47 protein-coding genes, 1 tRNA gene and 4 pseudogenes are annotated in these 50,609 nt (G+C 65.2%); 18 read left to right on the top strand and 34 right to left on the bottom strand.

The features are described 5' to 3' along the window. Nucleotides 1-108 precede the first annotated feature (108 nt). Nucleotides 109-1,635, top strand: a complete 1,527-nt coding sequence (istA, locus tag B2J89_RS03660) for an IS21 family transposase (protein WP_169167869.1) — start codon at nucleotides 109-111, stop codon at nucleotides 1,633-1,635. Next, nucleotides 1,625-2,428: an IS21-like element ISThsp10 family helper ATPase IstB gene (istB, locus tag B2J89_RS03655; RefSeq protein WP_169167868.1), complete on the top strand. Its 804-nt coding sequence runs from the start codon at nucleotides 1,625-1,627 to the stop codon at nucleotides 2,426-2,428. The genes istA and istB overlap by 11 nt, the downstream gene beginning before the upstream one ends. Nucleotides 2,429-2,497: 69 nt before the next feature. Here the strand turns inward: istB and B2J89_RS03650 are convergent. From B2J89_RS03650 to B2J89_RS03640, 3 genes and pseudogenes are all read right to left on the bottom strand, one after another. Then, nucleotides 2,498-2,626, bottom strand: a pseudogene (locus B2J89_RS03650) (transposase); the annotation flags it as partial. Nucleotides 2,627-2,747: 121 nt separating this feature from the next. After that, a complete protein-coding gene (locus B2J89_RS03645; protein ID WP_169167867.1) occupies nucleotides 2,748-4,052 on the bottom strand; it encodes a hypothetical protein in 1,305 nt (434 codons plus the stop codon). Between the two features lie 515 nt (nucleotides 4,053-4,567). Then, complete coding sequence (locus tag B2J89_RS03640; protein WP_169167866.1) at nucleotides 4,568-5,644, bottom strand: GlxA family transcriptional regulator; 1,077 nt, start codon at nucleotides 5,642-5,644, stop codon at nucleotides 4,568-4,570. Nucleotides 5,645-5,763: 119 nt separating this feature from the next. Between B2J89_RS03640 and B2J89_RS03635 the strand changes: the two genes are divergently transcribed. The 5 genes from B2J89_RS03635 to B2J89_RS03615 all read left to right on the top strand — a co-directional run bounded on the left by B2J89_RS03635 (nucleotide 5,764) and on the right by B2J89_RS03615 (nucleotide 10,934). Then, nucleotides 5,764-6,741 carry a tripartite tricarboxylate transporter substrate binding protein gene (locus B2J89_RS03635; RefSeq protein WP_169167865.1) on the top strand — a complete coding sequence of 326 codons (978 nt, stop codon included), beginning with the start codon at nucleotides 5,764-5,766 and terminating at the stop codon, nucleotides 6,739-6,741. A 29-nt stretch (nucleotides 6,742-6,770) separates the two neighbouring features. Next, nucleotides 6,771-7,955: a M20 aminoacylase family protein gene (locus B2J89_RS03630; protein ID WP_169167864.1), complete on the top strand. Its 1,185-nt coding sequence runs from the start codon at nucleotides 6,771-6,773 to the stop codon at nucleotides 7,953-7,955. Nucleotides 7,956-8,605: 650 nt separating this feature from the next. After that, complete coding sequence (locus B2J89_RS03625) at nucleotides 8,606-9,100, top strand: hypothetical protein (protein ID WP_169634394.1); 495 nt, start codon at nucleotides 8,606-8,608, stop codon at nucleotides 9,098-9,100. Continuing rightward, on the top strand, nucleotides 9,093-9,821 hold the full coding sequence (locus B2J89_RS03620) for a hypothetical protein (protein ID WP_169167862.1): 729 nt from the start codon (nucleotides 9,093-9,095) through the stop codon (nucleotides 9,819-9,821). The genes B2J89_RS03625 and B2J89_RS03620 overlap by 8 nt, the downstream gene beginning before the upstream one ends. Before the next feature lie 198 nt (nucleotides 9,822-10,019). Beyond that, on the top strand, nucleotides 10,020-10,934 hold the full coding sequence (locus B2J89_RS03615; RefSeq protein ID WP_169167861.1) for a reverse transcriptase family protein: 915 nt from the start codon (nucleotides 10,020-10,022) through the stop codon (nucleotides 10,932-10,934). Between the two features lie 250 nt (nucleotides 10,935-11,184). On the opposite strand, the gene B2J89_RS03610 is transcribed toward B2J89_RS03615, so the two are convergent. Then, entirely contained in the window at nucleotides 11,185-12,126 is a 942-nt protein-coding gene (locus B2J89_RS03610) for a glycerophosphodiester phosphodiesterase (protein WP_169167860.1), read from the bottom strand. 355 nt (nucleotides 12,127-12,481) lie between these two features. Between B2J89_RS03610 and B2J89_RS03605 the strand changes: the two genes are divergently transcribed. Continuing rightward, entirely contained in the window at nucleotides 12,482-13,390 is a 909-nt protein-coding gene (locus tag B2J89_RS03605; RefSeq protein ID WP_169167859.1) for an HNH endonuclease, read from the top strand. A gap of 546 nt (nucleotides 13,391-13,936) precedes the next feature. Here the strand turns inward: B2J89_RS03605 and B2J89_RS03600 are convergent. The 3 genes and pseudogenes from B2J89_RS03600 to B2J89_RS23180 form a co-directional block, all read right to left on the bottom strand. After that, nucleotides 13,937-14,971, bottom strand: a complete 1,035-nt coding sequence (locus B2J89_RS03600; protein ID WP_371809028.1) for an IS110 family transposase — start codon at nucleotides 14,969-14,971, stop codon at nucleotides 13,937-13,939. A 26-nt stretch (nucleotides 14,972-14,997) separates the two neighbouring features. Continuing rightward, nucleotides 14,998-15,522 carry a Bax inhibitor-1 family protein gene (locus B2J89_RS03595; protein WP_371809027.1) on the bottom strand — a complete coding sequence of 175 codons (525 nt, stop codon included), beginning with the start codon at nucleotides 15,520-15,522 and terminating at the stop codon, nucleotides 14,998-15,000. A 34-nt stretch (nucleotides 15,523-15,556) separates the two neighbouring features. Further along, a pseudogene (locus B2J89_RS23180) lies at nucleotides 15,557-15,814 on the bottom strand (terminase small subunit); the annotation flags it as partial. A 135-nt stretch (nucleotides 15,815-15,949) separates the two neighbouring features. Between B2J89_RS23180 and B2J89_RS03590 the strand changes: the two are divergent. Next, nucleotides 15,950-16,147 carry a hypothetical protein gene (locus B2J89_RS03590; protein WP_169634397.1) on the top strand — a complete coding sequence of 66 codons (198 nt, stop codon included), beginning with the start codon at nucleotides 15,950-15,952 and terminating at the stop codon, nucleotides 16,145-16,147. A 188-nt stretch (nucleotides 16,148-16,335) separates the two neighbouring features. Here the strand turns inward: B2J89_RS03590 and B2J89_RS03585 are convergent. The 5 genes from B2J89_RS03585 to tolB form a co-directional block, all read right to left on the bottom strand. Continuing rightward, nucleotides 16,336-16,411 (bottom strand) — tRNA-Lys (locus B2J89_RS03585). A gap of 44 nt (nucleotides 16,412-16,455) precedes the next feature. Further along, nucleotides 16,456-17,184, bottom strand: a complete 729-nt coding sequence (locus B2J89_RS03580; protein ID WP_240964719.1) for a ThiF family adenylyltransferase — start codon at nucleotides 17,182-17,184, stop codon at nucleotides 16,456-16,458. A gap of 98 nt (nucleotides 17,185-17,282) precedes the next feature. Continuing rightward, a complete protein-coding gene (gene ybgF, locus B2J89_RS03575; RefSeq protein ID WP_169167855.1) occupies nucleotides 17,283-18,074 on the bottom strand; it encodes a tol-pal system protein YbgF in 792 nt (263 codons plus the stop codon). Continuing rightward, entirely contained in the window at nucleotides 18,074-18,613 is a 540-nt protein-coding gene (pal, locus tag B2J89_RS03570) for a peptidoglycan-associated lipoprotein Pal (RefSeq protein ID WP_169167854.1), read from the bottom strand. Before pal ends, ybgF begins: the two co-directional genes overlap by 1 nt. Before the next feature lie 35 nt (nucleotides 18,614-18,648). Then, on the bottom strand, nucleotides 18,649-19,968 hold the full coding sequence (gene tolB, locus B2J89_RS03565) for a Tol-Pal system beta propeller repeat protein TolB (RefSeq protein ID WP_169167853.1): 1,320 nt from the start codon (nucleotides 19,966-19,968) through the stop codon (nucleotides 18,649-18,651). 183 nt (nucleotides 19,969-20,151) lie between these two features. On the opposite strand from tolB, the gene msbA reads away from it, so the two are divergent. Then, nucleotides 20,152-21,879 carry a lipid A export permease/ATP-binding protein MsbA gene (gene msbA, locus B2J89_RS03560; RefSeq protein WP_240964718.1) on the top strand — a complete coding sequence of 576 codons (1,728 nt, stop codon included), beginning with the start codon at nucleotides 20,152-20,154 and terminating at the stop codon, nucleotides 21,877-21,879. 36 nt (nucleotides 21,880-21,915) lie between these two features. Here msbA and B2J89_RS03555 read toward each other — a convergent pair whose 3' ends face one another. From B2J89_RS03555 to mltG, 6 genes are all read right to left on the bottom strand, one after another. Then, on the bottom strand, nucleotides 21,916-22,587 hold the full coding sequence (locus B2J89_RS03555; RefSeq protein WP_169167851.1) for an ankyrin repeat domain-containing protein: 672 nt from the start codon (nucleotides 22,585-22,587) through the stop codon (nucleotides 21,916-21,918). Then, nucleotides 22,584-23,390: a TatD family hydrolase gene (locus tag B2J89_RS03550; protein ID WP_169167850.1), complete on the bottom strand. Its 807-nt coding sequence runs from the start codon at nucleotides 23,388-23,390 to the stop codon at nucleotides 22,584-22,586. The genes B2J89_RS03555 and B2J89_RS03550 overlap by 4 nt, the downstream gene beginning before the upstream one ends. A gap of 65 nt (nucleotides 23,391-23,455) precedes the next feature. Then, nucleotides 23,456-23,815, bottom strand: a complete 360-nt coding sequence (locus B2J89_RS03545) for a PilZ domain-containing protein (RefSeq protein WP_169167849.1) — start codon at nucleotides 23,813-23,815, stop codon at nucleotides 23,456-23,458. Between the two features lie 18 nt (nucleotides 23,816-23,833). After that, nucleotides 23,834-24,829 carry a DNA polymerase III subunit delta' gene (locus tag B2J89_RS03540; RefSeq protein ID WP_169167848.1) on the bottom strand — a complete coding sequence of 332 codons (996 nt, stop codon included), beginning with the start codon at nucleotides 24,827-24,829 and terminating at the stop codon, nucleotides 23,834-23,836. Further along, on the bottom strand, nucleotides 24,826-25,503 hold the full coding sequence (tmk, locus tag B2J89_RS03535) for a dTMP kinase (protein WP_169167847.1): 678 nt from the start codon (nucleotides 25,501-25,503) through the stop codon (nucleotides 24,826-24,828). Before tmk ends, B2J89_RS03540 begins: the two co-directional genes overlap by 4 nt. Nucleotides 25,504-25,517: 14 nt before the next feature. Next, nucleotides 25,518-26,537 (bottom strand): endolytic transglycosylase MltG, encoded by a 1,020-nt coding sequence (gene mltG / locus B2J89_RS03530; RefSeq protein WP_169167846.1) that lies wholly within the window; start codon nucleotides 26,535-26,537, stop codon nucleotides 25,518-25,520. 9 nt (nucleotides 26,538-26,546) lie between these two features. On the opposite strand from mltG, the gene B2J89_RS03525 reads away from it, so the two are divergent. Beyond that, the gene (locus B2J89_RS03525; RefSeq protein WP_169167845.1) at nucleotides 26,547-27,464 is read left to right on the top strand and encodes a folate-binding protein YgfZ; all 918 of its coding nucleotides are present in this window, start codon (nucleotides 26,547-26,549) and stop codon (nucleotides 27,462-27,464) included. A 131-nt stretch (nucleotides 27,465-27,595) separates the two neighbouring features. On the opposite strand, the gene B2J89_RS03520 is transcribed toward B2J89_RS03525, so the two are convergent. Genes B2J89_RS03520 through B2J89_RS03510 form a run of 3 tightly spaced genes read right to left on the bottom strand, consistent with a single transcriptional unit; the run spans nucleotide 27,596 to nucleotide 30,317 of the window. Beyond that, nucleotides 27,596-28,453: a YbgC/FadM family acyl-CoA thioesterase gene (locus B2J89_RS03520; protein WP_169167844.1), complete on the bottom strand. Its 858-nt coding sequence runs from the start codon at nucleotides 28,451-28,453 to the stop codon at nucleotides 27,596-27,598. Between the two features lie 3 nt (nucleotides 28,454-28,456). Further along, nucleotides 28,457-29,389: an alpha/beta hydrolase gene (locus B2J89_RS03515; protein WP_169167874.1), complete on the bottom strand. Its 933-nt coding sequence runs from the start codon at nucleotides 29,387-29,389 to the stop codon at nucleotides 28,457-28,459. A 58-nt stretch (nucleotides 29,390-29,447) separates the two neighbouring features. Continuing rightward, nucleotides 29,448-30,317 carry a 2-keto-4-pentenoate hydratase gene (locus tag B2J89_RS03510; protein WP_169167843.1) on the bottom strand — a complete coding sequence of 290 codons (870 nt, stop codon included), beginning with the start codon at nucleotides 30,315-30,317 and terminating at the stop codon, nucleotides 29,448-29,450. A 62-nt stretch (nucleotides 30,318-30,379) separates the two neighbouring features. Here B2J89_RS03510 and B2J89_RS03505 point away from each other — a divergent pair, with 62 nt between their 5' ends. After that, nucleotides 30,380-31,516, top strand: a complete 1,137-nt coding sequence (locus B2J89_RS03505) for an iron-containing alcohol dehydrogenase (protein WP_169167842.1) — start codon at nucleotides 30,380-30,382, stop codon at nucleotides 31,514-31,516. A gap of 45 nt (nucleotides 31,517-31,561) precedes the next feature. Here B2J89_RS03505 and B2J89_RS03500 read toward each other — a convergent pair whose 3' ends face one another. The 6 genes from B2J89_RS03500 to B2J89_RS03475 all read right to left on the bottom strand — a co-directional run bounded on the left by B2J89_RS03500 (nucleotide 31,562) and on the right by B2J89_RS03475 (nucleotide 39,683). Then, nucleotides 31,562-32,392, bottom strand: a complete 831-nt coding sequence (locus B2J89_RS03500) for an HDOD domain-containing protein (protein ID WP_169167841.1) — start codon at nucleotides 32,390-32,392, stop codon at nucleotides 31,562-31,564. 90 nt (nucleotides 32,393-32,482) lie between these two features. Beyond that, nucleotides 32,483-34,852 carry a Tex family protein gene (locus B2J89_RS03495; RefSeq protein WP_169167840.1) on the bottom strand — a complete coding sequence of 790 codons (2,370 nt, stop codon included), beginning with the start codon at nucleotides 34,850-34,852 and terminating at the stop codon, nucleotides 32,483-32,485. A 148-nt stretch (nucleotides 34,853-35,000) separates the two neighbouring features. Beyond that, nucleotides 35,001-35,897 carry a sensor histidine kinase gene (locus B2J89_RS03490; protein ID WP_169167839.1) on the bottom strand — a complete coding sequence of 299 codons (897 nt, stop codon included), beginning with the start codon at nucleotides 35,895-35,897 and terminating at the stop codon, nucleotides 35,001-35,003. A 23-nt stretch (nucleotides 35,898-35,920) separates the two neighbouring features. Continuing rightward, nucleotides 35,921-36,712: a response regulator transcription factor gene (locus B2J89_RS03485; protein ID WP_169167838.1), complete on the bottom strand. Its 792-nt coding sequence runs from the start codon at nucleotides 36,710-36,712 to the stop codon at nucleotides 35,921-35,923. 365 nt (nucleotides 36,713-37,077) lie between these two features. After that, on the bottom strand, nucleotides 37,078-38,472 hold the full coding sequence (locus B2J89_RS03480; protein ID WP_169167837.1) for an MFS transporter: 1,395 nt from the start codon (nucleotides 38,470-38,472) through the stop codon (nucleotides 37,078-37,080). Then, nucleotides 38,472-39,683: a multidrug effflux MFS transporter gene (locus B2J89_RS03475; RefSeq protein WP_169167836.1), complete on the bottom strand. Its 1,212-nt coding sequence runs from the start codon at nucleotides 39,681-39,683 to the stop codon at nucleotides 38,472-38,474. Before B2J89_RS03475 ends, B2J89_RS03480 begins: the two co-directional genes overlap by 1 nt. A gap of 93 nt (nucleotides 39,684-39,776) precedes the next feature. On the opposite strand from B2J89_RS03475, the gene B2J89_RS03470 reads away from it, so the two are divergent. After that, the gene (locus B2J89_RS03470; protein WP_169167835.1) at nucleotides 39,777-40,802 is read left to right on the top strand and encodes a DUF72 domain-containing protein; all 1,026 of its coding nucleotides are present in this window, start codon (nucleotides 39,777-39,779) and stop codon (nucleotides 40,800-40,802) included. On the opposite strand, the gene B2J89_RS03465 is transcribed toward B2J89_RS03470, so the two are convergent. Further along, nucleotides 40,720-41,382, bottom strand: a complete 663-nt coding sequence (locus B2J89_RS03465; protein WP_240964714.1) for a methylated-DNA--[protein]-cysteine S-methyltransferase — start codon at nucleotides 41,380-41,382, stop codon at nucleotides 40,720-40,722. The two genes, B2J89_RS03470 and B2J89_RS03465, sit on opposite strands and share 83 nt — an antisense overlap. Nucleotides 41,383-41,650: 268 nt before the next feature. On the opposite strand from B2J89_RS03465, the gene B2J89_RS03460 reads away from it, so the two are divergent. Genes B2J89_RS03460 through B2J89_RS03450 form a run of 3 tightly spaced genes read left to right on the top strand, consistent with a single transcriptional unit; the run spans nucleotide 41,651 to nucleotide 43,729 of the window. After that, a complete protein-coding gene (locus tag B2J89_RS03460; protein WP_169167834.1) occupies nucleotides 41,651-41,920 on the top strand; it encodes a hypothetical protein in 270 nt (89 codons plus the stop codon). 14 nt (nucleotides 41,921-41,934) lie between these two features. Next, nucleotides 41,935-42,705 carry a histidine phosphatase family protein gene (locus B2J89_RS03455; RefSeq protein WP_169167833.1) on the top strand — a complete coding sequence of 257 codons (771 nt, stop codon included), beginning with the start codon at nucleotides 41,935-41,937 and terminating at the stop codon, nucleotides 42,703-42,705. A gap of 43 nt (nucleotides 42,706-42,748) precedes the next feature. Then, nucleotides 42,749-43,729, top strand: a complete 981-nt coding sequence (locus B2J89_RS03450) for an NAD(P)H-hydrate dehydratase (protein ID WP_169167832.1) — start codon at nucleotides 42,749-42,751, stop codon at nucleotides 43,727-43,729. Between the two features lie 27 nt (nucleotides 43,730-43,756). Here B2J89_RS03450 and B2J89_RS03445 read toward each other — a convergent pair whose 3' ends face one another. From B2J89_RS03445 to B2J89_RS03425, 5 genes are all read right to left on the bottom strand, one after another. Then, nucleotides 43,757-44,662, bottom strand: coding sequence for an SDR family oxidoreductase (locus B2J89_RS03445; RefSeq protein WP_169167831.1), 906 nt, complete (start codon nucleotides 44,660-44,662; stop codon nucleotides 43,757-43,759). Further along, nucleotides 44,659-45,594, bottom strand: a complete 936-nt coding sequence (locus tag B2J89_RS03440) for a glutathione S-transferase family protein (protein ID WP_169167830.1) — start codon at nucleotides 45,592-45,594, stop codon at nucleotides 44,659-44,661. Before B2J89_RS03440 ends, B2J89_RS03445 begins: the two co-directional genes overlap by 4 nt. Nucleotides 45,595-45,659: 65 nt before the next feature. Next, nucleotides 45,660-46,676: an NADP-dependent oxidoreductase gene (locus B2J89_RS03435; RefSeq protein WP_169167829.1), complete on the bottom strand. Its 1,017-nt coding sequence runs from the start codon at nucleotides 46,674-46,676 to the stop codon at nucleotides 45,660-45,662. Between the two features lie 84 nt (nucleotides 46,677-46,760). Next, nucleotides 46,761-47,192, bottom strand: a complete 432-nt coding sequence (locus B2J89_RS03430) for a PaaI family thioesterase (RefSeq protein ID WP_169167828.1) — start codon at nucleotides 47,190-47,192, stop codon at nucleotides 46,761-46,763. Between the two features lie 52 nt (nucleotides 47,193-47,244). Then, complete coding sequence (locus B2J89_RS03425) at nucleotides 47,245-48,036, bottom strand: SDR family oxidoreductase (RefSeq protein WP_169167827.1); 792 nt, start codon at nucleotides 48,034-48,036, stop codon at nucleotides 47,245-47,247. A gap of 331 nt (nucleotides 48,037-48,367) precedes the next feature. Here B2J89_RS03425 and B2J89_RS22465 point away from each other — a divergent pair, with 331 nt between their 5' ends. Further along, nucleotides 48,368-49,165, top strand: a complete 798-nt coding sequence (locus tag B2J89_RS22465; protein ID WP_205763685.1) for an acyltransferase — start codon at nucleotides 48,368-48,370, stop codon at nucleotides 49,163-49,165. Nucleotides 49,166-49,259: 94 nt separating this feature from the next. After that, nucleotides 49,260-50,235 (top strand): annotated as a pseudogene (locus B2J89_RS22460) (SGNH hydrolase domain-containing protein). A 44-nt stretch (nucleotides 50,236-50,279) separates the two neighbouring features. On the opposite strand, the pseudogene B2J89_RS03415 reads toward B2J89_RS22460, so the two are convergent. Continuing rightward, nucleotides 50,280-50,491, bottom strand: a pseudogene (locus tag B2J89_RS03415) (transposase); the annotation flags it as partial. Between the last annotated feature and the right edge of the window lie 118 nt (nucleotides 50,492-50,609).

Here is a 50,609-nt window from a genome sequence, read left to right as displayed (position 1 = left end):
TGTTGATTTCCACGCAGAAGTGACCCACTAACCCCCAGGATTTCCATCTAAATCTGATCCACGTACTAACCCTAACCTGCTGCTTTGTTAAGCAGCAGGAGACCAGGAGTGATAGACGTGGCAACACTGAGTGTCATCAGGCGCTGGGCCCTGCGAGAGCAGCTGTCCATCCGGGAGATCGCCCGCCGCACGGGCCTCTCGCGCAACACCATCCGCAAGTACCTGCGCGCTGGCGAGGCCGAGCCGCACTATGCCAAGCGGATCAGTCCATCCAAGCTCGATCCCTTCGCCTTGAAGCTCGCCGGCTGGCTCAAGACGGAAGCTGGCCGATCCCGCAAGCAGCGGCGCACCGTCAAGCAGATGTACGTGGATCTGCAGGCCCTGGGCTATCCGGGCTCCTACAACCGCGTTGCGGCCTTTGCCCGCCTCTGGCACGAGCAGCGCCTTTTGGCCCAGCAGACCACTGGCCGCGGCACCTTCGTGCCCCTGGCCTTCGGCCCGGGTGAGGCCTTCCAGTTCGACTGGAGCGAGGACTGGGCTTTTCTCGCCGGCGTGCGCACCAAGCTGCAGGTAGCCCACTTCAAGCTCAGCCACAGCCGAGCGTTCTACCTGCGCGCCTACCCACTGCAGACGCACGAGATGCTGTTCGATGCCCACAACCATGCATTCGCAGTCCTGGGTGGCGTGCCCCGTCGTGGCATCTACGACAACATGCGCACCGCCGTAGACCGGGTGCGCCGTGGCAAGGAGCGCGACGTTAATGCGCGCTTTGCGGCCATGGTCAGCCACTTCCTGTTCGAGGCAGAGTTCTGCAACCCCGCTTCTGGCTGGGAGAAGGGCCAGGTGGAGAAGAACGTGCGCGATGCCCGCCATCGCCTGTGGCAGGTGGTGCCGCCATTCGCAAGCCTGCCCGATCTCAATGCCTGGCTTGAAGAGCGCTGCGTGGCGCTGTGGCACGCGATCGAGCACGGCAAGCTGCCGGGCACCGTCGCGGATGTCTGGGCTCAAGAGAAGGCAGCCTTGATGCCGATGCCCCGGCCCTTCGATGGCTTTGTGGAGCACACCAAGCGAGTCTCGCCCACCTGCCTGGTCCACTTCGAGCGCAATCGCTACAGCGTCCCGGCGCCGTATGCCAATCGGCCGGTGAGCCTGCGGGTCTACGCGGATCGCCTGGTGATTGCCGCCGAAGGCCAGATCGTGTGCGAGCACCAGCGCCTGATCGAGCGTAACCACCATGGTGCGGGTCAGACCGTGTACGACTGGCGCCACTACCTGGCAGTGCTGCAGCGCAAGCCCGGCGCCTTGCGCAATGGAGCTCCCTTCCTGGAACTGCCAGCGGCCTTCAAGCGACTGCAGGCCACCTTGCTCAAGCAACCCGGCGGCGACCGGGAGATGGTGGAGGTACTGGCACTGGTGCTGCACCACGACGAACAGGCTGTGCTCGCTGCAGTGGAGCTGGCCCTGGAGTCGGGAGCTGCCAGCAAGACCCACATCCTGAACGTGCTGCACCGCCTGCTGGATGGTAAGCCCGCTCCAGCACCGGTCACATCGCCGCAGGCCCTCAAGCTGGCGGTGGAACCCCAGGCCAATGTGCTTCGCTACGACCAATTGAGGGAGGTGCGCTATGCGTCATGACCCTGCCATCGCTTCCATCGTGATCATGCTGCGCGAGCTCAAGATGCATGGCATGGCCCAGGCTGTTGCGGAACTGGCCGAACAAGGCGCTCCGGCCTTCGAGGCCGCCCAGCCGATCCTGTCCCAGCTGCTCAAGGCTGAGACCGCCGAGCGGGAAGTGCGCTCGGTGGCCTACCAGTTGAAGGTGGCCAGGTTCCCTGCGTACCGAGACCTGGCTGGCTTTGACTTCGGCCACAGCGAGGTGAACGAAGCTCTGGTGCGGCAGTTGCATCGGTGCGAGTTCCTGGAGAACGCTAACAATGTGGTGCTGGTGGGTGGGCCGGGTACGGGCAAGACCCACATCGCCACAGCCCTCGGGGTGCAAGCCATTGAGCACCATCGTCGCAGGGTGCGGTTCTTCTCCACCGTGGAGTTGGTCAATGCATTGGAGGAGGAGAAGGCCAACGGCAAGAGCGGACAGTTGGCCCACCGCCTGGCCTACGCTGACTTGGTGATCCTCGATGAACTGGGTTACCTGCCGTTCAGTGCTTCAGGGGGCGCGTTGCTGTTCCATCTGTTGTCCAAACTGTACGAGCGCACCAGCGTCGTGATCACCACCAACCTGAGCTTCAGCGAATGGGCCAGTGTGTTCGGAGACGCGAAGATGACCACGGCCCTGCTGGACCGGCTCACGCATCACTGCCATATTCTGGAGACCGGCAACGATAGCTTCCGGTTCAAGAACAGCTCGGCACAACAACCACCACAGACCACCAAGAAGGAGAAGACAGCCAAGAACTTATCCACAACGTGAGCATCGAGTTCACGCAAAAGGGTGGGTCAGATCGCGATGGAAATGGTGGGTCAGGTTTGCGTGGAAATCAACACCCTGGTACAGGCTGTGCTGGCTCACGCCGAGTCGGGCCGAGATGTCGGCCACCTTGTGACCTCGCTCTGTGATCTGCCTGACCGCTTCGGTCTTGAATTCTTCGGGGTATCTCTGGTTACTCATGGCACCTAATATTGGTGCCTCAGGTTTGGGGCTCGAAGGTGTCTACGGATGCAGGGGCGATTCATGTGGGGGCCCTCCTGTGCCCTTGGAGCACTCGAAGCCACCACGGCGAGATCGGAATTCACTCTCGCAGCACGCGCACGTCGATCACCGGAACCATGGTCTCCCACTCCTTTTTTAGTAGCTCGTCGACCCAATCGCCGATCGCATCAATTGCAATACCAAGGTCATACAAGCCCGAGTGGGCCGCAAAGATGGACTCGCGCTTGTCGCCCAGGCTGTGGATGGTCGGGAACGTGCGGACGCGCCACTCACCGAGTGGCGCCGGCTCAGCGCTGATCTCCACATCGATGTTGGCCAGCGCCAGTTGCCAACCAAACGCCAGCAGCAACAATGATGGAACGAAGAGCAGCAAAAGCATCGCGGGTCCAAGGAAACACGCCGCGCAGACATCGAGAAATCTGCACTCCTGTGCCTTGCTGGCAAATCGGTGCAAGAGCGGATTCACCAAGATCGGCACGACGAACGCGAGTCCAGTAAGCACTACGAACTGCAAGATCATCCAGCGCGCACCGATGTCCATGTTAGGGTCCTGCCAGATCAAATGGACCAGCTTCGCGATGACCAACGCGCAAAAGCCAACGATGGTGATGCCAGCCCACCATCCAAAAAGCGGTCGGTCAATACTGTGCCTCAAAAAGTTGCGAAACGAGAAATTCCAGGCGGCGAGCCCACGCGTCACAACCAGACCCACCGAGAGCAGGAGTTGCGACGTCAAAAGCCCCACTGATGCCTCATCCCCCGCAGAACGCAGCACCAGTAACCGGTCGCTTCTGATCCGCGCCAAGCGCATATCCTGCAGGACCCCCTGGGTGAACGACTGATAGCTGTCAAAGTAGCGATTCAAGATCCAGAACCCGAAAGTCCACAGGACCAGCACAAAGAGCCATGACAGTGCAAAGTCCAGACCGGCCGGAGCTCCGTATTGAACGGCAGCGATTGGCCCGTAAGCTATCGCCGCTGCGATCGCACCAAACCGCGCGCCACTGAGGGTTTCGCTGTAATGGCGCCGCTGCCCCACGAGAAATGGGGTGCCCATGGTGGCAACGCCCGACACTCGCGCGTCCGTTTCCTGGTCGCACATCGCGTGCATCGCAACATTTCCGCCATGGCTGTGGGAAATGACAAATCGCCGCTCATACTCACCGAGCCTGGGATGGGTTTGACGCAGATGCTCGCTTAGGATCTTGGCGCCGCGGCTACGAGCACCGACACTGTTCCGTCCACCCCAGTCCACGGAATCGATCTTGGTGTCGGCTCCAAAACGCGCTCGCAGGCTTGTCGAGAGATTCGAATGCTCTTGCATCCATGGGGCGCCGGCGGCAAAGGTGCCGTGCACAAGGGTGAAGGCAGGTCTCAACTCCATATGCGCGAGTATTCCTGGGATTGCTCCCAAAGGAAAGCTGCACGGAACCGGTCAAATGGCCTAGGTACCATCGGCGGTTGTCTGGCTTGGACCGGCAGAGCGAGACATCGACTGCGGTGAGTTGTTCGCGAGCGGGAGTCCAGGCTGCTCCAGCAGCGAAAGTCTTCGAAGAGGTGGGCAAGGTTTAAAGCTGATTCGACGAAGCTGAAGCGGCATGCGAATGGCTGCTTCGGAGAAAAGGGCCTGACCGCTCAGTGCCCTGAGCACCAGTTCGCAATCGCCGACAGCGGGCGTTCACGATGAAGTCTCACAGCAGCATGCCCCCGACGTCGGCTGTAGATCTGAAACCGGCCGTCGGACCCGCGAGGGCTTTTGCTCCTGGATGACCGCTATGAGGCAGAGACCGTGGGGTCGTCGTGCGACCTTGGCCGACAGCAATCGCTGCGGATCTGCCGTTCGGAAGTACGAAGATGGCTGCCTGCCGCCTCTCGCGCCGGCCTGGAGTACATGACCAGCTACCTCGACGCGCCAGAGCTAGTTTCATCCTCCCAGACTTCATCGAGCCGCCAATGCTTGCGTGCGGCACGCGGCGCGCGACGACGGCGGTGTTCCGATGGCGTGGTGCCGGTTTCGCGAAGGAATACCTTGCGGAATGCCCGCACGTCGGCGTATCCGCTGGCATGCGCGATGTCGGCGACATCTTTCAATGTGACTTCCAGCAGCATCTGCGCACGCTGCATGCGCAGGTGTGTCAGGTATTCCAGGGGTGTTTTTCCCAGATCGCGTGTGAAGTGCCGCAGCAGCGTGCGGCTGCTGGTCGATGCGGCGCCCGCAATGTCTTCCATGCGCACGGGCTGATCGATGTTCAGCCGCATCCATTCGATGGCTTTGCGCAGAACGGAGTCGCCTGTCTTTGCTATCAGACCCTGGCTCGCCATGTCCGTCATCAGCAACTGGCGTTCGCTGTCGAACAGCAGCATGTTGGCCAGCGTGCTCGCAAGGTCCGTAGCGCCAAGGGTGGCCAGCATGCGACAGGTCAATTCGACCTGCTGCGAGGGTGTGGTGCCGCACAGAACGCGCTGATCGAGTGTGAACGGCGCGGTGTGCGAGAGCTGCACATCGGGAAAATCACGCGCGAACCAGGCTTCGTGCGTCCAAGGGACCGAGACCGTGCAGTGGTTCAGGATGCCGGCGCCGGCCAGCAGCCATACGCCCGTGCCTGTTGCCACGACCAGATCACCGGCGGCATGGCGTGCAGCAATCCATGCGCGCGCGCCGCCATGCCCGGCCACGATCTTGCGGGCATGCGGCACGCTGCGCGCATGCAGGGGAGGAATGACAAGCGCACGCGGGCCGGGCCACGGCTGCGGGATGTTCTCCTCGTGCACCGGCCCATAGATCGCCAGGTGAACAGGATCAAGAGCGACAGGCTGGCCCTTGGCATCGATCAGCCGCCAGCGCACAGGCGGATTGCGTTTGCTGCCCGCGCGCATGCGCGCAATGCGATTGGCTGTGAACAGGGTGTCAATGGTGGTGAATAAAGCCCCTGCCATGCAGCTGTCCAGGAGCATCAGATCAATCAATAGCGTCATGCGGATTCAGGGGATGGCGGATCTGGCCCCCTGATTGTCGCAGTTGCGCCTTCTCGAGAGGAAGGGACGGTTGATACGATCCGCTCCACTCAAAAGCTACCAAACAAGAGGAGACAGGAATGGATCGCAGAACATTTAGCAGCGTCATGGGTTTGAGCGCAATGGGCCTCATGCTGCCCGCGCGCGCCGCAGGTCCGTACCCGGATCGACCCATCACTCTCATTGTTCCGTACCCTGCAGGTGGGCCTTCGGATACCGGGGCGCGGCGCCTCTCCGTCGCACTGGGCCAGAAACTGGGTCAGCCGGTGGTGGTAGAGAACATCGCGGGTGCCAGTGGCTCGATCGGCGCACAAAAGCTGTTGCGCAGCGCGCCCAATGGCCTGGCGGTCTTCTACGGTTCGCCCAACGAAACCTTGCTGGCGCCACTGGCGAACCCGGCAGTCCAATACAAATCGAACGAATTCCGCATGGCCTGTTTGTCCACCGTCACACCTTATGTGCTCGTGGGCCGCGGTGCTCTGCCTGCCAACAATATCGACGAACTGGTAAAGCTGGGCCGTTCGAGTGAGAAGCCACTGAGCTTCGGTAGCGTGGGCGTGGGCTCGCAACAGCATCTGGCCGGCGAAAGCATCAAGGCGCGCTCTGGCATGAACATGCTGCACGTTCCGTACAAAGGTGCATCACCTGTCATGAGTGACCTGCTGGGCGGTCAGATCGACTTGGCCGTGATGACGTTCAGCGGCGGCACGCTGGACCTGATCAAGTCAGGCAAGCTCAAGAGCTTGGGTGTGCTGTCAAGCAAACGCGACGCTCTGGCACCAACCCTGCCGACGATCAATGAAGGCGAGTATCTGAAGGATGTGTCGTTCTTTTCATGGGGTGGCATTTTTGTCTTGGCGAAAACGCCCGCATCCATTGTGGAGCGCCTGAACGCTGAGCTGAACGCCGTCAATGCGCTGCCCGAAGTGCGCGCCTCGGCAGAGGCGGCTGGTTCGCGCGTGCCGGAGAGGATGACGCCGGCGGAGTGCGATCGCTTCTACCAGGGCGAAATCGCCAAGTTCCAAGAAATTGCGAAGACTGTGAACTTCGCGGCCTGATTGCCACTGCTGTTTTTCTGAAGCCCGCCATGATCCATGCCGCCAAGCATTACTTTGATTACATGCAGCGTCACGCCGATGCGCTGGTGGCGATTCGCCGCGATATTCACCAGCATCCCGAGCTGGGCTTCGAGGAGCACCGCACCAGCGAACTGGTCGCGCAGCACCTCGAGCGCTGGGGCTATCGTGTCGAACGCGGTATCGCTGGCACAGGGGTCGTCGGGCAACTGGTGTGCGGCGATGGGCCGCGCCGCCTTGGCTTGCGTGCCGACATGGATGCGCTGCCGATTGATGAAAAAACCGGCGTGCCCTATGCCAGTGTGCATGCCGGGATCATGCATGCCTGTGGCCACGACGGCCACACGGCGATGCTGCTCGGTGCCGCACAGTATCTGGCAGAAACCCGCCATTTCAACGGCACGTTGAATCTGATCTTCCAGCCTGCAGAAGAGGGAATGGGCGGCGCGCGACGCATGATCGCGGAAGGGCTGTTCGAGCGCTATCCCTGTGATGCGATCTATGCGCTGCACAACATGCCTGGATACCCGGAGCGGCAGCTGGTGTTTCGCGATGGCGCGACCATGGCCTCTTCCGACTACGCCACCATTGTCGTGTCGGGCGTGGGCGGTCATGGTGCACATCCACATCGCTGCGCCGATCCCATTGTGGCGGCGGCATCCATTGTCATGGCCCTGCAGACCATTGTGGCGCGCAACGTGCCGCCGATGCAGATGGGTGTGGTCACAGTGGGCGCGATTCATGGTGGAAACGCCAACAACGTGGTGCCCGATACCGTCACACTGGAGCTGAGCGTGCGTGCGCTCGACCGCGATGTGCGAGCCCTGCTGGAGCAGCGCGTCAAGGCGCTGGTCGCCGCGCAGGCGCAGAGTTACGGCGTAAAGGCCAGCGTGGATTACCGCCAAGGCTTTCCGGTGCTGGTGAATACCGACGAGGCCACAGCTTTTGCACGTCAGGTGGCGCTGGAGCTGGTCGGCGAATCGCAGGTCACGCTTGACGGTCCGCCGCGCTCAGGTAGCGAGGACTTTGCGTTCATGCTGGAGCAATGTCCGGGTTCGTATCTATTTCTCGGTGCTGGTACGGGAGAGGAGGTTTGCATGGTGCACAACCCGGCATACAACTTCAACGACACTCTATTGACCACCGGGGCCGCGTACTGGTCCTGTCTGACGGAACGCTACCTCGCCGCGGCCTGAGCGGCGTCCGGCGTCGAAAATTTGGCACTATTGTGGCTTGCAAGGCCAGCTTTTCCGCCTTGATGCTGCCAGCGGCCGTAGAGTCGGAGCAGTCCACCAGAATTTTGACGGCACTGCCCGTACGCTGGCGTCAACTTCAGGCTGACGGCGGTCGTTCGATTTCTTGGAGCCGATGGCCGCTCCGGTCCATACCGGTCATTGAGCAGTCCCCTTGCTGGGTGAACGCTTCCCACCCAATCAGTGCCCCAGCTCGTGAAATTTACTGATCGCCGCTGCGGCCGTCGGTGATCCTGTTCATCGAAAATCGTCAGATGGCAAAGTTGAGGTCAGAGCGGCATCACTGGTGGCCCGTGTGCGTGTCTTGTCCCTGGGCGGGGAGGATGCCAAGACTGGTTGGCTCAAGCCCGATGAGGGTACCGCGCGGATTCCTCCGGCTAGGCTGGGCGTCATAGGCAATGGGCACCACATCAAGCTGGGGCGCAACGATGAGGACACGGTTTGGGACCGTTCTCGCGATCAAATTCTGCCGCTTTTATCGCGCCAAGCTCCTGCTTGGGGAGGAAAAGCATGGCGACACGCATACCGTGGCGGAAATACATTAGCCTGGGGCGCATACACTGAAGGCAACGTTTGCCCTATGGGAGCGAAACATGGAGGTAGTCGCTAGTCATTTGCAGGATGAGGCGGTCCGGAGAAGTCCGGGTCCAGACGCGGACCAGTTCGCGCGCTCTGCGTTCAACCGCTACTATTACGCGACCTTCTTGGAAGTCAAAACCAAGCTGGCTACTTTGCGGCCCGAGTGGGCCAATGAGATGCAGCACGCCGCCATGCCAGAGATTCTGCGAGGGAAGGTTAAGACCGCCCTGACTGTCGGGCGGAAGCAAGCGTCTCGAGCTGATGACCACAAGGTTGCTCAGTTGTGCCAGGACGCCTGCCGTGCCGCTGCGGAATTAGCTGAGCTCCTTGACGAAGGGCGTGTGACCAGAGTGACTGCGGACTACCATCCTGACATCCCAGTGGACTTCGTCCACTCACCAGACTTCGAGCTCAACAAGGTGGGCGTAAAGGTCGCCCGGCACTGGCCGCAGAGGGCCAGAGTGCAGATGCACCTGATTGGCAATGCTTGGAGGCAAATTCATGCCTGACTTCCAAGTCGAGCTGCTCGCAAGACTGGAAGAGGATGGAATTCCAGTAGTCGGGTCGATCATCGAGGACTCTGATGTCAATGGTTTCCACTACGTCAGAGTCGCGGTAACTCGCGATAGCAACAACCTCCAGCAACCCAGCAACCGACGCCTCAACGACTTCAAGGCAACCCTCGCCGCAGAGGGGCGACGCGTCGAGTTTCTTCTTCACGACGCCTCTGGGCTAGACTTGGAAGTAGGCTTGAGAGCAACGCTGCTCTACGCCTTTCCGAACGACCTGCGCAATGTGTTTCTTTCAGCAGACGGGCCAAAGGCTCGCGTTTGGGTCGAACCCAAGCATGCGCTGAACGATGAAGAGGTCAAAAGAATCGAGCAGAAGGCTAGAGACTATCTCGAGGTACTAGGTGTCCAACTGCACAAGCTCGTTGCGACTGGTGACGAAAACCTACCGAGCAACTTCGCGTGCCTTCGAGTTCTTAGGCATGTCGCCCCTGCATCCTTCGACGAACTGAAGGTGGAGCTGGCGAAGAGCTTCACCATTCCCTCTGAGGACTGGCTAAAGCGACGGCTCGACATGCTACGTCGGACGGGCAAGGTAGTCTGGATTGCAGGTGGCTCCTACGCCTGTTCGCTTGACGCCCTGCGAGGACTTGGCTCGGCTCGCGGGAAGAATAGCCCGGACGTCAGGCGTCTTCTTGCATTGGCTCGCCGTGGCCGTTAAGCTGCGTTCTGCGGGAGTCTCAGGCGCGGGTGTGCATCATGCCCATTTGCCAAGACCACGGATAGAAGGAGGCCTGAGAACTGGCTGGGGCTCCTTCGAATCCCCAGCCAGTTCTCAGGCCGCATTACGAAAGCTTTGCTTTGCTAAATGAGACTCCCGCAACCTCTTCTTGATTCTCAGTTCTTCCAATTCTCAAGCTTGGCCGAACTGCTGAAAGCGACGGGCGAATTGGTGCCTCCCTCGGAACAGGTGCAGATGCGCCGAATGGTCGATCGCGGGCTTCCGCCCATAACCTCGCGCGCTGCGCTCTCAGCTATGCTGGGTATCAATCCAGGGCTTATGCACGCGTTCATCACATGGCCGCAGCGCTATTACCGGACCTTTGAAATTCCGAAGGGTAGAAGGGGCGTCCGTCGAATCGACGCTCCCCGGGTTGGCTTGAAGATCATTCAGAAGTGGGTCGCCGAGAGGCTGCAGAACTGCTACGAGAGGCCAGAGCACGTATACGGCTTTGTGTCCGGCCTTTCGCATGTGCATGCGGCCGCGCAGCACTGTGAGGCGACGTGGACCTTCGGCGTTGACATCAAGGATTTCTTTCAGACGACGCCGATCAACGTTGTTACGAAGTGCCTCTTGCAAATCGGCTTTGACGAGAACGGGGCCGCTGTTGTCGCGAGCCTGTGCTGTCTTAACGGCGTTCTTGCGCAGGGCGCTCCTTCCAGCCCAGTGCTTTCGAACATCTGCTTCTTGCACGTCGACCAGAGACTCGCCGAACTCGCAGCCGAGTTTGGAGTTCGTCTGACGCGCTACGCAGACGACATCGTCTTCTCTGGAATGGGCGAATTCCCCGAGCGCCTGCAGACGGAGTTGTTTGCCATCTTCAGCTCTGGACCGTGGCGCCTTTCTGAACGGAAGACCAGATTAGATAAGTTGCCCAATAGGCTCAAGGTACATGGGCTCTTGGTCCACGGGGAACGAGCGCGGCTGACTAAGGGCTACCGGAACAGGTTGCGTGCCTATGACCATTTGGAGAGGACGAAGGGTGAAGATGTCGAAGACGCCGATGTCATTCGAGGCCACCTGAGCTACGGGAAGTTTGTCGAATCGCTCTGAGGTGTATGCATGATGCGCTGATTTGCGGGCTCGAACATCTGATTGACCGGATTGTGGCGGTCAGCGTGAATGTGTCTGCGGCTGCCGAGAGACTGGAAACGCTGCGGAGCTGACATTGACCCTGCAGCACAGAAAACTGCAGTGGGCCGACAGCGTCAGCAGGCGACTCGCGGATGTAACCGCTGAGCTGCCACCTGCTAATTCAGATCGTGCCTTTCCCAGGATGCCCAGCCCCGCAAGTGTCGCTAGGTCAGCGGCGTTTGCACAACTCGACCTGAACAAGGTCAGGCCGGTCAGAAATAATGCCGTCGACACCCATATCCAGCAGCTTGACCATCATTGCAGGCTCGTTCACCGTCCACGGGATCACCACCAAGTCCAGGGCACGGGCTTCGGCCACTAGTGCTGGCGTCAGGAACGTCTGGTTCGGCGCCCAGATCTTGCCCCCGGCCGCATGCACCGCCCTTGGTACCGAGCCGTCGTAGGCTTCGGGCGCGAAGCCGGCCAACCACGGCGAGGGCTTGCCGTAGTCCGGTTTCAGCGTGCGCGGCGACGTCAGGTACATGGTGCGGATTTCGGGCGCCTCTTTCTGCACCAGTTGCAGGCTGCTCCAGTCGAACGACTGGATCATCGTGCGGCGTTCCATGCCGGCTTTGCGGATCTCGGCGATCGCGCGGCGAGTGAAATCTTCCACCGGCAACGTCGCGGCACGCTCCAGCGGCGAAAGCTTGGTTTCGCAATCGAAGTTGACTGTGGTGTTGCCCGACTTTTTCACCAGGTCGAACAGATCGGCCAGCCTGGGGATTCGGATGCCATCGACCGCCTTTTGCTGCGGAAACTGCCGGGCGTAGTCGGTGCCCGGTTTAATGCGGCCGACGTCGTACTGTTGCAGTTCGTCGAAGGTCAAAGCACTGATCTCGGGGCCTGGCTTGTCCAGCCACTTGCCGTCGGGCCCGCGCGTGATGTCAGGGTTTAAGCGCAGGTCGTGATGGATCACGACCACACCGTCGCGCGTGATTGCCATGTCGCATTCAAGCGTGTCGACGCCCAGGTCCAGCGCTATTTGAAATGCCGTCAGCGTGTTTTCCGGCGCTAATCCGCGTGCGCCGCGGTGGCCCTGCAGGTCAAAGGCAGCAGCGCCTGTGGTCGCAAGAACAGCGAGGGACGCAGCGAGCAGGCGAACAAGCAACATGGCGCCCACTGTATCTGTTGCGACCGGCGTTGGCAAACCAGCGGGTTCTATCCATCACTGGACTGCAAATTGCCGCCTTTCCGGGCGGCTGATTGCCATTTCTGCTCGATTTTCGACAGTTTGTGGAATCGCGACATGATCATGATGCAATGTATCTATGCTGATGCCGTCAAGGACAATTCACTTTTCGTTACCATTGCGCTAAGGTGATGGCACGATAACGCTGCGGGGATGTTGTCATGCTGGCTGCTAGCGCGCAGACATTCTTGGGATTTGTCTAGGTGGATGGGTGAAGATTCGGGCATGGCCCGGCGTTATTCACCATGTCGGCAACGAGCATTTCAAAAGGTCTGCGATGGCTTTCTTCTGGGTGAATTTAGGTAAGAGCTACAAAGAGGTCGCGGCCCACAACTTCCTTTGGGCACCGGCGTATGTCGTCGGCAATAACGGTAAGAAGAAGATCAACGCTGGCTGGGAGCCAGTGAAAGAGGTCAACGCCGGCGATGTCATCTTCTGCAACCGTGACGAGAACATCATTTATGTGGCCGTCGCGCGCAAAGCAGCTTACCCGGCCAAGCGTCCGCCGACGCGCGCCTTCGATCAGTGGAATGACGACGGTTTCCAGATAGACGTCGACTTGACGGTCCTCACGCCGGCAGTCAGCGTGGAGGGGTTCAAGGCAGCTTTGATGGCGATTCATAACCATGAATGCTCACCGGCTTTGTTCAGCAAGACGGGCCGTATCGCTCAGCAATACATGGTCCGCCTTCCCTTGGGTGCCGGTGCCTTGATTCTGAGATACCTCGGCGACGCCGAGGTAAACGTCTGCGAACAAGTTACCTTACGCAAAAAGGGGCGGCTCAAGCAAGGCGGCGCCCGAGAAATCGTAGCCCAAGCGCGGGTTGGACAGGGGCAGTTTCGCGATGACGTCTTGTCGCTTTGGCAGCATGCATGCCCGGTAACGGGCTTGGATAAACCGGAGCTGCTGACAGCATCGCACATTGTCCCGTGGTCGCTATCCAATGAGATCGAGAAAATTGATCCCAACAACGGCTTCCCGTTCTCTCCCGCTCTCGACAAGCTGTTTGATCGCGGCTACGTTTCCTTCAACGATCACGGCCGGCTATTGATCAAGACGTCCGCGCTGGGCAGCAAGGATTTGCAATGTCTAGGTATTTCTCCGAACGCGAAGATCAGTCGCCTGAATGCAGAGCAGAAGGCATACCTTGCACGCCATCGTCTGCTCAATCATTTTTCGGACTGAGCGCCGGACGGTCCAAATTTGCGGAACGATACGTCCATGGCGGACAGAGCTACATGTTTGACGCCCGTAAGTCGGAGACTGGGCCGAGAGCGGACGTTGTAAGGCTTAGCCCGTAGCACGCCTGACCGACTGGCCAAAAGTGTGATTTCAGCGTTGTCCCCGAAACTGACGTTGGGTAACTAAGGGCTTGCTCGCCGGTTGACTGCTTTCTGAGGCACCGGCCAACTTGCGTTCTCGGCTAGGAGCTACCAATGGCGGCAGGAACAAGCGGTCTGAATCGCCTACATGGTCCGCCCAAGGAGATCAAGCTTCTGCATCATGATGGTTTGAAGGGTTTGCTGCCTTACATTCGGGCTGTTCGTGCAGCGGTGCTGCTGCCCATGATGGCTATTCGCGGCTGGGGTTCCTATCTCCGGGATGTACTCAAGGTACTGGCGATTCATCGGAATTTCCCAACCCGGTTGGACCGTCATTCCATCACTACGCTTTCTGCAGGTTCTCCTTCAAAACAGGGGTCGTAGGCAAGCGGTGCGCCGCACTGACGGGTCAGGCAGCCTCAACTTCGAGTGGATTCCATCGGTTCCGATCAAAGGCCATGCCCCTGGCGAGAACCGCCCACGCGGTGCGCGCCATCTTGTTGGCCAACGCTACGACCACGACGTTGTAGTGGCGCCGCTGCAGAAGACGTTCAATCCAGCCAGATTTTCCGGACCGGGCAATCACGGCCCTGGCGCCAGCGATCAACAAGGTTCGTAAGTAGGTGTCGCCGCGCTTGGAAATGCCCAACTGCTGCGTCTTGCCGCCGGTCCCCACGTGACGCGGGACCAACCCCACCCAAGACGCAAACTGCCGCGCGGACTTGAACGTGCAGAAATCCCCGACGGCCGCCACCAGCGCCGAGGCTGTCAGGTCTCCGACGCCAGGAATCTCCTGGATGGCCTGCATCTGTCGATCCTCTCGGATCATGGCGACCAACCTCTGACCAATGTGGTCGATGTCGTCTTGCAATCCATCGATGCGCTTGAGCTGCTCTTGGATGCAGACGACCAGATCGGTGGGCAGAAGGCCTTGCGTCTGGGCCTGGGAGATTTCAGCATGGATCGCCTTGAGCAACTGGCGGTGTCCGATGGGCATGGCAACGCCAAACTCGGCCAGGATACCGCGCAAGGCGTTGGTCTGCATGATGCGCATCTTCATCATCTGCCGGCGCATGCTGTGCAATGCCAGGCAAGCCTGCTGGCGTTCCGACTTCACGGGGACCGGCAAGATGTGCGGCTGTTGTGCTGCCACCCAGATCGCTTGTGCATCCATCGCGTCGGTCTTGTCACGCAGCAAGAAAGCTTTGACGTGCTGGGCCGGCAGCAGCTTGACCTCATGCCCCAGCGCCCGGATCGTCCTGGCCCAGTAATGCGATGACCCGCATGCTTCCATCGCCACCAGGCTGGGAGTGCATTTGGCGAAGAATTCCGTGAGCTTGGCGCGCTTGATCTGGCGCCGCTGAATCTCACCAGTGTCCACGTCAACGATGTGCAATTGGAACACCGACTTCGCCAGATCAAGCCCGATGACAGGCAGTTTCAGGGTCGATTGCATGGTGGCCTCCTGGGTCAGTGGTTGCGAGAGTTGCCACTCTGGCACGTTGCAACTGGACTTGCGACACCTGTCCCGGTTCTACGGGATGATGACCGTAGGTCGGCGGTAACGGCATAGGTGGGCGGACCATGCCATCTCCGGTTCAAACCCGGGGCGATTCTCACAAAGACGAACGGGCTGACCGTGGCCAGAACGTAGTTAGTCTCGCCTCCGTTGACGATGCGGCTGGTCTCAAACAAGATCAGGCCAGCCGACAGCAGTGCAACCATGGCCGAGACAGCTAGCCCGAGCGCAGGGATTTGGAAAAACATCGCGGCAACTCCGGCCACGAGCGCAATCACCATTCCCGCGAACAAGAAGCCTCCCATGAAGCTCAAATCCCGCCGGGTCGCCAACACCCAGCCAGAAAGAGCGAGCAAGGTGGTTCCCGTAGCGCCGAGCGCCAGCGCAATGCTCTGTGCACCACCGGGCAATGCCAGGTGCGCCGACAGAACGGGGCCCAGCGTGTAGCCGATGAAGCCGGTGAACGCGAAGTGGATCGGCGCGGAAAGCAGTCGATTCCTGCTCTTCCTCCATCCGGGAGAACGTGGCCTTGGCGCGGACGGCCAAATATGCCCTCACCTTAGCTTTTCCTAGCAGGCGCGACGCACAGGCCTGGGCCGTGTTGGCGTTCTTTGCCACATACCCCGCCTCGACATAGGCCGCCCCGCCTTGCAGCGTTGTCAGGTAGAGATCGACAAAGCGCGCCTCACGAATGCTCAGGCCGCCAAAGTCGTGCCCCTCATCGGTAGGAGTGTCTTCGTCTACCGGGGCGGGTGTAGCGTTGGGCAAGGGAGCCGGCTTTGCCTTGGGTGTTGCGCGCGGCGGCTTGCCGCATTCACCGCAAACCGTCCAACGGCTGCTTCTGCTAGCGAGAAATGCGGCACCTTAACCTTTCCTAACACCCGTGATGCTCCCGCCTGGGCCGTGTTGGCGCCAGCCCTGCGCGAAGATGCCCCCAAGTTTGAGTGCATCTATCTGGACACCATGAACCGCCAGCAGGTGGAATACCACCTCGACCGCGAGTTGACCGACACCCTGCTGACCGACTACAGCATCCCGCTGCGCCGCCGCGTCATCGCCCGCTGGCACGAGCTGGGGGGCAAGCGCGCCACGCCCATCTAGTCCTTCGCCATCCCGCAGACCAGGCCGAAGAGATTGAGCGCCGGCAGCAGACACAGGACCGGAGGCAATCACGTTGGGCGCCTACAACATCAATCCACCCAAACACGGATCGTGACATAGATCGTGACAGGGGCGCTCGAAAAACAAAAAGGGTTAGCAGGCACTTACCTGCTAACCCTTGCCATTATTGGTGGGACGTGCGGGGGTCGAACCCACGACAAACGGATTAAAAGTCCGCTGCTCTACCAACTGAGCTAACGTCCCACTGGCTGCTGGACCGCAATCTGCGATATCAGCAAAGCTTTAAATTATAGAGCGGTTTTTAACCCGTTTCGAGAATTCTGCGCAATTTTGTCCAAAACCCAACCCGCTGCGCACTGTCCGAAGGTGGCAGTGACCGCGACCACCGAGCCATAGCCGTGACAATTGAGCGTGCCATCGCCGTCCATGTCGCAGGAGGGATCGGGCGGCGCCACGGCCTCGCGGCTAAAGACGCACATCACGCCGATCGTGCGACCCTCGCGGGCCGCGCCATGGTGCTTGCGCAAGCGGTAGCGCAGCTGCGCGAGCAAGGGGTCGTGCGTGGTGGCCGAGAGATCGTCAACGTCGACCTTGTGCGCATGGCGCTTGCCGCCCGCCGCACCCACGCTGATGAATGTGACACCTGTGCTGCGCGCCCACGCGGCCATCGCGGTCTTCGCAGGGGCCTGGTCGCAGGCATCGATGACGGCGTGCACGCCCTGCGGCAAGAGCGCGGGCCAGTTGGCTGGCTCGACGAAATCTTCTATGCACTCGACCAAGCACAGCGGATTGATCTGTGCAATGCGCTCGCGCATCGCCTGGACCTTGGCCTGGCCCACCGTGCTGCTCAATGCATGGATCTGGCGATTGATATTGGACTCTGCCACATGGTCCAGGTCGATGAGCGTGAGTCTGCCCACCCCACTGCGCGCCAGCGCCTCGGCCGCCCAAGACCCTACCCCGCCAATGCCCACGACCGCAATGTGCGCCGCACGGATGCGCGCGGCGCCTTCCATGCCGTACAGGCGCTCCAGCCCGCCGAAGCGGCGCTGTTGCGAAACAGCGTCGTCGATGGACGCACTTTCGGCGGCCGGCAGGCCCTGCGCGGAGTCCATCACTTCAGGCGCGAGAGGCGGTCCTTGGCTGCGACTGCGGCCTCGGACTGGGGATAGGCACGCACCAGGTCTTCGAGCGTCTTGCGCGCCCCGCGGGTTTCCTTCAGCTCGATCTGGCAATTGGCGATCGACAGGGCCGCCTCGGGCGCCCGCGCATGGTTGGGCGCCGCGGCCAGCAAAGCCTTGAAGTTGTTGATGGCCTCTTTATAGTCGCGCGTCGCATACTGCGCGTTGCCGAGCCAGAAACGTGCCGAGGGTACGTATCCGCTGCGCGGGTAGAGCCTAACGAAGTTGCCAAAGGCCGCTTGCGCATCGGCAAACTTGCCGCTGCGAAAAACCGCCAAGGCCGCGTCGAAATCACGCTTCTCAGCGGGATCGGCCTGGAACTCCTGGCCATCCACACTGACTTTGGCAGGCTCGAACTGGCGCAGGCGCTCGTCCACGCCCTGGGCCATGTCTTTCTGGTGCCGCTGCAGTTCGGTGACATCGCGCAGCAACTGTTCATTTTGGCCGCGCAGCTTGGCGGTCTCGGCACGCAGCGTTTCGATCTGGGTCTGCAACTCGAGCAGGCTGCGGCGCAACTGCGTAGTGTCTTCGCCCGAGCGCCGCAGATCGTCGCTGTTGCGCTGGCCCGACTGCTGGAGCGCATCCACGCGCTGGCGCATCTCCAGAATGGCGCGCCGCGCCTCGTCGTCTTCGAACAGTGCGGCATGGGCCGCCGGAAGCGCTGCGCAGGTCAGCGCCAGCGCCCACAGCGCGCGAGCCGTACGGGTGGGAGCGAGCGCGGGCATCAGCGGTAGGACAGTTCAGCGCGGCGGTTTTGCGCGTAGGCTTCTTCGCTGTGGCCGGTGGCAGCAGGCTTTTCCTTGCCAAAGCTCACGGCTTCGACCTGGGAATCGGGCACACCGAGCAAGCCCAGCGCGCGACGCACGGCTTCGGCGCGCTTTTGTCCGAGAGCCAGGTTGTACTCGCGGCCCCCGCGCTCATCGGTATGGCCTTCGATCATGACCTTGCGCGATGGGCTGGCCTTGATGAAGCGGGCATGGGCATCGATCAGGGCTTGGTTGTCGGCCTTGATGACGTAGCTGTCGTAGTCAAAGTAAACGATGCGGCTGACGCCCACCGGGCCGGCTGCGTCGCGTGCGGATTGCGACAGGTCGACACCCGCCACACCGCTTTGTCCGGTATTGCGGGCATTGGCGCCATTGCCGGTGGTGGGCAGCGCGGTGCCAGCCTTGTCTTCCACGGGGACGTTGTCGAGGTTGACACCGGAACTGCACCCGGCCATCAGCACAGCGACAGCAATGGCGGAATAAACGCGTTTGATCATTGAAAAGCTCCTGAAACTCGGTGATTGGAGATGAATTACTGCTTGGGAAAAGGGCCCCAGTCGGGCTCGCGGATATCGCCGCTCTGGCCTGCCAGACGGGCCTTGATTTTCCCGTCGACCGTGGTGGTCATGAGTGCCTCGCGGCCCTGCTGCTGCGTGGCGTAGACGATCAACCGGCTGTTCGGAGCGAAACTGGGACTTTCATCGGCCGCCGTGTCGGTGATGGCGTTGACTGCGCCGCTGGCCAGGTCCATCACATGCAGCTTGAAGGCACCGCCCACGCGCGAGATATAGGCCAGCCAACGGCCATCGGGGCTCAGGCTTGGCGAGATGTTGTAGCTGCCACTGAAGCTCACGCGCTCGGCATTGCCGCCGTTGCTGCCGACTTTGTAGATCTGCGGAGCGCCACCGCGGTCGCTGACAAAATAAATGCTGCGTCCATCGGCCGAATACACAGGCTCGGTATCGATGCCCGAACTCTGCATGAGCCGACGCGGCTCGCCGCCGTTGGCATCGATGGTGTAGAGCTGGGAATTGCCGTCGCGGCTCAGGGTGACGGCGAGGGTGCGGCCGTCGGGCGACCACGCGGGCGCGCTGTTGGAGCCGCGGAAATTGGCGATGAGGCGGCGGCGACCCGTGGCCACGTCGTGCACATACACCACCGGCTTGCGCGACTCAAACGATACATAGGCCAATTGCCCGCCCGTGGGCGACCACGCGGGTGAGATGATGGGCTCGGGGCTCGAGAGCGCAGACTGTGCGTTCTCGCCGTCGGCGTCGGCCACCCAGAGGCTGTAGCGCGTGCCGCTCTTGGTGACATAGGCAATGCGGGTCGAGAAGACACCGCGCTCGCCGGTGAGCTTTTCATAGACATAGTCGGCAATGCGGTGCGCCACCAGGCGCAGATCGCCCGGCGTGACCACATAGCTTTGTCCGCCCAGGTCCTGGCCGCGCACCACATCCCAGAGGCGAAAGCGCACATCGAAGCGCCCGTCGGCCAGGCGCGCAATGCTGCCTGTGACCAGCGAGTCGGCGTTTTTCTGCTTCCAGAGGGCCACGTCGGGGCGCGAAGTCTCGTCCAGCGCCACGCCCGAGGCGTCGACGGCGCGGAACTGCCCGCTGCGCTCCAGATCGGCCTGGACGATCGCGCCGATCTTTTGGGGTGCTTGGGCTTCGCCGCGAAAGGCGGCAATGGCAATGGGCAACTGTGTCAGCCCGACGCCAGAGACTTCCACCTTGAACTGCGCCAGTGCGGGCAGCGCGGAAGACGCCGCAGCTGCAGTCAGAAGGTGGCGCCTGGTGGGGTGCGGCAAAGCCGTTGAGGAGGAAAGGGAAAACAAGGAGTCTGTAGTCATTCTCTGCCAACAGGAGCCGGGCAACGGGCCGGCGATCAAACACCAATGTTACACACTGACAAAGGCCCTCCCTGTGACAATCTGTTGGCGCAGACGGCCAAACGTAGAATCGCCGCACATGCAAGACCCCGACGCCAGCATCCCCGCCACCCCTGCGCCTGCGCAGCCCCCCCCCCTGAGCGACTGCTTCAACGGCTCAAACGGCTGTCGATTTACTTTGGCAACCAACGCCGCGCCTGGGTTTTAGCCGTGGTGGCCACCTTGGTCGGCGCCGCCACCGAGCCGCTGATGCCGGCCCTGCTCAAGCCGCTGCTGGACCGTGGATTCACGCAGGGCTCGCTCGAGCTGTGGATGGTTCCGGTGGCGATCATGGGAATTTTCATGGTGCGCGGCCTCGCACAGTTCACCGGCCAGTACGCACTGACGCGCATCGCCAACGAGGGCATGCTGAAGCTGCGCCAAGCCCTGTTCGAGCGCCTGCTGGCGGCCGACATGGCGCTGTTTGCGCGCCAGTCCGCCAGCACCTTGTCGAACACGGTGGTGTACGAGGTGCAGACCGGCGCGACGCTGTTGGTGCAGGCCTTGATGGGGCTGTCGCGCGACGGCTTCACACTGGTCGCGCTGCTCGGTTATCTGCTGTACCTGAACTGGCAGCTCACGCTCATCGTGGCCGTCGTCGTGCCCGGCGTGGCCTGGATCATGAAGACCCTTTCGCGGCGCCTGTACACGCTCACCAAGAGCAGCCAGCAGGCCACGGACGAACTGGCCTATGTGGTGGAAGAAAACGTGCTGGCGCACCGCATGGTGCGGCTGCACGGCGCCCAGCCCGGCCAGGCCACACGCTTTGACGCGCTCAGCCGCAGCCTGCGCAAGCTCGCCATCAAGTCCACCATCGCCTCGTCGGCCATGACGCCCCTGACCCAGCTGATGGCTGCGGCCGCGCTGTCGACGGTGATCTGTGTGGCGCTGTGGCAAAACCGGGCGGCAGGCACCTCCTCCGAGGTGACGGTCGGCAGCTTCGTGGCCTTCATCACCGCGATGTTGATGCTGATCGCGCCGATTCGCCGCCTGGCCGACGTGGCCAGCCCCATCACGCGCGGCGTGGCGGCGCTGGAGCGCGGGCTGGCGCTGCTCGGCAGTGCACCGGCGGAGACGGGCGGCAGCCATGCACCGGCCCAGGTGCAAGGCGCCATCACGCTGCAAGACGTCAGCGTCCGCTTCAAGGACGACCAGGCCCCTGCGCTGGAACATGTGAACCTGGTGGTGCGACCCGGCGAAATCGTGGCCCTGGTCGGCCCCTCGGGGGCGGGCAAGACCACGCTGGTGAACCTGCTGCCGCGCTTTGTGGCGCCCACCTCGGGCCAGGTCCTGCTCGACGGCCATGCGCTGCCCGAATGGAAGCTGGAGACCTTGCGTGCGCAGTTCGCACTGGTCAGCCAGGATGTGGTGATGTTCAACGACAGCATTGCGGCCAACATTGCCCTGGGCGCCGTGCCGGACGCGCAGCGCGTGCAGGAATGCCTGGAAGCGGCGAACCTGGCCGAGCATGTCGCGGCGCTGCCCCAGGGCATGCACACCGTGGTCGGCCACAACGCCACGCAGCTGTCGGGCGGGCAGCGCCAGCGCCTGGCGATCGCCCGCGCGCTCTACAAGAATGCGCCCATCCTGATCCTGGACGAGGCCACCTCCGCGCTGGACACCGAGTCCGAGCGGCTGGTGCAGGACGCCCTGCAGCGCCTGATGCGTGGGCGCACCACGCTGGTGATTGCGCACCGGTTGTCCACCATCGAACATGCCGACCGCGTGGTGGTGATGGAGCGCGGACACATTGCCGAGCAAGGCACGCACGCCGAACTCATGGCCAGCGGCGGCCTCTACGCCCGGCTGCAATCCCGCCCGTCCGCGCCCTGAGACAGGCAGCGCCAGGGACGGCGCCGCCGCCCTGCCCTACCACTTTCCGCTTTGGGGCTGGCGTCTGCGCACGGCAGCGGCAATGGCATCGGCCACATCGCTGCGCTGGGCGCGCAGGGCAAAGTCCGAGGCGGTCAGGCCCAGCTGGTTCTTCAGCGACGGGTCGGCGCCTTCGTCAAGCAACAGCCGCACGCCTTCGGGCGTGCCGTATTGCGCGGCCATCATCAGCGGCGTGGTGCCGTTGGGCGACTCGGCGTCGATGTAGGCGTGGTTTTCCAGCAGCAGCGCCATGATGGCTACATGCTGCGCGCCCGTGCCGGCGGCGGCGTAATGCAAGGGGGTCCAGCCGGTCTTGTTGACATCGGCGTCGCGCGCGATCAAGGCCTTGGCGACGTCGATGTCGCCCCGGATCGCGGCCAGCATCAGCGCGCTTTCGCCCTGGGCGTTGCGCGCCTCCACATCGAGCGTGGGCGCTGCCATCAGCGCGGCGAAGGCGCGCAGCGATTGCAGCTGCAGGGCCAGCAACAGCCCTGGCTGGCCCGTGGCATCGCGCGTGTTGGGGTCAAAGCCCCGGCGCAACAAGGCCAGGATGGCATTGCCGTCGTCGCGCCGGATGGCCGTGAAAAAGTCTTCGAACGAACCCGCCCGCACCGCCTCCGCCAAACCCGCCGCGGCCATGCCCAGGACGGCGCGCCGGCGCAGCGTCATGCCCGCACGCCCGCAAACAGGGCCTCGAAGTTGCGGCTGGTGGCGCTGGCCACGTCCTCCACCGGAATGCCGCGCGTCTGCGCGATCTGCTGCGCCACGAATGGCACATACGCAGGGTTGTTGGTCTTGCCGCGGTAGGGCACGGGCGCGAGGTAGGGGCTGTCGGTTTCGATCAACATGCGGTCCAGCGGCATGAACGCCACCACGTCGCGCAGGTCTTGCGCATTCTTGAAGGTGATGATGCCGGAGAACGAGATGTAGTAGCCCAGGTCGAGCGCGGCACGCGCCACCTGCGCCGACTCGGTGAAACAATGGAACACGCCACCGGCACGGTTGCCCGCGCCGTCCTCGCCCTCCTCGCGCAGGATCGCCAGCGTGTCCTCCGACGCGCTGCGCGTATGGATGACCAGCGGTTTGGCGCAGGCCCGCGCGGCGCGGATGTGCGTGCGAAAGCGTTCGCGCTGCCACTCCAGGTCGGCGATGCTGCGACCACCCTTGCGGTCTTCCATGCCGTAGTAGTCGAGGCCCGTCTCGCCAATCGCCACCACGCGCGGCAGCGCGGCGCGCGCGATCAGGTCCTGCACCGTGGGCTCGGCCACGCCCTCGTTGTCGGGGTGCACGCCCACCGAGCACCAGAAATTGTCGTGCGCGATGGCCAGCGCGTGCACGTCGGCAAATTCTTCTAGCGTGGTGCAGATGCACAGGGCGCGTTCCACCTGCGCCTGCGCCATGGCCTGGCGGATGGCGGGCAACTGGCTGGCCAGTTCGGGGAAGCTCAGATGGCAGTGGGAGTCGGTGAACATGAGGGAATGCAAAACAAAAAAAGCCGACCGGCTCGCTGCGGGTCGGCACAGGGGAAAGGCGCGCGTCAGATCGTCTGCGTCGGCTTCTCGGAGCCCAGCGCCGTGCCCAGGATCTCTTCGATCTTCAGCTTGAGCTGGCGCGATTTTTCATCTTTCGGAAACTGGATGCCCACGCCCTGCGTGCGGTTGCCGCCTGCGCGCGCTGGCGTGACCCAGGCCACGCGGCCCGCGACCGGGTAGCGCTGGGTGTCTTCGGGCAGCGTCAGCAGCACGTAAACATCGTCGCCCAACCTGTAGTCGCGCGGGGTGGGCACAAAAATGCCCCCTTCGGCAAAAAAGGGAATGTAGGCGGCATACAAGGCGGCCTTTTCCTTGATGGCCAGCTGCATGACGCTGGGACGGGGTGCGGTGGAAGGACTGCTCATGGGGTGGGAAACGCGGGGTTAGCGCGAGTGTAGGGTGTTTCGCGCCTGGGCCACAAGCGCCTCCAGCATCAGGCCGGCGTTGAACGGATGGTCGGCGGTGCGCGCCGCCGTGGTCAGTGCGCGCGACCAGCGCGTGAGCGGGCCGATGGCGGGCGCCGGCGGCAGATCGGCGGTCGCGAAGTAACGCGGTGCGGCGCCCACGCGCAGCGCCAGCAGATCGTGGCAGAGCTTTTGCAGTGCGTCGATGGCCTGCGCCGGGCCCGCGTCGGCCAGCGCGGTCACGTCGCCGCGCAGCATCGCCTTGGGCAACTGCGCCCAGGCCTGAGGACTGCGGCCCGAGCGCGCGAACGCCAGGGCGTCTTCGGGGCGGCCACCCGTGGCGCGCAAAAAGGCTTCTGCCGCCTCGCCGGCCACGCCCTGCGCAGCCAGCCAGTCGAGCATCTGCGCCTGTGCCGGCCACACCATGGTGTGGCCCAGGCAGCGGCTGCGGATGGTGGGCAGCAGCTGGTGCGCGGCCTCGCTGGCGAGCACGAAGCGCACGTCGCCGGGCGGCTCCTCCAGCGTCTTGAGCAGCGCGTTGGACGTCACGGTGTTCATCTGCTCGGCCGGATAGACCAGCACCGTCTTGCCGCGCCCGCGCGCGCTGGTGCGCTGCGCAAACTCGACGGCGTCGCGCATGGCCTCGACGCGGATCTCGCGGCTGGGCTTGCGCTTCTTGTCGTCAAGCTCGGCCTGGGCTTTCTCGGGCAGCGGCCAGCCACGCGCCAGCATGTCGACCTCGGGCATCAGCACGCACAGGTCGGCGTGGGTGTGCACGTCGATCGCATGGCAACTGGTGCAGTGGCCGCAGGCGCCTTGTGCCGTCGGCGCCTCGCACAGCCAGGCACGCACCAGCTCCAGCGCCAGCTGGAACTGCCCAAGCCCCGACGGGCCCTGCAGCAGCCAGGCGTGGCCGCGCTGGGCCAGCAGCGTGCTGCGCTGCGCGGCGATCCATGACGCAAGCACAGCGCTCACCTTGGGCCTCCCTGCGCTGCCACCATGATCGCCAGCCAGCCCTTGCGCACCAGGATGCTGGTCAACTGCTGCCAGACCTCGTGGCGTTCCTGCGCGGAGTCGATGCGCGCGAAGCGCTGGGGCGCGGCGGCCGCGCGGTCGGCATAGCCCTGTGCGACGCGGCGGAAGAACTCTACGGGCTCGGACTCGAAGCGGTCGGGCGCGCGCGCGGCGGCCAGGCGCTGCGCGGCCACTTCGACGGGCAGGTCAAACCAGACTGTCAGATCGGGTTCACGCATCAAATCGGGCTCTGGAGCAAGCCCGGTCTGCGCCAGGCGCTCCAGATGCGATAGCACCGCCAGATCGAAGCCGCGCCCCGCGCCCTGGTAGGCGAACGTAGCGTCGGTGAAGCGGTCGCAGAGCACGACCTCTCCGCGCGCCAGGGCAGGCTCGATGACGCAGCGCAGGTGGTCGCGCCGTGCGGCAAACACCAGCAGCGACTCGGTGAGCGCATCCATGGCGTCGTGCAGCAGCAGCGCGCGCAGCTTCTCGGCCAGCGGCGTGCCGCCGGGCTCGCGCGTGAGCGCCACCGTGCGGCCCTGGGCCCGGAAGGCCGCGGCCAGGCCCTCGATGTGCGAGGACTTGCCCGCGCCGTCGATGCCTTCGAAACTGATGAACAGCCCTGTGGGTGCCATGTGTTGGGTTCTCTCTACTGCCTGCGCTGGTAGCGGTTGACGGCGCGGTTGTGCTCGTCGAGCGAGCCGCTGAAGTGGCTGCTGCCGTCGCCCCTGGCGACGAAATACAGGGCCTTGGTGCGCTCGGGCTGCACGGCGGCCAGCAGCGCGGCCTTGCCAGGCATGGCGATAGGCGTGGGCGGCAGGCCGGCACGCGTGTAGGTGTTCCACGGGGTATCGGTCTGCAGGTCCTTCTTGCGCAGATTGCCGTCGAATTTTTCGCCGAGGCCGTAGATCACCGTCGGGTCGGTCTGCAGCAGCATGCCCACGCGCAGGCGGTTCGTGAAGACGCCGGCCACCATGCCGCGGTCGCTGGCGCGGCCGGTTTCTTTCTCGACGATGCTGGCCAGGACCAGCGCCTCGTCGGCCGACTTGAGCGGCGTGTCGCTGGCGCGCTGGCTCCATGCCGCCTCCAGGCGCCGGTCCATGGCGCGCAGGGCGCGGCGCAGCACGGCCAGGTCGCTCGACCCCTTGGCGTAGGTGTAGGTGTCAGGGAAAAAGCGCCCTTCCGCCGGGACGCCGGGGCGCTCCAGGCGCGCCATGATGTCCGCGTCGGTCAGCCCAGCGGTGTCGGGCTTGAGCGACTCCTCGCGCGCCAGCGCGGCGCGCACCTGGCGGAAGTTCCAGCCCTCGACCAGGGTCAGCGCGCGCAGAGACTCTTCTCCGCGCACCAGCTTCTGCAGCAGGCTGTAGGGCGACGTGCCCGCAGGAATCTCGTAGTTGCCGGCCTTGATCAGGCGGTCCTGCCCCGACAGGCGAAACCAGGCATACAGCAGCCGCGCATCGACCTGCACGCCCGCGGCCTGCACGTTGCGGGCCACGCCGCGCGGTGTGGTGCCGGGCTCGATCTCCAGCTCCAGCGCCTGGCCGCCCATGGGCAGAGGGGCGTGCAGCCACCACACGGCCGCGCCGCCGAGCGCCACCGCCAAAAACAAAAACCATGCCAGAAGACGACGCACAACCCTGCAACCTGTAAGAAAGGGAGGGGGCATCATAATTCAGCCATGACTGTGATCCTCGATGGCATAACCCCCTTGAACCACCTTGGCGTGATCCGCGCGGAAGGCGAAGACGCGGCCAAGTTCCTGCACGGCCAGCTCACGCAGGACTTTGCGCTGCTCGGCCTGCACGAGGCGCGCCTGGCCGCCTTCTTGTCGGCCAAGGGTCGCATGCAGGCCAGCTTCATCGGTTTCAAGCGCAGCCCGACCGAGGTGCTGCTGGTCTGCAGCCGCGACCTGTTGGCACCCACGCTCAAGCGCATGTCGATGTTCGTGATGCGCGCCAAGGCCAGACTGAGCGACGCGACGGAAGATTTCGCGCTCTATGGCCTGGCCGGCAACGCTCTGCTTTCCATAGCTGGCAGCGCACAGCCCGCCTGGTCCAAGGCCGATTTTGGCTCCGCAACCCTGGTGCACCTGCCCGCTGCGGACGGCCAGCCGCGCGCGCTGTGGGTGGCACCCGCCGGCGAGTCCCCTCCTGCCGGCGCGGCGCTCGACCCCGCGCTCTGGGCCTGGGGCGAGGTGCGCAGCGGCGTCGCCACACTGACCGCGCCGCTGGTCGAGGCGTTCGTGCCGCAGATGCTCAACTACGAATCGGTGGGCGGCGTGAGCTTCAAGAAAGGCTGCTACCCGGGCCAGGAAGTCGTGGCGCGCAGCCAGTTCCGCGGCGCCATCAAGCGCCGCGCCTACTTGGTGCATGCGCCGGCGGCGCTCGCCGTGGGCGCCGAAGTGTTTGCGGCAGACGAGCTGGAGCAGCCCTGCGGCACCTTGGTGCAGGCCGCCCCCGCCCCGAGCGGCGGCTGGGACGCCATCGCCTCGCTGCAGATCGCGGCGGCCGAGCATGGCGGCCTGCAGGTCGGCGCCACCGATGGCGTGGCGCTCACGCTGGGCACCCTGCCCTACCCGCTGCTCGAAGACCTTTGATGCGCCGCGCCGGCGGCGCAGAAAATTTCAATGAAATAGGCTTCCAGCGCTTACCCAGCAAGCGCTGACAGCTATTGCTTTAAGAGCAATCGTGCCTTGCACGCAATGGCACGGCGCGGCGCATCCTCGCCCTACAGCGTCCGCGCCATGGTGATATGGGCGATGCCCGCCTCTTCATAGGGATCGCCCTGCGCCGCAAAGCCGGCGCGGCGGTAAAAGCCCTCGGCGCAGCGCTGCGCGTGCAGCACGATCTGGCGGTCACCGCGCGCACGCGCCGCCTCGACCAGCGCATCGAGCACGGCGCGCCCCACGGCGGCGCCGCGCAGCAGCGGCAGCACCGCCATGCGACCGATGCGCGCCGCGCCATCCGCCTGGCGCACCAGGCGCCCGGTGGCCACGGGCAGGCCCAGGCGGTTGAAGGCCACGGCGTGCAGCGCGCTGGCGTCGTCGGCGTCCCATTCGAGTTCGGCAGGGATGCCCTGCTCCTGCACGAACACCGCGGTGCGCAGCGGCCCGGCGTGGGCCTGCAAGGTGTCCCAGCTGCCGGTGCGGATGTCGAGCATGGACTCGCCGGCCTCGAAGCCTTGCAGCACGCTGCGCAGCAACTCGGGCACGGGGCGCGGGGTTTGCGTGGCCGGGTCGGCAAACACGTACACCAGCTCGCCGCCGACCAGCAGCGTGTCGCCCCGGAAAACGCCGCCCTCGAACAACAGCGACGAATTGCCGATGCGGCTGCAGCGCAAGCCCACGTCGATGCGCTCATCGGCGCGGGCCGAGGCGTGGTATTCGAGCGTGGCCTTGCGCACATAGAGGTCGCCCTGCAGCGCCTGCAGGCTGGCCTCATACGGCAGCGCCAGCGCACGCCAGTAGTCGGCCATGGCGGTGTCGAAGTACATCAGGTAGTGGGCGTTGAAGACGATCTTCTGCATGTCCACCTCGGCCCAGCGCACGCGCATAGGGTGGAAGAAACGGAACGCTTGGCGCTGCATGGCTCAATCCTCGGTACGGAACGCCTGGCGCAGCGCGCGCGCGGCGTCGGCATGTGCGGTGCGCGCCTCGGCAATGGCACGCCCCATCTTGATGAATTCGTGCGTGACGCCGCGGTAGATCTCCAGATCCACCGGCACGCCCGCGGCACGCAGCTTGTCGGCGTAGTCCACGCCCTCGTCCACCAGCGGGTCGCACTCGGCCAGGCCCAGCCAGGCCGGCGCCACGCCGTCCACGTCGCTCGCCAGCAGCGGGGCAAAGCGCCAGTCCTCGCGCTCCTGGCGGTTTTTCACATAGTGGCCGAAGAACCAGCTGATGGCTGGTGCCTCCAACACCAGGCCCTTGGCGTAGGTGGTGTGCGAGGGCGTGTCCCGGTGCGCCGCGCAGCCGGGATAGAACAGCAGCTGCAGCGCCAGCGGCAGGCCGGCGTCGCGCGCGAGGATGGCGCACACCGCCGCCAGCGTGCCGCCCGCGCTGTCGCCGCCCACGGCCAGGCGCGCGCCATCGGCGCCCAGGGCCGGGGCGTGGGTGGCCAGCCACTGCAGGGCGTCCCAGGCGTCGTTGGACGCGGTCGGAAACTTGTGCTCGGGCGCGAGCCGGTAGCCCAGCGACACCACCATGGAGTCCGCCAGGCGCGCGAGTTCGCGGCACAGCACGTCGTGCGTGGCGATGCTGCCAATGGTGAAGCCGCCGCCGTGCAGGTAGAGCAACAGCGGCAGGCCCGGGCCGCCGGCGGGCACCCGCGGCGCATAGATTCGCGCCGGCAAGGCGTACCCGTCGCGCGCGGGAATGCGCAGATCTTCGACGCGCGGCAGCGGCGCCTTGGGCACTTCGAGCACGCCCGCGCCGGCCTCGTAGGCCGCGCGGGCCTGCGTGGGCGAGAGCGTGTGCAGCGGTGGGTGGCCCGCGCGCGCCATGCGTTCGAGCACGCTGCGCATCTGCGGGGTCAGGCGGGTGTGGTGCAGGTGCAGATGGGAGGCCGTCACTGCGCCGCTTTCACTCAAAACGCACCACCACGGGCGCCGCGCCGGCGAGGCCCTCGTAGCGCACCGTGATGGTCTGGCCCGGCTTGGGCGGCATCAGCGGCGAGAACGAACCCAGGCTGATCAGGTCGCCGGGCTGCATTGCCAGGCCTTCCTGCGCCAGCGCACCGGCCAGCCAGACCACGGCGTTGAGCGGATGGTCGAGGATGTCACTGCCCTTTCCCTGCGCGAGCTGCGCGCCACTGCCCTCGCTCACCACCACACGCATGTCGCGCAGCGCATCGAGCAGGGCATGGCGCTCGGCACGGTAGGCGGGCACGACCAGCGGGCTGCCCGCGACGCCCAGGCGCGCGCCGACATTGATGGCGGCCACGCCCGGGCCGTTGAGTTTCGGTGGCGCCTGCACGACCAGGTCGGGCAGCTCGATGAACGGGATGACCTGGTCGATGGCGGCGAGCACGTCCATCGGCGTGCGGGCCTGGTTGATGGCCGCGCTCTTCACGCGCACCAGCATGTCGGCCTCGAACAGCGGCCGCGCGCCAAAGGCGGCGGGCACGCTGGCGCCACTGGACAGCACCATGCCCTCGTAGAGCTTGCCCCAGACCGGCTTGTCGGTGTTGAAGCGCTTTTGCACCGCCGGGTTGGTCAGGCCGGCCTTGTAGCCCACCACCTTGCCCAGGCGCGGCGCCAGCAGCGCATTGAACTTGGCGCGCGTGCAGGCGCCGTCGGCGTCGGACAGGTTCTCGGGGTTGGCGGCAGGCGTCCTGGCCAAGTAGTGGTCGGCCATCTCGGCGGCCTGGGCATCGCTCAGGCACTCGGCCTGCACCGCTGTCGCGCACGCGACGGAAAACGCCAGCAGGGCCAGGGTTTGCTTTGGGGTCATGTCAGCCTCCGGGTTGTACAGTGTTTGCACGCATCGTAGCCGCAACTTTTGCCTCCACCGCCATGGCTTTCATCTACTACATCACCCAGATCCAGTTCGAAGCCGGCGCCATCCGCCTGCTCAAGCATGAGTGCGAGCGCGTCGGCATCGCGCGCCCGCTCATCGTCACCGACCCCGGCGTGAAAGCCGCGGGCCTGCTGCAAAAGGCGCTCGACGCCCTGCCCGGCCTGCCGGTGGCGGTGTTCGACCAGACGCCCTCCAACCCGACCGAGGCCGCCGTGCGCGCCGCCGTGGCGGTGTACCGTGCCGAGGGCTGCGACGGGCTCATCGCCGTGGGCGGCGGCAGCGCCATCGACTGCGCCAAGGGCATTGCCATCGCCGCCACGCACGGCGGTCCGCTCACGCACTACGCCACGATCGAAGGCGGCTCGCCGCGCATCACGGCGGCAGTGGCGCCCGTGATTGCCGTGCCCACCACCAGCGGCACCGGCAGCGAGGTGGCGCGCGGCGCCATCCTCATCGTCGACGACCACCGCAAGCTCGGCTTCCATTCGTGGCACCTGGTGCCCCGGGCCGCCATCTGCGACCCCGAGCTCACGCTCGGCCTGCCGCCGCTCCTGACGGCCGCGACCGGCATGGACGCGATCGCGCACTGTATGGAAACCTTCATGTCGGCCGCTTTCAACCCGCCGGCCGACGGCATTGCGCTCGACGGCCTCGCACGCGGCTGGGCGCACATCGAGCGCGCCACGCGCCAGGGTCAGGATGCCGAAGCGCGCCTGAACATGATGAGCGCCAGCATGCAGGGCGCAATGGCGTTCCAGAAGGGCCTGGGCTGCGTGCATTCGCTGAGCCATAGTCTCGGCGGCGTGGACCCGCGGCTGCACCACGGCACGCTCAATGCGCTGTTTCTGCCGGCGGTGGTACGCTTCAACGCCACGTCTGAATCCGTGCAAAAGGAAAGGCGCCTGGAGCGCATGGCGCACGCCATGGGCCTGGCATCGGCGGGCGACATCCCCGAGGCGATCCGTGCCATGAATGCCCGCCTGGGCCTGCCGCGTGGCCTCTCGGCGGTCGGCGTCGGCGAAGCGCAGTTCGAGGCCGTGATCGACGGCGCCCTGGCCGACCACTGCCACCTGACCAATCCGCGCCTGGCGACGCGGCAGGACTACCGCGAGATGCTGCGGGCCTCGCTGTAAACCCGTCGCCCAAAGCCGCGCCACAGGACGCTTGCCCTGCGCGGCTCAGGCGAACTCGCCGGCGTCGGCCTCGGAGCGCGGGGTCCAGTCGATGGGGTCCTGCTGCAGCACCATGTCGATGTCCAGCCCCAGCACCACACCCACCTCGTCGGGAAAGCTCACCGCCATCTCCTTGTCGTCCAGGCCCGCCTCGCGTGCCCGTGCGCGCCAGACCGCCAGGTGGATCACCCCGGCCAGGGGCTCATAGGCCTTGTTCTCGAACGGGGCGTGCTGGTAGGCCAGCGCATCGACCACCACCTGCGGCAGCTGCCAGCGCAGGGCCAGCGCCGCGCTCACGCGGCCATAGCAGTAGCCGAAGAGGTGTTGCTCCAGCTTGCTGCGGCGCAGGTCCAGCGGCGCGACCAGCGTATTGAGCGACTGCACGCGCTCCGGCGCGGCCAGGTGGATGACCAGCTCGCCCAGGCCGTGCAGCAGGCCCGCGGTATAGGCCGCCACCTGGTCCTGGTGCAGGCTGCCCGCGAGCGAGCGCGCGAGCTTGGCCGTGTGGAGGCTGTAGCGCCAGAACTGGGGCAGGTTCACGCCCGGCACGCTGCGCGAGGCCGTGCCCAGTGGCGCCGAGTTCACCAGCGTGCGCAGCTGGGCCGTGCTCAGCAGCGCCAGCGCTTCGGGAATGCCGGCGATGTGGCGCTGCGCCGCGAAAGCGCCGGAATTGGCCAGCTCCAGCACCCGCGCCGCCAGCGCCGGGTCGGTGCCCAGCAGCTGGTTGACGCGGCGCAGGTCGGGCTCGTCGTGGGCCAGCTGGTTCATCAGCAAAGCCACCGCCCGCGGCAGACTGGGCAGGACGGCGGGCTGGGCCAGCAGGGCGTTCAACTCCATGGGGTTCGGGCGCGCGGTGGTGGAAACCGGGCCATTATCCATGGGCCCGGCGCCCTGCCGTGCCCAGCGCCTGTTCCGGTTCTTACCGCCTTAGCGCTTGCCCTGCAACTTGGCAAAGGCCGCGGCCATGCTCGACTGCTGCGGCGCTTCGCTCGCGCGGCGCGGCTGCTGCTGGCGCCCTGCGCCCTCGAAGCGGTTGGGCGCGCCGCCGCCCGGGCGGGCGCTGGCCTGGCCCAGCTTCATGGTCAGGCTGATGCGCTTGCGCAGCACGTCGACTTCGAGCACCTGCACCTTGACGATGTCGCCGGTCTTGACGACTTCGCGCGCATCGCTGACGAACTTGTGCGCCAGCTGGCTCACGTGGACCAGCCCATCCTGGTGCACGCCCAGGTCGATGAAGGCGCCGAACTGCGCCACGTTGCTCACCGTGCCTTCGAGCTGCATGCCTTCCTTGAGGTCGCCGATGTCCTCGACGCCGTCGTTGAAGCGCGCCACCTTGAAGTCGGGCCGCGGGTCGCGGCCGGGCTTTTCGAGCTCGGCCAGGATGTCCTTGACGGTGATGACGCCGAATTTTTCGTTGGCCAGCAGCTCGGGCTTCAGGGTCTTGAGCATGTCGGCGCGGCCCATCAGCTCGGCCACGGGCTTGCCCGTCGCCTGCATGATCTGCTCGACCACGGGGTAGGTTTCGGGGTGCACACCGGTCATGTCGAGCGGGTTTTCGCCGCCGCGGATGCGCAGGAAGCCCGCGCTTTGTTCGAAGGTCTTGGCGCCCAGGCCCGCCACTTCCATCAGCTGCTTGCGGCTCTGGAACGCGCCGTGCGCTTCGCGCCAGCGCACCACGGCCTTTGCCACGCTGCCCGAGAGGCCCGAGACGCGCGAGAGCAGCGGCGCGCTGGCCGTGTTCAGGTCCACGCCGACCGCGTTCACGCAGTCCTCGACCACGGCGCCGAGCGTGCGCGCCAGTTCGGCCTGGTTCACATCGTGCTGGTACTGGCCCACGCCGATGCTCTTGGGGTCGATCTTGACCAGCTCGGCCAGCGGGTCCTGCAGGCGCCGCGCGATGCTGGCCGCGCCGCGCAGGCTCACGTCGACGTCGGGCATCTCTTGCGAAGCGTATTCGCTGGCCGAGTAGACCGAGGCGCCGGCCTCGCTGACCACTATCTTTTCAATAGCTTCTTGCACTTTCCCTGTCTGCGTTTGAGGGACTTTTGACATCAATTTTATGAGCTCGCCCGCGAGCTTGTCGGTCTCGCGGCTGGCCGTGCCGTTGCCGATCGCAATCAGCTGCACGCCGTGCTTGTCGCAGAGCTTGGCGAGCGTGTGCAGCGCGCCGTCCCAGTCCTTGCGCGGCTCGTGCGGGAACACCGTGGCGGTGTCGACCAGCTTGCCCGTGGCATCGACCACGGCCACCTTGACGCCGGTGCGGATGCCGGGGTCCAGCCCCATCACCACGCGCGGGCCGGCCGGCGCGGCCAGCAGCAGGTCGCGCAGGTTGTCGGCAAACACCTTGATCGCGACCTTCTCGGCGTCTTCGCGCAGGCGCGAGAACAGGTCGCGCTCGGTCGAGAGGCTGAGCTTGACGCGCCAGGTCCAGGCCACGCACTTGCGGATCAGGTCGTCGGCGGCGCGGCCAGCATGGCTCCAGCCCAGGTGCAGTGCGATCCGGCCTTCGGCAATGCTCGGCTTGCCGGGCTCGGGCTCGACGGGCAGCACCAGCTTGGCGTCGAGCAGCTCCAGCGCCCGGCCGCGGAACACGGCCAGCGCGCGGTGCGAGGGCACACGGCCAATCGGTTCGTCGTAGGTGAAATAGTCGCGGAACTTGGCCACGTCGGGGTGGTTCTCGTCCTTGCCTTCGACCTTCTTGGCGGCCAGCAGGCCCTCGGACCAGAGCCATTCGCGCAGGCTCTGGACCAGCGCCGCGTCTTCGGCCCAGCGTTCGGACAGGATGTCGCGCACGCCGTCGAGCACTGCCGGCACGGTCGAAAAATCGGCGCCGGGCTTGCCGTCGTCGAGCACTTCGGGCGGCCGGGTGAACGCGGCGGCCTCGGTGGCGGGGTCGAGCGTGGGGTCGGCAAACAGCTTGTCGGCCAGCGGCTCGATGCCGGCCTCGCGCGCCATCTGGCCCTTGGTGCGGCGCTTTTGCTTGAACGGCAGGTAGAGGTCTTCGAGCTCCTGCTTGGTCGGCGCGGCCGCGATGGCCGCGCGCAGCGCGTCGGTCAGCTTGCCCTGCTCGTCGATGGCCTTGAGCACCGCCGCCCGCCGGTCGGCGAGCTCGCGCAGGTACGTCAGGCGGGCTTCGAGCTCGCGCAGCTGGATGTCGTCGAGGCCGCCCGTCGCTTCCTTGCGGTAGCGCGCAATGAAGGGCACGGTGGCCCCGCCGTCGAGCAGGTCGACGGCGGCCTGCACCTGCGCCGCCGTGACACGGATTTCTGCGGCAATCTGCCCAATGATTTTTTGCATTGCTGTCGTGCCCCACGGCACCCGGTCAGGAAAAGCGGGCGAGTTTGCCACAGGCGCGGGGGCACACCGTGCGAGCGCCGCACTGCGGCCCTGCGCAAATTGCTACTTTTTCAATAGCAAATACCGCAACCCTAGCATAGCAAAAAACCTATTTGGCCGAAAACAGGTGGCGGTCCAGCCATTTTTTGCGCCGCCCCGGCAGCGCGCCCGGGCCTGCCGCACCCGGCAGCGCGGCAACGCAGGGCACTTCGACGCCAATCCACACCCCGCCCTGCGCCGACGGCCCCACCTGCAAGCGCCCGCCCGCCTGTTGCGCGCGCGAACGCATGCCGGCCAGTCCCTTGCCGCCGCCCGGCGGAGCGGCGCCGTCCGCCCAGGCCAGTCCGCGGCCGTTGTCGCTGACCTGCAACAGCCAGGCGTTGCCGGAGGACGCCGGACCCCACGACACGCTGACGCGCGTGGCGTGCGCGTGCTGCAGCGTGTTGCTCAGGGCCTCCTGCACGATCAGGGCCAACTGCTGTGCCGCGGCACCGCCCAGCACGGCGCCGCTGCCCGCCTCCTGCACGCTCCAGTCCATCGCGATCCCGCGGTGTTCCAGCACCGGTTGGAAGCGGTGGCGCAGCCGGGCCAGCCGGTCGGGCAGCGCCTCATCGGTGCTGTCCATCGAGTCGACGACCACGCGCAGCTCCAGCAGGCACTGCTCCAGGCTGTGCAAGGCGTGTTGCTGTGCGGGCTGCGCCGCGTCGAGCAGTGCCATGGCGCCCACGAGCTGCGAGCCCACGCTGTCGTGCAGGGTCTGGGCGATGCGCTGGCGCTCGGCCTGCAGCTCGGGCGAGGGCCGCGCACTGCGCCGCGGGCGCCAGCGCAGCACGCGCGGCAGCTGCACCAGCAGCAGCGCCCCGAGCAGCACCGTCGCGCCCAAGACCACCCACTGCCCAAAGCGCTCTCCGGCAAACCAGCCCAAAGCCATGGGCAAAAACAGCAGCTGCAGCAGCCACAGGGCCACGCAGGCCAGTGCAAAGACCGGGGGGCGGTAGCGGAACATGGCGGGCTGCCACGGCTCTGGCGCTAAAACAGGCCCCGCAGCGAGGCAAAGCGCACCGCCTGCGCGCGCGTGCGCACCTGGAACTTGCGGTAGATGTTGCGCACATGTGTGTTCACGGTCATGCCGCTGATCTGCAGTTGCGCGCCAATTTCGGTGCTGGTGTGGCCGCTGGCCACCATGCGCAGCACTTCTTTTTCCCGCTCGGAGAGCTGCTCGAACTCTGGCGGCGCTGGCGTTCGGGCCGCGCCGGTATGGGACGAATCAAAGCGCTGCAACAGGCGGCGCGCCAGCGTGGGCGTGATCGAAGCGCCCCCGTTGGCCACCTGCAGCACCGCCTGCGGGTAGTTGCCGAACCAGGAGTTCTTGAGCAGAAAGCCCGTGGCGCCGAGCTCGAAGGCGCGCAGCACCTGCTCCTCGCTTTCCGTGACGGACACGACCACCGCCTCGGCCGCGGGGCGCACCGTCTTCATGTAGTCGAGCAGCTCGAAGCCCTCGCCATCGCCCAGGTGCAGGTCGACGAGCATCACATCGAAATCGTGCTGCTTGATGGCCCGGCGCCCCTCGCGCACGTTGGTGGCCTGGCCCACCACCATGGTGCGCGGGTCGGCCATGAGTTCCTGCGCCATCACGCGCCGGATGTGGGCGTCGTCGTCCACGATCAGCACGCGCACGGGGCGTTCGGCCTGCCCGACCAGGAAATGCGGCCACACCGATGGCGGCGCGTTGTAGACGCCGAAGTTGGCGTCTTCCTCGGTCTCCGGTGCCGGCGCGCCGGAAGGGAGCGCACTGTCGGGCAAGGCGTGGACTGCGACCATAAGACCTCCAGCGTGCCGCAGTACCCTGTGCCCAGGGCCCACGTGCACATGGTTTTTCGGGCAAAAATGCCACCAACAGCAACAGCGGCGTGCCACCAGGCACCACGCGGCACGCGGCGCAGGTTTCAGACATTACTTCTTGGCACTACCGCTTTTTACCCAGGGTTTGTGTTGCTGTCCAGACTTCTGTGTCGGCGCTGGTATGTTCGGCCCGCACGCGCCGCGCGAGGTAGCGGCTTCAGCACCCAAGCCACCGTCTGCGAAATGCAAAAAAGATAGCTGACGACGCCCGTGGGGCGTGGCATTGCGGCCATTTTCATGCCAAATCTGCACACCCTACGGGCTGGCCCGGCGCCGGGCACGCCTCAGTGGCTGCGCAACCGCAGCGAGCTGCACACCCCCGCCAGCGCCGCAAAGCCCGCGGCCAAAAGCAGCGCCACGACCTCGCCCACACCGTCGCTGGGCGGCCAGACCGTGAAGATGGTGGCCAGCAGGACGGCGCCCAGCGTCTGCCCCGTCAGCCGCGCCGAACCCAGCATGCCGCTGGCGGCGCCGCTGCGGTGCAGGGGTGCCGACGTGACGATGGTGTGGTTGTTGGGCGACTGGAACAGCGCAAACCCGGCCCCGCACAGCGCCAGGCGCCAGACCATGTTGGCGTTCGACGGGTCGGCGGGCAGCGCCGCCAGCAGCAGCAGGCCGCTGGCAAACACGCCCATGCCGATGCCGCCCAGCAGCCCGTCGGCATAGCGCCCAATCAGCCGGCCTGCCAGCGGCGCCACGACCACGATGCCCAGCGGCCAGGCCGTGATCAGCAGGCCCGCCTGCAGCGGGGAGCGGCCAAAGCTGTCCAGCAACAGAAAGGGCAGCGCCAGGTAGGCCAGCATCTGCGCGCAAAACGCGCCCACCGACGACCCCATGGACAGCGCAAACACCGGAATGCGCAACAGATCGATCGGGAACAGCGGTGTGGCCATGTGCCACTGGCGGCGCAGATAGACCCAGCCCACCAGCACGCCCGCCGCCAGCAGGGCCCAGGGCAGCGGCGAGGCCGCACCGGGCGTGTCGCCATGGCGCACGCCCAGGCGTTCGGCGCCCAGGAAGATCAGCGTGAACATCAGCACATTCAGCGCAATGTCGACCATGGAGTTGCGCGGGCCCGTGTCCAGCACCGGGTTGCGCGGCAGCGCGCGCCGCCCCAGCCACAGGGTGAATGCGCCCAGCGGCAGGTTGAGCGCGAACAGCCACGGCCACGAGGCGACCGACAGGATGCCCGCCGCGACCGAAGGCCCGGCTACCGAAGAGATCGCCACCACCATGGAATTGATCGCCATGCCGCGCCCCAGCAGCGCGCGCGGGTAAATCAGGCGCACCATGGCCGCGTTCACGCTCATGATGCCGGCCGCGCCCAGGCCCTGCACGGTGCGCGCCGCAATCAGCGTGCCCAGCGAGTTCGCCAGCATGGCGCCCACCGACGACAGCGCAAACAGCGCCATGCCGACCAAGTACACGCGCCGGTAGCCGATGCGGTCGCCGAGCGAGGCCAGCGGCAGCAGCATGACCAGGGTGGCGATCTGGTAAGCATTGACCACCCAGATCGAGTGCGCGGCGCTGGCGTTGAGTTCGCGCGCGATGCCCGGCAGCGCCAGGTTGACGATGCTGCCGTCGAGCACGGCCACCGTCAGACCCAGGATGATGACCAGCATGGCCCGGCTGCGCGCCGGCTCGGGCAGGCCGTCGTGCGGCGCGTCGGTGCCGGCCATCAGGCGTGGCACCCGTGCAGCCGGCCCGCGCGCGCGCCGCCGAGCGTGAGCCAGGTCAGCGCCACACCCACCAGGGCGCCGCTGGCCATGCCCACCACCATCGGCAGCGGCTGGCCGTTGGCAAACAGGCCGACGATGCCCATCGCGGCCGCGCCGGTCAGCATTTGCAGCGTGCCCAGCAGCGCCGAGGCCGTGCCGGCAATGGCACCGTGCTCCTCCAGCGCCAGCACCGACGTCGTGGGAATCACCAGCCCCATGAAGGCGCTGGCGACGAAATACAGCGCGATCAGCACGCCCAGCCGGTCGCCTCCCGCCAGGTAGTAGCCCAGCAACGCCAGCATGACCGCGCCCGAGGCGCTGGCCGCCCCCTTGACCACGCGCACGAGCCCGAAGCGCGCACCCAACGCGGCCGTGAACTGCGAGGCGCCGATGAAGGCGATCGCGTTGAGCGAGAACGCGAGGCTGTACTGCGTGGGCGTGAGCCCGTAGTGGTTGATGAGCACGAACGGCGAGCTCGCCAAGTACACGAAGAAGCCGGCCATGGCGCAGCCGCCAATGAACACCAGGCCCAGGTAATGCGCATCGCGCAGCAGCAGGCCGTAGGCACGCAGCGCGCCGCCCAGGCTGCTTTCCACCCGCGCGCTGGCGGGACGGGTTTCCTTCAGCACGGCGTACACCAGCACCAGACCGGCCACGGCGGCCAGGGCCACCGCCCAGAACACGCCGCGCCAACCGGTCACGGCGATCACACCGCTGCCTGCGAGCGGCGCCAGGATCGGCGAGACGCTGAACACCAGCATCAGCAGCGACATCAGGCGCGCGGCCTCGTTGCCGGTGTGCAGGTCGCGCACCACGGCGCGCGGAATGGCCATGCCGGCCGCCGCGCCCAGGCCCTGCACAAAGCGCAGCGCCACCAGGGTTTCGATGTTCGTCGTGAGCGCGCAGCCCACGCTGGCCACGGTGAACAGGCCCAGGCCAAAGTACAGCGGCGGCTTGCGCCCCAGCATGTCGGAGACGGGACCGTAGAACAGCTGGCCGGTGCCCAGCGCCAGGAAGAACGCCGTCAGGCTCCACTGCACGGCGCCCACCTCGGCGCCCAGGCTCTGGCCGATGGCCGGCAGCGCCGGCAGGTACATGTCGATGGCAAACGGGCCGATGGCCGAAAGCAGGCCCAGGATCAGGGCGATTTTGAGAAAACGGGAAAAAAGCATAGCGTCCGATTGTCGCCAAGCTGGGCCAATGCTGCTCGGCGGTCGCTTCTTCGCTACCATCTTGGCCTCCACGCCGCCCCAACAGGCCCCGCCATGCAAGACGATTTGTTCGGCGCGCCGCCCCTCCCGGCGCCTGTGCCACCGCGCAAACGCGCCCCTGAGCAGGTGCGTGCCGCGCCTGCCGACGCGGCGCTCGCTGCGCTGGCGGCGGCGCTGCCACCGCAGCTGCGGCTGGGCACCTCGTCCTGGGCCTACCCCGGCTGGAATGGCTTGGTCTGGGATGGCGACTACCCCGATGCCGTGTTGTCCAAGCACGGGCTGGCGGCCTACGCGCAGCACCCGCTGCTGCGCTGCGTGAGCATCGACCGCAGCTTCTACCGGCCGCTCACGGCCAGCCAGTACGGGCATTACGCCGCACAGGTGCCGGCAGACTTCCGCTTCGTCGTCAAGGCCCCGAGCCTGGTCACCGATGCGCTGGTGCGCGGCGAAGACGGCCGCGGGCGCCAAGCGAACACGGCCTTCCTCGACCCCGACCTGGCCCTGCGCGAATTCGTGCAGCCCGCGCTCGACGGCCTGGGCGCCAAGGTCGGCGCGCTGGTGTTCCAGCTCAGCCCGCTGCCGCTGGCGCAACGGGACCGCTGGCCCGCGCTGCTGCGGCGCCTGCGCGCCATGCTGCTGGCCCAGCCCGGGCTGGCCCCCACGGCACCCGACGGCGTGCTGGCCGTGGAGGTGCGCGACCCCGAGTGCCTGACGCCGGAGTTCGCCGCCGTGCTGCGCGAGGCCGGCGCCACCTACTGCCTGGGCCTGCACGCCAAGATGCCGCGCCTGGAAGCACAGTTGCCGCTGCTGCGCGCGCTCTGGCCGGGTCCGCTGGTGTGCCGCTGGAACCTCAACCCGCTGCATGGCGCGTACGGCTACGAAGAGGCGCAGGCCGTGTACAGCCCCTACGACAAGATCGTCGACCCCGACCCCGAAACCCGCGCGCTGCTGGCACGCACGATTGCCGGCATCACCGGGGCCGGACAGAACGCTTTCGTCACCGTCGCCAACCAGGCCGAGGGCTGCGCCCCGCTGTCGGTGCGCGCGCTGGCGCAGCTGGTGGCGCAGTCGCCGCGCTGACCGGCCCGGCGTCGAAGAGCCCTGGCTGCGCGCCGAAACGCGCGCCTTCGATCTGCAGCAACCGCAGCTTGGTGGCCGTGCCGCCTTCGGCCGAGAAGCCACCCGCGCGCCCGCCGGCCGCCAGCACGCGGTGGCAGGGCACGACGGGCGCGAACGGGTTGTGCCCGAGCGCCTGCCCGACGGCGCGCGCCAGGTGGCGCCCGCCGAGCTGCGCCGCCAGTTCGCCATAGGTGCTGGTCTGACCGGGCGCGATGCGCAGCGCCAGCGCATAGACGCGGCGCTGGAAATCCGTCACGCCGCGCATGTCCAGCAGCACGCCGTCCATCGCGGGTGCACGACCGTCCAGGAATGCGGCGATCGTGTCGATGGCCGCGGCCACGGGCGGTGGCGGCGCCGCCTCGGGCAATGCGCCCGCGGCGCGCAGCAGGCGCGCCCGCGTGGCCGCGGCCGTGGCCTCGGGCAGCTGCAGGGCCACGATGCCGTGCGGGCCCCAGGCCACCGCGCACTGGCCCACGGCGGTGGCAAAAAAGGCCCAGCCACCGCCATGGTTCGGGCTGTGCCAGAGTGGCGCTTGCTGCAATTTGCTCTCCTTTTCATAGCCATCAACGTTGCTCACACATGCGTTGAGGCCACTTTTCATCCACATTTTGTCGTTCCGCCAGCGCCTGCGCCAGCGCCTGCGCCAGTGCCGTGCGCCAGGCCTGTAGGACGCAGAGCACGCGATGTGAAGACGCGTCTTACAGCGCGGCGCCCCAGCGGCGCTGCAAGATCGAACACGCCACCACAAGCCGCACCCGTCTGTTCCATTCCTCCATCGTCCGCCCTTTTTGCGCACCGGCGCTACCACCATGAAAATTTCCGACAAGCTCAAGGACCTTCAACGCTGGGACGAACGCCGCCCCGGCTTTCCGGGCGAGCACTCGCTGGCGCTGGGCGCGGGCCTTCTAGTGATGCGCCGCGCCGGGCGTTCGCGCTCGCTGGTCGGCCGCATGCTGGGGCGCACGCTGGGCACCGCGCTGCTCGCGCGCGCCGCCACCGGGCGTGACGGGCCGCTGGGCAAGCGGGCCCCCACGCCGACCGACCGCGTGCGCGACCTGCTGGCCCAGCGCGCGCGCTGAGCGCAGCCCCGCCCATGCCCACGAACTGGCCGCGCACCCTCTGGATCGTGCGCCACGGCGAGAGCGCCGGCAACGTCGCGCGCGACGCCGCCGAGGCGGGCGGGCTGCCGATGATCGACCTGGCGTGGCGCGACATCGACGTGCCGCTGTCGGACCTGGGCCACGCCCAGTCGCGTGCGCTGGGCCAGTGGTTTGCGCGCCAGGCGCGCGAGCACCAGCCCGAGGTGATCCTGTGCTCGCCCTACCTGCGCGCCCAGCAGACCGCCCGCGCGGTGGCCGAGCACAGCCAGCTGCTCGGCGGCGCCGACGCCAAGCTGCGCCTGGACGAGCGCCTGCGCGAGAAGGAATTTGGCATTCTCGACCGGCTCACGCGCCACGGCATCCAGCAGCAGCACCCGCAGCTCGATGCGCAGCGCGCGCACGTCGGCAAGTTCTATTTCCGCCCGCCCGGTGGCGAGAGCTGGTGCGATGTGATCCTGCGCCTGCGCAGCCTGCTCGAGATGGTGACGCGCGAATACGCCGACCTGCGCGTGCTGGTGGTGGCGCACCAGGTCATCGTCAACTGCATGCGCTATCTGCTCGAACACATGGACGAGCAGCAAATCCTCGGCATCGACCGCCAGGGCGACGTGCCCAACTGCGCCGTGACCTCGTACCGCGCCGAAAAGCGCAACGACGCCGACACCGTGATGCAACTGGACCTGGTGAATTTCCTCGCGCCGCTGCACGACGCGGCCACGCTGGTGACACGCGCGCCCGACGCGCCCGCCGCGCCCAAACCCTGAAGCGCCCCCGCGACGCTCCGCCGCCCCTGTCCAGAGGCTGTCCATGGCCCGCTCCCTGTCCCGCGCTACAGCCGAACCCACCGATGCGAACGCAGCGGAGGGCGGCGCGCGCGCCCTTGCGCGCCCCCGGCTGCTGACCGAGGCCCTGCTGGCGCGCTGGCCGCTGCCCGATCCCGGTCAGCAGGCCGACAAGGAAATGCGCGGCCACGTGCTGATCGTGGCCGGCAGCCCGGAGATCCCCGGCGCAGCGCTGCTGGCCGCCACCGCAGCGCTGCGCGCGGGCGCGGGCAAGCTCACGATCGCCGCGCCCGAAAGCATTGCGCAGGGCTTGGCGCTGGCCGTTCCCGAGTCGCGCGTGATCGGCCTCAAGGAAACGCGCGGTGGCGGTTTTGCGGCCAGCGGCTGCGCGCTGCTCGAGCCCCTGGCCGAGCGCGTGAGCGCGCTGGTGCTGGGGCCGGGCATGCAGGACGAAGCCCGCAGCGCGCCCTTTGTGCGCGCCCTGCTGCCGCTGTTCCGCGCCAGCACGGTGGTGCTGGACGCCTGCGCGATGGCGGTGGCGCAGGACGGTCCGTTCGCGCAGAGCGTGGTGATGACGCCGCACGCGGGCGAGATGGCGCACCTGACCGGTTTGAGCAAGGACGCCGTCGTGGCCGACATGCTGGCTGCGGCGCGCGCGGCCGCGCAGCGCTGGAACGCCTGCGTGGCGCTCAAGGGAGCGACCACCTTCATCGCGCAACCCGACGGCCGCGCCTGGCGCTTTGACGGCGGCACGCCGGGGCTGGCCACTTCGGGCTCGGGCGACACGCTGGCGGGGCTGATCGGCGGGCTGGCCGCGCGCGGCTCGCCGCCGCTGCAGGCCTGCGCCTGGGGGGTGCTGCTGCACTCGCGCGCCGGGCGGGCGCTGGCGCAGGCGCACGGACCGCTGGGTTACCTCGCGCGCGAACTCTCGGCCCAGGTGCCGGCGCTGATCCATGCGATGGGCAGGGTCCCCGCAGGCGGACGCGGGAGCCCACGGGAGCCCTGACGGCGGCCGCCCCCGCACGAGGCCCGTTCAAGCCGCGCGCAGCGCCGTGCGCAGCTGCGCGCCCAGCTCGGGCTTGTCGGCAAACGGGTCGGTCGGATTGCGCGCCTGCAGGATGTCTTCGAGCCGCGTCTGCACCGAGCCGATGGCCTTGGGGTGGCTGTAGATGTAGAACCGGTTGGCGGCGGCAGCGTCGAACACTTTTTGCGCCACCTCCGCCGCCGTCACCTTGCCCGAGGTCACCGCCTTGCCGATCATGGCCTGGCCGATGAGCTGGCTCTGCGTGGGCTTGCTTGCGGCCAACTCGCCAGGGCGGTTGCGCTGGCTGTCGTTGATGCCGGTGGCGACGAAGAACGGGCACAGCACGCTGGCGCCCACCTGGTCCGTCACCAGCGCCAGGTCCTGGTACAGCGTCTCGGTGAGGCTCACCACGGCGTGCTTGCTGACGTTGTAGATGCCCATGTTCGGCGGCGCCAGCAGGCCCGCCATGCTGGCGGTGTTGACGATGTGGCCGCGCCACTGCGGGTCGGCCCGGGCGGCGGCCAGCATCATCGGCGTGAACAGGCGCACGCCGTGGATCACGCCCCACAGGTTCACGCCCAGCACCCATTCCCAGTCCTTGACCGAGTTCTCCCACACCAGGCCGCCCGCGCCCACGCCGGCGTTGTTGAACACCAGGTGCGGCGCGCCAAAGCGCTGCTGCACGTCGGCGGCCAGCTGCTCCATCTGCGCGGCGTTCGATACGTCGACGCGGCGCGCCAGCACCTGGCAGCCTGCGGCCTGCATCTCGGCGGCCCCGGCGTCCAGCGCGTCCTGCTGCACATCGACCAGCACCAGGTTCATGCCCAGGCGCGCGCCGATGCGCGCGCATTCGAGCCCGAAGCCCGAGCCCGCGCCCGTGAGCACCGCCGTCTTGCCGTGGAAGTGGTCGATCATGTCTCTGCCTTTCGGAGGGTGTAGCCAATGCGCGGGAAGTGCACGTGCACGGTGCCCACGCGCGGGTCCTGGCGGCGCAGCGTGTAGCGCGTGCGCGTGGCGGCCAGCAGCTCGCCGTGGGTGGGCTCGGTGCCAAAGCTCTCGGCCGCGATGCTCACGGCCGAGCCCAGCGCGATGCCGTGCTCGTCCTGGAACACGTCGCCCACCAGCGGCAGCGGCTCGGCGCCCGCGGCGACGGTGATGGCATCCTCGCTGCTGAACTTCTCCATGCGCACCATGCCCAGCGCGGCCACGCGGTCCATCCACTCGGACACGGCCGGCGTGGCGGCGAAGATGTCGGCCATCACCGGCACGCAGGTGCGCGTGAACCACAGCGGATGGTAGGCGGCGAAGTCGGCCAGGCACGGCTCGGCGCCGAACAAAAAGTCGTGCTCCTCGGCCATGTGCGCAATGCGCCGCAGGTACGAGCGGTAGGCGGCGGTGGCGTCCTGCGGGCGCGGGCGCGGCATGCCGGCCGCCATGGCGCCGCGGTCCGCGCCAAAGGCCTGCGCCGCACCGTCGGGCAGGTGGGCGAACAGGGCGGCCGCGCCGCGCGGCTGCAGGCTGTAGGCCATGGCGGCCGAGAACAGCGTGGTGTCGGCCCACTGCGCGAACACGCGCGCCACGCCCTTGAGGTGCGGCGGGTACAGCACGGGCTCGGCCTGCTGGTGCTCCAGCACGTCGCAGATCAGGGCCGTGTCGCAGTAGATGTCGGCGCCGACCTGCAGGATGGGCGTCTTGCGGTAGCCGCCCGTGAGCGCCTGCACGTCGGGCTTGGGCAGGATGCTGGGCACGATCACCGACTTCCAGGGCAACTGCTTGTAGGCCAGCGCGCGCCGGATCTTTTCAGAGAACGGGGACGACGGGTAGTGGTGCAGGATCAGAGCGGTCATGGTGCCTCCGTGAGAACGTGCTTACGGGTTCAGGTCGGGCGGCCAGCGCCGGGGCGCACGGCCGCTCAGACCAGCTTGACGAGCTGCTTGCCGAAGTTGCGGCCCTTGAGCAGGCCCAGGAACGCCTCGGGCGCGGCGGCAAGGCCCTGCGCAATGCTCTCGCGCGGGCGCAGCTTGCCGGTGGCCACCAGCGTGCCCAGCTCGATCAGGGCCTCGGGCCAGACCTCCATGTGCTCGCTGACGATGAAGCCTTCGATCTTCATGCGGTTGATGAGGATCAGCGCCGGGTTGGCCATGGGCAGCGGCGCGCCGTCGTAGCCGGCGATCATGCCGCACAGCGCGATGCGGCCAAAGGCGTTCATGCGCAGCATGACGGCGTCCATGATCCAGCCGCCGACGTTCTCGAAGTAGCCGTCGATGCCGTTCGGGCAGGCTTCCTTGAGCGCCTTGGCCATGGCCGGGGTGTCGGTGTGCTCCTTGTAGTCGAGGCAGGCGTCGAAGTGCAGCTCTTCGACGGCATAGCGGCACTTGTCCACGCCCCCGGCAATGCCCACCACGCGGCAGCCGCGCGCCTTGGCCAGCGCGGCAAAGGCGCTGCCCACCGCGCCACTGGCGGCGCTGACGACCACAGTGTCGCCGGCCTTGGGCGCGATGATCTTCACCAGGCCGTACCAGGCCGTCACGCCCGGCATGCCGACAGCGCCCAGGTAGGCGGACAGCGGCACCTGCGTGGTGTCCACCTTCTTCAGGGCACCGGGCTGCGTGGCATTGACCACGCTGTATTCCTGCCAGCCGCCAAAACCCACCACCTTGTCGCCCACGGCGTACTTGGGGTGGTGGCTCTCGACCACCTCGCCCGCGGTGCCGCCCTGCATCACCTCGCCCAGCGGCTGCGGCTGGGCGTAGCTCTTGCTGTCGTTCATGCGCCCGCGCATGTAGGGGTCCAGGCTCAGGTAGTGGTGGCGCACCAGCACCTCGCCGTCTTGCAGCGCCGGCGTGTCGCTGGCCACCAGCTTGAAGTTGGCGGCCGTGGCCTCGCCCTGGGGGCGGTTGTCGAGCAGGATTTGCTGGTTGCGGGGCATGGTGGTCTCCTGTGGGTTGCAAATTTGATAGCTTCCAGCGCTTACCCAGTAAGCGCTGGAGGCCCATATGACCTGTTTTTCGGATCAGTCGGTGGACAGGACTGCCGGGGCGGCCACCCCCGCGCCCTCTTCCGCACGGCGGCGCACATATTTGAAGGTGCCGGTGGAATGGCTGCACAGGCGGCCTTCGGCGTCGACCACCGTGCCTTCGACAAACGCCATCGACGCGGTGCGGTGGAGGAGCCGGCCCTTGGCCACGAGGGGGCCGCGCGCGGGCTGCATGAACGTGGTTTTCATCTCGATCGTGACGACGCCAAAGTCGGGCGTGTCGCTGCGCGCCGCAGTCGCCATGGCCACGTCGAGCAGCGTCATGGAGGCGCCGCCGTGGGTCACGGCAAACGAATTCAGGTGCTGGGGCTGCGCTTCGTAGTGCAGCTCGGAATGGCCGCCGTCCATGCGGTGCAGCGTAAAGCCCAGGTGGCTGACAAAAGGAATTTCTGCACCAAATTTCAACACGGTTCGCTCCAAGGTTCAAAGAAGAGCGCGCAGCATACCCAAGCCGCAGCGCTCAGCCACCGGTGACCACACTCACGCCGCCGTCCACCGCCAGCCACTGGCCGGTGATGTGCTTGCCCGCATCGGACGCGTACAGCGCGCACAGGCCCTTCAAGTCCTCGTCGTCGCCCAGCCGGCCCAGCGGCGCATGGGCCGCCAGCGCCTCCTCGCCCATGGCCTTGAGCGTGCCCACCGTCATCTTGCTTGGAAAGAAGCCCGGGCAGATGGCATTGACGCGGATGCCGTACCGGCCCCATTCGGCGGCCAGCGCGCGCGTGAAGTTGATCACCGCGCCCTTGGACGTGTTGTAGGCAATGGTCTTCATGCCGCCGGGGTTGCCGCCCAGGCCGGCGATGGACGCCACGTTGATGATGCTGCCGCTGCGCCGCCCGATCATGCTGCGCTTGGCGATGTGCTGGCTGAGGATGAAATAGCCGCGCACATTGAGGTTCATGACCTTGTCCCAGGCCTCGACCGGGTGGTCCTCGGCGGGCGCGCCCCAGGTGGCGCCGGCGTTGTTGACCAGGATGTCCACGTCGCCCATGCGCTGCATCGTCTCGTCGGCCAGGCGGTGGATGTCGGCCTCCTGGGCGCAGTCGGCGGCGATCCAGCGCGCATCGATGCCCGCGTCCTGCAGTTGCGCCGTGGCCTCTTCCAGGTCGGACGCCTTGCGCGAGCTGAGCATGATGCGCGCGCCCGCCTCGCCCAGCGCGTGCGCGATCTGCAGCCCCAGGCCGCGCGAGCCGCCGGTGACCAGCGCGGTCTTGCCGCTGAGGTCGAACAATTGCTGGATGGTGCGGGTCATGTCGTGGTCTCCTGGAGCAGGTTAGATGCATGTCGTCAATGAGCCCATGCCCAATGGCCGGCCTAGCGCTTGCTGTGTGGCAGCCGATTGTGCGATGGCGCAATGGCGCAGCGTGTCACCTGGGCGATTGGTGCCGAGACACCCAGGAAAACATTTTGGCCAGTGGTGATGGACATCGCGCTTTTTTAATATTTCTTCCTCCTGCTCTCGCCTCTTCAATTCCAAAATTGTATAAAACCTTTCGTAATGATGGGATGACCGGAAGGGAACATCTCTTTTGTACTTGCTTCGATTGAAGATCAGCCATCCTTAACATGTATGCGAGCACCCTATGAAATATAGACCTGAAGTAGACGGACTCCGTGCAATAGCAGTTCTCCCTGTCATAGTTTTTCATGCTGGCTTTCAATTATTCAGCGGCGGTTTCGTTGGCGTCGACGTATTCTTTGTAATCAGTGGATATTTGATTACTTCAATCATACTCGCCGAGAAGAAAACGGGCACGTTCAGTCTCATCAATTTTTACGAACGCAGAGCCAGGCGGATATTGCCAGCACTCCTCACAGTCCTTGTCGTTTGCTTGCCCTTTACGTGGGCATGGCTGCTGCCAGAAGACATGATTAGTTTCTCACAAAGCTTGATGGCCGTTTCTGATTATATTTCAAATATTTTATTTTGGCGTACCAGCGGCTATTTCGAGACCGCAGCCGAATTGAAGCCGCTACTTCATACGTGGAGTTTGGCAATTGAGGAACAATACTATTTTTTATTTCCAATTTTCTTCGTGGCAATTTGGAAATTAGGCAAAAATTGGGTTTTTGCCATACTTGCAACTCTTGCCTTTCTAAGTCTGGCGCTCGCACAATGGGGATCAATTTTCAATCCCTCCGCTGCATTTTATCTTTTACCGACACGCGGATGGGAGCTGCTAATTGGCGCCCTCTTGGCAATCTACTCAACAGGAAAAAATCGCTTTCATCCAAACAGAATATTCAGTGAATTCGGCAGTCTGCTCGGCATCCTGCTGCTTATATACGCAATATTTAAATTCAACAACGAAACCCCATTTCCCAGCTTCAATCGGAAAAATACTAAGCCACAAACTACTTGTCGGAGTCGGGTTGATTAGCTACAGTGCCTATCTATGGCATCAGCCGTTGTTCGCCTTTGCACGCCACAGAAGCCTAACCGAACCCAGCAAACTACTTTTTACTGTATTGGCGATGCTTACCTTAGGGCTGGCCTATTTCACTTGGAAATATATTGAAATACCTCTCAGGAACAAACACAATTTCAGCCGCAGAAAAATATTTCTATACAGCGCTTTAGGCAGCTCCTTATTTCTTTCTTTTGGATTAATAGGGAATTTTAACGAAGGATATCCAAATCGCCTTCCTAAATCTCTTGCGCTTACGGAAATAGAACTACCCAGAATTGACAACGGCTGGTGCTTCTACAGCATTGACAACCTAGGCTATTTAAAAGTCGGCGCTGACGGCGTAAATTGCTGGCTCGGAAAAAAGTCGTCAAACGTAAAAGGCATTTTATTCGGAGATTCTTTTGCTGGACAATACGAACCCTTCTGGGACAAAACCGCCAACGAACTGAATGCAAGCATCAATGCCATCACAACAAACTGGTGTTTTCCGAGCATGAATGAGGAATTCACTGGAAAAACCAGCAGTCGGGCACTGAAGCAGTGTTTTTATAACAGAAAATATTTGATTGAGAATATTTCAAATTACGATTTTGCCATTTTAGGCGGAAGCTGGGGCAGCGTTTTAGAACAAAAAAAAAATGGATGGGGTTCTGCAATTAATAGACAAGCTCGCACCGAAGGTACGAATTGTTATCTTGATGGCGAGCCCAAAGCATTTTGAAAACGACATCATGAAATACTATAAAAAAAGCATGTGGTTTGATGGCAAATTTGACATCCCAAAAGCCACAAACCAAAGAGACAAAAATTCGCTCAAGGCGAACGAAATTTTAGAGGGGTTTTCAAAAAATTACACCAATGTTTTATTTATAGACAGAGATTCAATTTTTAATTCCGACGGAAAACCTTCCGATTTAACCAATGAAAATTTACCTTTCAGCTTAGAAGGAGCACATATAAGCATTTATGGATCAAAAGCCGCCGCAGCAAACTTTTTACTGTCAAAAAAATACTCTTATATCAAGAAAGCATTACATTGATAAACCCTGACCCAGGGGCGCTCTGCACGATTCCCCGGTTTGGTGAGCCTTACGCTCCCTGCACACGCACCTGTCCCGCAGCCAGTAATTTTTTGCCTGGCCATCCACAGGTTGGACAGCGCAAACAGCGTGACGATCTGCGCCGTGTTCTTCTTCAGCCCCGGTAGCGCACTTTCACGTACTCGAAGTACTGCTGGAGCACCCGAAACGGGTGTTCCACCTTGACTCGAATGCCAGCTCTGGTGCGCTCCAGTTGATCGATCAGTGCGTCCACGGGTGTGTCCTTGCCAGCGCGCGGCGCAGACCCCGTGGCCAGGATTTGCTCAGCCAGCTTATGGCGCTCCAGCAGATGCCGAAAGCGCAGGATGCTTGAC

The organism is Acidovorax sp. SRB_24, assembly GCF_012931925.1.
This window is presented reverse-complemented; position numbering and strand designations above follow the sequence as displayed.

Excerpts from the sequence above, each read along its gene's own strand:
- B2J89_RS03480 (WP_169167837.1), bottom strand. The coding sequence starts at position 38,472 with ATGGCCGGCACCGACGCGCCGCACGACGGCCTGCCCGAGCCGGCGCGC.
- B2J89_RS03500 (WP_169167841.1), bottom strand. The coding sequence starts at position 32,392 with ATGGAGTTGAACGCCCTGCTGGCCCAGCCCGCCGTCCTGCCCAGTCTG.
- B2J89_RS03440 (WP_169167830.1), bottom strand. The coding sequence starts at position 45,594 with ATGACCGCTCTGATCCTGCACCACTACCCGTCGTCCCCGTTCTCTGAA.
- B2J89_RS03580 (WP_240964719.1), bottom strand. The coding sequence starts at position 17,184 with ATGGAAGGCGCCGCGCGCATCCGTGCGGCGCACATTGCGGTCGTGGGC.
- B2J89_RS03485 (WP_169167838.1), bottom strand. The coding sequence starts at position 36,712 with ATGGTCGCAGTCCACGCCTTGCCCGACAGTGCGCTCCCTTCCGGCGCG.
- B2J89_RS03550 (WP_169167850.1), bottom strand. The coding sequence starts at position 23,390 with ATGTTCACCGACTCCCACTGCCATCTGAGCTTCCCCGAACTGGCCAGC.
- B2J89_RS03545 (WP_169167849.1), bottom strand. The coding sequence starts at position 23,815 with ATGAGCAGTCCTTCCACCGCACCCCGTCCCAGCGTCATGCAGCTGGCC.
- B2J89_RS03605 (WP_169167859.1), top strand. The coding sequence starts at position 12,482 with ATGGCTTTCTTCTGGGTGAATTTAGGTAAGAGCTACAAAGAGGTCGCG.
- B2J89_RS03525 (WP_169167845.1), top strand. The coding sequence starts at position 26,547 with ATGACTGTGATCCTCGATGGCATAACCCCCTTGAACCACCTTGGCGTG.
- B2J89_RS03555 (WP_169167851.1), bottom strand. The coding sequence starts at position 22,587 with ATGACGCTGCGCCGGCGCGCCGTCCTGGGCATGGCCGCGGCGGGTTTG.
- B2J89_RS03515 (WP_169167874.1), bottom strand. The coding sequence starts at position 29,389 with ATGCGCAGCGTGCTCGAACGCATGGCGCGCGCGGGCCACCCACCGCTG.
- tolB (WP_169167853.1), bottom strand. The coding sequence starts at position 19,968 with ATGACTACAGACTCCTTGTTTTCCCTTTCCTCCTCAACGGCTTTGCCG.
- B2J89_RS03510 (WP_169167843.1), bottom strand. The coding sequence starts at position 30,317 with ATGACCCCAAAGCAAACCCTGGCCCTGCTGGCGTTTTCCGTCGCGTGC.
- tmk (WP_169167847.1), bottom strand. The coding sequence starts at position 25,503 with ATGGCACCCACAGGGCTGTTCATCAGTTTCGAAGGCATCGACGGCGCG.
- B2J89_RS03490 (WP_169167839.1), bottom strand. The coding sequence starts at position 35,897 with ATGTTCCGCTACCGCCCCCCGGTCTTTGCACTGGCCTGCGTGGCCCTG.
- B2J89_RS03610 (WP_169167860.1), bottom strand. The coding sequence starts at position 12,126 with ATGTTGCTTGTTCGCCTGCTCGCTGCGTCCCTCGCTGTTCTTGCGACC.
- mltG (WP_169167846.1), bottom strand. The coding sequence starts at position 26,537 with ATGATGCCCCCTCCCTTTCTTACAGGTTGCAGGGTTGTGCGTCGTCTT.
- B2J89_RS03475 (WP_169167836.1), bottom strand. The coding sequence starts at position 39,683 with ATGCTTTTTTCCCGTTTTCTCAAAATCGCCCTGATCCTGGGCCTGCTT.
- B2J89_RS03450 (WP_169167832.1), top strand. The coding sequence starts at position 42,749 with ATGGCCCGCTCCCTGTCCCGCGCTACAGCCGAACCCACCGATGCGAAC.
- B2J89_RS03520 (WP_169167844.1), bottom strand. The coding sequence starts at position 28,453 with ATGCAGCGCCAAGCGTTCCGTTTCTTCCACCCTATGCGCGTGCGCTGG.
- B2J89_RS03455 (WP_169167833.1), top strand. The coding sequence starts at position 41,935 with ATGCCCACGAACTGGCCGCGCACCCTCTGGATCGTGCGCCACGGCGAG.
- B2J89_RS03645 (WP_169167867.1), bottom strand. The coding sequence starts at position 4,052 with ATGGAGTTGAGACCTGCCTTCACCCTTGTGCACGGCACCTTTGCCGCC.
- B2J89_RS03425 (WP_169167827.1), bottom strand. The coding sequence starts at position 48,036 with ATGACCCGCACCATCCAGCAATTGTTCGACCTCAGCGGCAAGACCGCG.
- B2J89_RS03495 (WP_169167840.1), bottom strand. The coding sequence starts at position 34,852 with ATGCAAAAAATCATTGGGCAGATTGCCGCAGAAATCCGTGTCACGGCG.
- B2J89_RS03620 (WP_169167862.1), top strand. The coding sequence starts at position 9,093 with ATGCCTGACTTCCAAGTCGAGCTGCTCGCAAGACTGGAAGAGGATGGA.
- B2J89_RS03625 (WP_169634394.1), top strand. The coding sequence starts at position 8,606 with ATGGAGGTAGTCGCTAGTCATTTGCAGGATGAGGCGGTCCGGAGAAGT.
- B2J89_RS03635 (WP_169167865.1), top strand. The coding sequence starts at position 5,764 with ATGGATCGCAGAACATTTAGCAGCGTCATGGGTTTGAGCGCAATGGGC.
- B2J89_RS03445 (WP_169167831.1), bottom strand. The coding sequence starts at position 44,662 with ATGATCGACCACTTCCACGGCAAGACGGCGGTGCTCACGGGCGCGGGC.
- B2J89_RS03630 (WP_169167864.1), top strand. The coding sequence starts at position 6,771 with ATGATCCATGCCGCCAAGCATTACTTTGATTACATGCAGCGTCACGCC.
- B2J89_RS03470 (WP_169167835.1), top strand. The coding sequence starts at position 39,777 with ATGCAAGACGATTTGTTCGGCGCGCCGCCCCTCCCGGCGCCTGTGCCA.
- B2J89_RS03460 (WP_169167834.1), top strand. The coding sequence starts at position 41,651 with ATGAAAATTTCCGACAAGCTCAAGGACCTTCAACGCTGGGACGAACGC.
- B2J89_RS22465 (WP_205763685.1), top strand. The coding sequence starts at position 48,368 with ATGAAATATAGACCTGAAGTAGACGGACTCCGTGCAATAGCAGTTCTC.
- B2J89_RS03640 (WP_169167866.1), bottom strand. The coding sequence starts at position 5,644 with ATGACGCTATTGATTGATCTGATGCTCCTGGACAGCTGCATGGCAGGG.
- ybgF (WP_169167855.1), bottom strand. The coding sequence starts at position 18,074 with ATGCCCGCGCTCGCTCCCACCCGTACGGCTCGCGCGCTGTGGGCGCTG.
- istB (WP_169167868.1), top strand. The coding sequence starts at position 1,625 with ATGCGTCATGACCCTGCCATCGCTTCCATCGTGATCATGCTGCGCGAG.
- B2J89_RS03505 (WP_169167842.1), top strand. The coding sequence starts at position 30,380 with ATGGCTTTCATCTACTACATCACCCAGATCCAGTTCGAAGCCGGCGCC.
- pal (WP_169167854.1), bottom strand. The coding sequence starts at position 18,613 with ATGATCAAACGCGTTTATTCCGCCATTGCTGTCGCTGTGCTGATGGCC.
- B2J89_RS03435 (WP_169167829.1), bottom strand. The coding sequence starts at position 46,676 with ATGCCCCGCAACCAGCAAATCCTGCTCGACAACCGCCCCCAGGGCGAG.